The organism is Chitinimonas violaceus (assembly GCF_052601015.1).
The window spans coordinates 1-57,497 of record NZ_JBQXDJ010000012.1 but is presented as its reverse complement, the minus strand read 5'-3'; the positions used below and the strand labels follow the sequence as shown (position 1 = coordinate 57,497).

Genomic DNA, 57,497 nt, shown 5'->3' with positions numbered 1-57,497 from the left:
ACTTTGGCCTGTTCTTTACACTAGGCTTTCTTCTGATCGTCCCATCGTAGGTAATAAAAAAGCCCCATCATTGGGGCTTTTTTATTACCTAGCATTACTTGCGCTAATTAATCCCCAGCCGCTCCATTCGATAGCGTAACGAGCGGAAGGTCACACCCAATAGTTTGGCGGCCTGCGTCCTATTGAAGCGTGTTTTGTCGAGTGCCGAGAGAATAGCTTCCTTTTCAACCTGATCAAGATAGTCCTGCAGCAAGCCGATTTCGCCACGGTCAACAGGCATATCTTCCACATCAACCCGTTTTAGCTGTAGGTCATCGAGGTTGATGACGCGCCCATCACACAGCGCCAACGCACGCTCAAGGATATTTTCCAGTTCGCGCACATTGCCTGCGAAGTCATAGGCAACTAACGCCGAAAGCGCTTCAGGGGAAAGGTTGGGCTCATTCATGCCATTCTGTGCGGACAATCGCTCGAGCACGCCATGGACAATATTCGGAATGTCCTCGCGCATGTCCCTCAGCGAAGGCATACGCAGCTCAATCACGTTCAGCCTGTAATACAAGTCCTGGCGGAAACGGCCTTCATCAACACACTTGGCAAGGTCCTGATGGGTAGCGCAGATGATGCGTACATCAACGGCAATCTCACGTGTATCGCCGATCTTACGTACCTTCTTTTCTTGTATGACGCGCAAGAGCTTGACCTGCATGGACAAGGGCAGATCTGCCACCTCATCCAAGAATAAGGTCCCCCCATCCGCCGCCTGGAAGAAACCATCCCGCTCACTGTCAGCGCCCGTAAATGCACCCTTCTTATAACCGAAGAATTCGCTCTCCATGAGATTTTCTGGGATTGCACCGCAGTTGACAGGCACAAAGGGCTTATCAGCCCGGACTGACTGTCCATGGATTAACCGCGCTGCCCTTTCCTTACCACTGCCCGACTCACCCGTGATGTAAACCGGCGCCTGACTACGGGCCAGTTTATCGATCAATGCCAGTGCTTCCCGTATAGGTGGAGATTCACCGATAAAGGCTTTATCAGTACCGGGCACCACCCTCGACGCAGGCTTGTCCAGATCAAGCGCTGAACGTACCAGCGTACGTAGCTGGTCTAAGGACACAGGTTTTGCCAGATAATCAAAAGCCCCTGCTTTCAGGGCTTCCACGGCATTATCGAGACTACCGTAGGCTGTGATGACCGCGACTGGGATGTCGTAACCTTTCTGGTCGATATGCCGAACAACGTCCAGACCACTACCATCGGGCATGCGCATATCCGTCAGGCACAGATCGATCCCCCCTTGGTCCAGCCGAGCGATCGCAGCAGCAACCCCTTCTGACAACTCAACATCTAACCCCATTTTCAACAAGGTCAGCTCGACAAGTTCGCGCAGATGGGGCTCATCATCGACGACGAGAACACGAAGTGGTTTAGAAGATTTTTTACTCATGCAGGGCGGCTCGGAAAGGTGATGCGAAAGCAAGCACCAAGTGAAACAGGTATATATTCCAGCACGCTGTCATTTCCAGCGCAAATTTCGCGCGCAATATATAGCCCGAGACCGGTACCTTTTGCGTCAGTAGTGAAGAAGGGTTCGAAGAGCTTAACCATATCGTCGGACGCCACTCCTGCACCATCATCTCGTACCTGTATAGCCCATGCATCGCCCAGGGGCCCTACTGTTAAGCTTAGCGCGCCATCTTGCTGAGAGCAGTACCGCCATCCATTACGGCACAAGTTCCACATCACCTGATGCAGCTGCCCCTCATCGAATCGTGCTGAAGCGCCTTGCGGGCAGTCCAATGTAACTATTACCTTTATACCCTCGACTTCGCAGAATTCCTCCACAAAACGCGTCAACCAGTCATGAAGCCGGATATCAACCGGTTCTGCCCGATCGCGCCGATTCAAATCCAAGACCTCCTGCACCATACGATTAAGCCGCCTAGTGTTGTCGCCAATAATTTGGGTAAGCCGTTGGGTTGCGGGGTCTTGCGCATCCTCAGCCAGAAGTTGGGCAGCATGGCCGATCGCGGAAAGCGGATTCCGTATTTCATGGGCGATATTCGCAGTAAGCCGGCCCAACGCAGCCAACTTGATCTGCTGAGCCTCACGCTGCAGCCGTTCGATATCTTCCAGGAAAACAACCGTACCTGTTGCCGAACTCCCCACCTGTACTGGCATAAAACGCGGCCGAACCCGTTGGTTGCTATTCGAATCAGGCGCCAACGCTGAATCACCCTCTCGCCACCCAGCCAAAGCCCGCGCCACCTCGGGTGAGAACTCCCGCAATAACGTTCGGCCCGCAACCATCCCATGGCCTAACAAGCGCTCTGCCTGCTGATTGAATTGGCGCACGACACCCAGCTCATCCAGCACCACCACCCCATCCGATACATCCTGGATAACCAGACGATTAATCTGGGCCATATTGGCCAGCTCATTCCCTCTACGCGCTGCAAGTTGCTCAGATTCAGTCGCATAGCTAGCCAATCGGTGCGCCAACCAAGCCGTCGCAAAGCAAGCCGAGGAGACCATGGCAACTTGAAACCAGTCTGATGCTTTACCTGCATCGAAGTAGTACTGGTAAGCCTGCTGGCCAAGCAAAGCAAGACTGGCCATGGCAGCATGAAACAGAGTTGTGCTTCCGCGGCTGATCAAGCCTGCCGCAGCCAGATACGGCAGTAGCATCAACGCAAGGCCCGACTGGAATCCACCACCGATATGCATCACCCCGACAATGAACAGAATGTCGCTACCAACCTGAACACCAAGCAATATTCTGAAACCTGGCCATCGGTAACGCAGGCATAGGATATACCCTGCAATCAGGCAAAGATAAGCCATCGACAGCCAATTCAGACTGGTACGATCACCCACATCAAAAATAGAGCTGGGCGACATTGACCAGTTGGCCACGATAACCGCCACCACCATCGCAGCACGGAATAGATTGAAAATCTTGGCTGAACGCCAAAATGCATCGGGAGCAGTGAATTTACGGGGTAGCATAATTATTTATACCGCTTGCTACAGGTAGGCAGAAGCACTGCATGCTAACCTAGCCGGCTATGTTGCCCCACCGCCCTAACCTGCTTCTCCCATTTTGCCTCGCCGCCACTTGGCTGATCTGGGGGTCCACCTACCTTGCCATCAAGTTTGCTTTGCTCAGCTTCGCGCCCTATGTACTGTCAGGTACTCGCTATCTATGCGCAGGGGGGATATTGCTTGCATGGCTCAAATGGCGGGGTGCTGCTTGGCCAAATTGGCGGCAGGTCTGCAATGCCGGCCTAATCGGTTTTCTAATGCTCACCGTCGGTAATGGCCTTACATGCGTTGCCGAGAAGACGCTCGACTCCGGTGCCACTGCGCTCATGGTTGCCATTACGCCTTTATTGACAGTAGTGATGAGCCAGTTCATGGGTAACCGGGCACGGCTCTTGGAATGGTGCGGAATCAGCCTAGGTATGTTGGGAGTACTGATGATGAACCTCGATACCGGTCTCGCAGCAGATCCACAAGGCGTAGGACTCATGATTATCGCCTGCATAGCCTGGGCAACCGCTTCAGTACTCATTCCAAGACTAGATTTGCCCGACGGCACTATGTCACCCACTATCCAGATGCTGGTCGGCGGCTTAGTTTCACTTCCTCTGGCCTTGCTGACTGGAGAACGCTTTCCCGATACCCCCAAACCTGAAGCCATCGCCGCACTGGCTTATCTAGCCCTATTCGGTTCTATCATTGCCTATTCAGCCTTTATCTGGCTGTTGCGGTACACGCGACCAGCCTTGGCTGGCAGCAGCAGCTATGTAAACCCGATGGTGGCGCTGTTTCTTGGCTGGTTGCTAGCTGGTGAAGCCATCAGCTGGCCGCTGCTGACAGGTATGTGCATTATCCTGTTTGGTGTGGCGCTGATCGGTGTTGCAGCCCGTAACAAGACCTAGCTGCTCACAACAGATCGTAAGCAGGCTCTTGCCCATCCGCAATTTAAGCTGCAACTCGCTTGCCAAGGCGAATCCTGCTAGGTTTACCCACCTTCTCCAATACGCAAGCCGTACAGTCATGTCCACGCCTGATTACCTCGAACGTATCCTCACTGCCCGCGTCTACGATGTCGCCATTGAAACCGATCTGGACGAGATGCCCAACCTCGCCAATCGGATCAACAACCGGGTGCTGATCAAGCGGGAAGACATGCAGCCGGTTTTCACCTACAAGCTGCGAGGCGCATACAACAAACTGTGCAGCCTTTCTCAAGCTGCTCGTGACAAGGGTGTCATCACAGCCTCTGCGGGTAATCATGCCCAAGGGGTCGCCATGTCAGCCCAGAAACTGGGCTGCAAAGCCACGATCGTGATGCCGGTAACGACTCCCAGCATCAAGATCGACGGCGTGAAACGACGTGGTGCGCAAGTTGTTTTGCATGGCGACTCATACAGTGATGCCTATGCCCATGCTATGCAGTTGGTAACGGAAACTGGCGGTACCTACGTTTCCCCTTTCGATGACCCGGCGGTCATTGCAGGTCAAGGTACCGTTGGCATGGAAATCCTCCGCCAACATCCCGACCCTATCCATGCCATCTTCGTACCGGTGGGAGGTGGCGGACTGGCTGCAGGACTAAGTGCTTACGTAAAGCGGCTTCGCCCGGAAATTCGTGTGATTGGTGTTGAGCCTGTCGACAGCGATGCCATGAAGCGTTCACTCGATGCCGGTGAGCGGGTGGTGCTCGAACACGTTGGCCTGTTTGCTGATGGTGTGGCAGTCAAACAAGTAGGGGAGGAAACCTTCCGTCTTTGTCGCGAATACCTCGATGAGATCATCCTGGTAGATACCGATGCCATGTGTGCCGCCATCAAAGATGTATTTGAGGATACCCGCTCGATTCTGGAACCCAGCGGTGCGCTTTCGCTAGCGGGTCTAAAAGCGTGGGCTGCGCGTGAGGGTTGTCAGCAAAAGACGCTGATCGCTGTCGCCAGCGGTGCAAACATGAACTTCGATCGACTCCGCCATGTTGCTGAGCGGGCAGAGATCGGCGAGGCGCGAGAGGCTGTTCTGGCTGTCACCATCCCCGAGCAACCCGGCAGCTTCCGAGCCTTTTGCGAAAAGCTCGGCAACCGCGCCATCACTGAATTCAACTATCGCGCCGCGGACCCTAAGGAAGCGCATATCTTTGTCGGTATAAAAATAAGCACGCGCCAGGAGGCTTCGACCCTGGTGGCTCAGCTCAACGCGGCTGGGCTGAAAGCGCTTGATCTCACCGACAATGAAATGGCCAAATTGCACATCCGCCATCTGGTTGGAGGACGGGCCCCCCAGGTCGAACACGAACTGGTCTACCGCTTTGAGTTCCCCGAACGCCCAGGCGCTTTACTGAATTTCCTCACCCATATGGGCCAGGGCTGGAATATCAGCCTGTTTCACTATCGCAACCATGGTGCCGACTTCGGTCGAGTATTGGTGGGGATGCAAGTGCCGCCAGCCGAAGAAGCCGCTTTGCAGACCTTCCTGACGGATCTTGGCTACGACTATACCGACGAGCGCGACAACCCGGCTTACCGCCTGTTTCTTGCATGAACATTGTGACCTAGATTCATTCTAATTGACCATCTGGCGTATTAGACGTCTAGATGGTCATGCTTGGACCCTAGGGTTTTAGAATGGATCAGGAACGATGATTGCTTGGTAATCGGTGTAACAACCGATTAACCACAACCATCACGCAGGAACTGCAAAAGTATGATGAGCAGGGTTTTAAACCAAGTTCGGTTCTATACGTAAGCAAAACATCAACAGGTTTTTTGTAAAACCTGGGTCAAGAACCAACTTAGTCAGCCAGTCAACACATACCTAATTGCTGTCCGCGTCGTTGAAAGAGCCAGGATCATGTACTGCCGGCTTATTTTTCTTCAGGCAACAGCATTATTGGCCTTCTGCCTCAGTTGTAATATGTACGCAGAAGCCGGTAACAAGGACAAACGCCCTCGCAAGGCACGACGGCCACCTGTGCTCAATCTAAAAGTCGAGGCAGCACCTGTACGCGACGAACGTACACCTGCGAGCGTAATCTCACCGATCTTCCGGCACCCCGTAGATACTCTGCGCGCGCTTGCTGAACCGCAAACATTGAACGAGAGCCCTGCCCTTCCTGCACCACACATCAACGTAGCCGCAGCCAGTACCGACAAATCCGACGATAGCCATCTTTGCCTTAACCGTGCTGCAGGGGATTCAACAGGTGGGGGGGTGAGATGGTCACTCAACGATGGATTTGGCTTTTATGTTCAAGGCAAAAGCTTCAAACATCTGCAGCGCTTGGTAAAGCACCATAAAATCTCCGGCTTCTGCCAACCCGGTGACGATAACCCCCTCTGCCTTGCCATTCCACGGCAAAACTGCGATTGATGGCTAGCCGTGCATGTGCAGATAAAATCCTGTTTTAATAAGACTTAATGGCCGTACCCATACAAACGAACGTCGTCATTACGTTCGATGCAGCGCAACATTTCGGCTAAAATCATCCCCCCGATCTCAGCCGTTTTTGGACGCCCGCCACCATGGCAGACACGCCCCGCCTGCGCGAAATACCCTACAACTACACCTCGTTTTCCGACCGCGAAATCGTCATGCGCCTCTTGGGCGAAGACAGTTGGCAGGTGCTGGATACCTTGCGCACAGAACGCAAGACTGGCCGCTCCGCCCGTATGCTGTTCGAAGTGTTGGGTGACATCTGGGTAGTACAGCGCAACCCTTACCTGCAAGACGACCTACTCGATAATCCCAAGCGACTGGAAGCGCTGACCGAGGCCATGCGCCATCGCCTGCGGGAGGTAGAAGCACGCCGAGGCGACAATCTCCAGGTCGGGGAACTGTTGGACCGCGCCCGCAAGGCTGTGGACAGTTTCGAGCGTTTCTTTCCTGAAACTGCCAATCTGCGCCGTAAGGTCATGAAGCGGATAGGTGGACTCACCCGTAAGGACAATATCTGTTTCGACGGATTGGCCCGTGTCTCCCACGTTACCGATGCCACCGACTGGCGTGTGGAATATCCCTTTGTGGTGTTGAACCCGGATCATGAAGACGAGATGGCCGGATTGGTGAAGGCTTGTATCGAATTGGGCCTGACCATCATCCCCCGTGGAGGCGGAACCGGTTACACGGGTGGTGCAGTGCCATTGACACCGATGTCAGCCGTCATCAATACGGAGAAACTCGACCGCCACAATGGCGTGGAGTATCTCGACCTGCCTGGCGTAGAAGGTAAAGTCGCCACGATCAATTGTGGAGCGGGCGTGGTCACCAAGCGGGTCATGGAAGCTGCCGAAACCCACGGCCTGGTATTTGCGGTAGACCCAACTTCTGCTGAAGCCAGCTGTATCGGTGGCAATGTCGCCATGAATGCCGGTGGAAAGAAAGCGGTGCTGTGGGGTACTGCGCTCGATAACCTCGTTTCCTGGAAGATGGTCGACCCCGATGGCAACTGGTTATTTATCGAACGCCTGAACCACAACCGGGGCAAGATTCACGACGCTGAACTGGCCACATTCCAGGTGCGTAAGCTGCAACCCGATGGCAAGACGCCAATCAGCGAGGAAACGCTGAATATCCCTGGCCCACGGTTCCGTAAAGTCGGCCTGGGTAAGGACGTCACCGACAAGTTTCTGGCTGGCTTACCGGGTGTGCAAAAGGAAGGTACTGATGGCATCATCACATCAGCACGCTTTATTCTGCATCGCCTGCCGGCACATAGCCGCACTGTCTGCCTGGAGTTTTTCGGCACCGTGGCGCAAGCCACCCCCGCCATTGTCGAAATCAAAAACTATCTCGACAGCCACCCGCATGCCATCCTGGCCGGCCTCGAACATCTGGACTGGCGTTACGTGCGTGCCGTCGGCTACGCCACCAAAGCCAAGTCCAAGGGCCGACCGAAGATGGTTCTTTTGGCTGACATCGTTTCGGACAACGAACACGCCGTTGGCGAAGCCTCATCACAAGTTGTGCGGCTGGCAAACGCTCGTCATGGCGAAGGCTTTATCGCTGTCACCCCGGAAGCACGTAAGAAGTTCTGGTTGGACCGCAGTAAAACCGCCGCCATTGCCCGGCATACCAATGCCTTTAAGATCAACGAGGATGTGGTCATTCCCTTGCCCCGCCTTGGCGACTATTCGGACGGTATCGAGCGTATCAACATCGAACTGTCGATCCAGAACAAGCTGCAACTTCTGGGACGGCTGGAGGCCTTTTTCAAGGAAGGCCGCCTGCTGCTGGAAAATGAAGATGCCGGCATCAGCCACGATGAGTTGATCGGCGATAGGCGTGAAGCCGCCCTGGCTACCATTTCCACAGTGCAACAGCGCTGGGCATGGATACTTCATCATCTCGATAACGCCTTCGAGAAATACACGAGTCTTTACCCCAACGCTCCACTGGAAGCCACCAGTGAAATCGACCCACCACAGTCAGTATTCCATGCACTGCGCGACTTCGCCTTGCGTATCTCCTGGAAGCGCGAACTGCTGACCGAATTGGATGCGCTGTTCACCGGTGAAGCTGACGCCCCGATCCGCGAAGCAGTACGCGCCATCCACAAGAAAACCCTCAAAGGCCGGGTTTTCGTTGCGCTGCATATGCATGCCGGTGACGGTAATGTGCATACCAACCTGCCTGTGAATTCCGACGACTATGCGATGCTGCAAACCGCCCATAAGGCGGTGGTACGAATCATGGAGCTGGCCCGCAGCCTGAATGGCGTTATCTCGGGCGAGCACGGCATTGGCATCACCAAGCTGGAATTTCTGACTGAGGACGAAATCGGCCCATTCCGCGCCTATAAGCAACGTGTCGACCCCAAGGGCAATTTCAACAAAGGCAAACTCCTGCCCGCTGCCGATCTGCGTAATGCCTATACTCCCTCGTTTGGTCTGCTTGGCGCTGAATCGCTGATCCTGGAGCAATCTGACCTTGGTGCAATCTCAGACAGCATCAAGGACTGCCTACGTTGTGGCAAATGCAAACCGGTCTGCGCCACTCATGTACCCCGCGCCAACCTGCTTTATTCGCCGCGTAACAAGATTCTTGGCGTTGGCCTATTGACCGAGGCGTTTCTTTACGAAGAACAGACACGGCGGGGTGTCAGCTTCAAGCACTTCGAAGAGCTTGGCGATGTGGCTGACCACTGCACGGTATGCCATAAGTGCGTCAACCCTTGTCCGGTCAAGATCGACTTTGGCGATGTTTCAGTCGCCATGCGCAACTTCCTGCGCCGTGCCGGCAAGCGTAAGTTCAACCCTGGCACTGCTGCGGCAATGGCTTTCCTGACCAGCAAAGACCCGACCACCATCAAGACCCTGCGAGCCGGCATGATGGGGATTGGCTACAAGCTGCAGCGCCTTGGTCATGATGTGCTCAAGGTCGCCGCCAAGACGCAGACGGCAAACCCACCCGCGACTGTCGGCAAACCTGCCATGAAGACCCAGGTTATCCACTTCATCAACAAGAAGATGCCGGGCAACCTGCCAAAGAAAACCGCCCGGGCGTTGCTGGACGTGGAAGACGCTACTGTCATCCCGGTTATTCGTAATCCCAAGTTAGCGGCAGAAGATGTCGAATCGGTGTTTTACTTTCCCGGCTGCGGCTCAGAAAGATTGTTCTCTCAGGTGGGTCTTGCCACCCAGGCCATGCTTTGGCACGTCGGTACAACGACCGTATTGCCACCAGGCTACCTATGCTGTGGTTATCCGCAAACCTCGGGGGGTTTCGCCGACAAAGGCGAGCAGATCACTACCGAGAACCGGGTGTTGTTCCACCGTATGGCCAATACACTCAACTACCTCGATATCAAGACGGTCATCGTCAGCTGCGGTACCTGTATGGACCAGCTGCAGAAATACCAATTCGAGCAGATATTCCCGGGCTGCCGCCTCTTGGATATTCACGAGTACCTCTTGGAAAAGGGCGTGAAGCTGAACGGCGTGGCAGGCACACGTTATATGTACCACGACCCTTGCCATACGCCGATCAAAACCATGAGTCCGATCAAACTGGCCAATGAGCTGATGGGCCAGCAAGTGGACCTGAACGAACGCTGTTGTGGTGAGTCAGGCACCTTCGCGGCTTCCCGGCCCGATGTCTCTACCCAGGTCCGCTTTCGAAAGGAAGAGGAAATGCGTAAAGGCGCCGACAATACCCGCGCCGGTACCCAAGACCAGGTAAAGATCCTGACTTCCTGCCCAAGCTGCTTGCAAGGCTTGAGCCGCTATGATGACGACGCGGGAACGACTGCCGATTACATCGTGGTGGAAATTGCCAAGCACATACTGGGGGATGATTGGATGCCTCAATATGTTGAGACAGCACGGAATGGTGGGATTGAGAGGGTTCTCTTGTAAGCACCTGTTTTCAAGCTTTATGCACATAAAGCGCCAATCCAATCCACCAGTGTCCGGATTTCGATAACGCCCTGCCTTTGCAGGGCGTTATTATTTCCCTTTTCACCCTCGGTCGGAGCAGCTTGCAGTAAGTCAGCCCCAACCACCACAATGACAATGTAATACTTTAATCAATCTCTACTCATGACAAGTAATCTTTGCCCACTCTGTAACGAAGCCGGTGGTGAACTGATCTGGCAATCAGCGCTCTATCGTGTAGTAATGGTTGATGAGCCCGGTTATCCCGGTTTTTGCCGTGTCATCCTCAACCAACATGTTGCGGAGATGACCGAGCTCAGCATCAATGAACGTAATAGCCTGATGAATGCCGTGTGGGCAGTGGAAGAGGTGCTGAGGGTGGAAATGAAACCACAGAAAGTCAATCTGGCCAGTCTGGGCAATGTTGTGCCGCATCTTCATTGGCACGTTATCCCCCGCTGGCAGGACGACCCGCATTTCCCCTCCCCCATATGGGCTGCAGCGGTACGTGAAAGTATCCCGCGTACCACCGATCTGAACAGGCTAAAAGCCTCGCTGGCATCCAAGCTCCTGATGCTGGAATCATTTTCCTAGGAGTAGCGCATGCACGCTTTGGAACTCCCTCCGCTAAACCCCGGCCAATCGCTTGAATTTGCTGATGCACGAGGCTTCAAGGAGTGGCTAAAGCTGGTGGCGATGATCAACGTACGTCAGGCGCACGATGATATCCTCGACACGCTGAGCAGATTGAATGCGTCACCCGTGCTGCCCATCGAGCGTCTGAAAATGATGGAGATCCTGCGCGAGCCGGTCGCCATGCTGCAGGAGGAGAATGCCAAACGATACTTCAGCAGGCCATTTCCTCTCGCCACGGCGGAGGACAGTGCCTGGCAGGACAATTTGCGGCTTTGGCTGGCGATGAGCCATGGCTATCGGCACTGCTGGCTGGCGGGGCTGAAAAAAGATGTCACTGTTGCTGACCACAGTGCACTGGCAGCCCAACGCGCCATACGCTATGCGGCCCTTGCTATCCGTGAACATCACCTTGCTTATCGCAGCATCCCACAGACACGTTGGGCTGATCTTTTCGGTCTTTATCAAATCGCAGAAAAATCTGAAATCGCCGGTAAAATCATCAAGGACAGCCTGAACAAACAAACCGAATTGTCGTCCTGTACCGCGAGTTTCCTGCAAGCCATATTGCTGGCGGCCGCCAACCCAAGCGCCATGCCTGTACGGCAGTTGTTGTGGACAGATCGCCTGCTCGATCGCTGGTCGAATCAGACGGGCATATTGGACGAACCGCCCGAACATATCGAAAAGGGAGCGCTGGCGTTTGATCTTGACGAACCTAGCGAGCTTAAGCGTTATGACCCGGTCCCAGTGGGTTCCGGTTGGCGTTACGTCGATATCGACCCGATAGGTAAACGCGTCAAGAAGCGCATCAAAGCACTACGCGCAGGAGAGTCTCCTTCTCAACTGGGTTTGGGCGAAGAATATGCCACCAGCACGGCTGAGCACCATCTGGTCGGTCTATACCACGAATGGTGTGACGCGCCTCTGGAAAGAAGCATGCCACGCCATGAAGCACAAACCGACCCCGCGAACTCCCATTTGGCACTGGGCTTGAGTGCCGCCCAAGAGGCAATAGCAGGCAAACTGTTTCATCAGCCGGATGAATTGCAGGAAGTACGAGGCCGGGCAATTGCCGACTTTCAGCTCTTCGGTGGCCAGGCACACCATCTCGCTAGCAGCCACTCTCCCAAGGAGACCGCAGCACCAGAGATGGAAGTCTGGGGAATGGAAAATGAAAGCGCCTCGGGTTTCAAGCTGCATCGACAAGGTACCGGCGGACGGCTCAGTCACCATCAACTGGTCGCCGTAAGGCCTCGTCCTGACCAACCTATCGTTGTGGGCGACGTTCGCTGGCTTGAAGAAGGTGCAGGCAGCGACCTGACCATCGGGATACGTCTACTACCCGGTATGCCGCGTGCGGTTGCTGTACGCCTGACTGGGGTAAACAATTTCGGTAGCCAGTTTACCCCCGCGCTACTGATGCCTGCCCTGCCCGCTTTGCACACAGAAACCACGCTGCTCTTGCCAAACAGCTGGTTCAAGAACAGTAAGATCATCGAGCTCTACTTGGATGGGCAAATCAAAAAGATCCGGCTTGAACAGCTGGTAGAGCGCGGTTTGGATTTCGAACGTGTCACATTCCAAGGTGTCGCCGGCTAAGAACCTATTTAGATCTTACTACCCAACCGTGATCAGAGCTTATGTGCTGCTCGCGACAGATCGTAAACAGGTTCTGAAAGCTGACTGCACGCAACCGAACACTGACATCAATCTAGCTTGATGTTCTGCAAGGCTTCACGCACAAACGGCAGCGTCAACGGTCTGCCCGCAGCCAATGCTGCCAAGTCGAGCTTATCCAACAATGCGGTCAGCGAGCCTAAGTCACGGCTTTGATGCGTAACCAGCCAACGGCAAACCGTCTCATCGATATCGCACCCACGCGTACGAGCCCGATGGCGCAACAAAATCGCCTTGTCTTCATCCGCCGGCTCGCCAATCTCAAATACCAACCCCCAACCAAGTCGGGTAGTCAGGTCGTGCCTCAATGGCATCTGAGCGGGTGGCAACGACCCAGCTGTCACAATGGCCCTGCCGGCCTCGCGCTGGGCATTGATGAGCCCGAACAGGACAATTTGCTCCTCAGGCCCCAGTGCATCGACATGGTCAACTGCCAGCAATTCATAGCCATGCGCAGCTTCATCGAGTGGGCTTTGTGCGGCATCCCAGTAACGAGCGAACAAACCACCCGCCAGCGCTCTTGTCACCGTGGCGCGCAGCAGGTGCGACTTACCTACCGTGGTCTTACCCCAAAGATAGATACACCCTTCGGACGACTCACGGTCAGATAACGCCTTCAAGGCAAGGAAAGCCTCCAGATTCGGACCAATCAGGAAGTCATCGAAATCAAAAGGTTCGGGCAGTTGCAGGTCAAGCGCTAGCTGCTTCATGACTGGCGGCGGTACAAAACACTATCCATATACTGCTGTTTAACATGCCGCAAGCCAACCAGCAGCATGGCTGCCAGAGGCAGGGCAAGCAAGACGCCGATAAACCCGAAAAGCTGACCAAACGCCATCAGTGCAAAAACCACCGCAACTGGATGCAAACCGATACGCTCGCCAACCAGGCGAGGCGTGACATAAAAGCCCTCGATCATCTGGCCCAGCAGAAATACCCCCCAAACCGGTAACAGACCACCCAACGATTGGAACTGGAGGATAGCTGTCAGGCTAGCTAACAGTACGCCAACAATCACGCCAAGGTAGGGAATGAATACCAGCAGTCCTGCGACAATGCCAATAGGCAGCGCCGACTTCAGGCCAGTCAACCAAAGGCCGATGCTGTAGAACAACGCCATAATCAGGATGACCGACAGCTGCCCCCTTAAAAACTGCCCCAAGACAGAATCCGCCTCGCCCACCAGTTCATGAACCTTGCCCCGCCAGCGGCGCGGTAATAAGGCATCAAGCTGTAATAGCAGCAGATTCCAATCACGCAGAAAGTAGAACAACACCAGCGGAATCAGCACCAGATTACCGATCAAACCGATCAGCGCCAAACCGCCCGAGGTCAAGGAAGGCAGCAGCGCCTGCACCACCTTGCCAGCTTGCTCACCATGATCAGCCAGCCAATCCTTCACGAATTCCGGGTCCAGGCTCAGTTGAATGCCAAAATGGTGGTTCAACCATGGGCTGGCCGAATCCCGCAACCAGGTCAGCAACGCCGGGATGTAGCCGATCAACCCGCTTAGTTGTTGGACAAAAAGCGGGACGATGACCAGCACCAATGCGACCAGGAGCAGCATGACCCCTAGCAGTACCAGGCATACCGCCAGATCCGGCGGACAACGTCGCCGGACCAGCTTGCCCACCAGGGGCTCGAGAATGTAGGCCAGTACGGCGGCAGTGACGAACGGCGTCAATACTGGGGCTAGCAGATACAGTAAGGCTAGGCCAAGTACAAACAGGCCAAGCGGCCAATACTGAATCCAATGGGCTTTGTTCGGGCGGGAGCGTTTCATTTCGGGTAAAATGCGCGCGAATTCCGGTGCTTATGGTTTTCTGTCTGGCACATGCCAGCTCAGATTAAGGCTCTAGCGCCGCATTGTAACCGCATCCTCGGCGCACCCGCGTCGGTTTCCTTTCCAAGAGTTGGCACCATGACCCAAACCCCGCGCCAAAGCCTGTCCTACCGCGACGCCGGTGTTGATATCGACGCTGGCGACCAACTGGTCGAAAACATCAAACCGTTTGCCAAACGCACCATGCGCCCCGAAGTACTGTCCGGCATCGGCGGCTTTGGCGGCCTTGTCGAAATCAGCAAGAAATTCAAAGAGCCTGTATTGGTATCAGGTACAGACGGCGTCGGTACCAAACTGAAACTGGCGTTCGAACTGAATCGACATGACACAGTTGGTATAGATTTGGTCGCGATGAGCGTCAACGATATCCTGGTCCAAGGTGCTGAACCGTTGTTCTTCCTTGACTATTTCGCCTGCGGCAAGCTTGATGTCACCAGCGCTACTGAAGTAATCAAAGGCATTGCCGCTGGCTGTGAACAGTCCGGCTGCGCGCTGATCGGCGGTGAGACCGCTGAAATGCCCGGCATGTACCCTGCTGGCGAGTACGATCTGGCCGGTTTCGCTGTCGGTGTGGTGGAAAAGAGCAAGATCATCACCGGCGAAACCATTGCTGCAGGCGACGTGGTACTTGGCCTCGCTTCCAATGGTGCACATTCGAATGGCTATTCGCTTGTCCGCAAGATCCTGCACCTGACTGGCGCTGACTATAACGCACCATTTGATGAGGGCCGCTCGCTAGCCGACGTAGTGATGGCACCTACCCGCCTTTATGTGAAACCCATGCTCAAACTGATGGAGAGCATTACCGTCAAAGGTATGGCACACATCACCGGCGGCGGCATCACTGAAAACGTGCCCCGTGTACTCCCTGCCAATGTAGTGGCACAGATCGACGCCAAGTCATGGCAATTGCCCAAGCTGTTCCAATGGTTGCAGGCGGAAGGCAATGTCGATGCCCAGGAGATGTACCGTACATTCAACTGTGGTATCGGCATGGTTGTCGTCGTAGCGGCCGAACACGCGGAAGCCGCAACTGCCTTGTTGCGTGCGGAAGGTGAAACGGTTTACCACATCGGCAATGTCCGCCCACGCAATGGTGACGAACACCAGACCCAAGTCGCCTGACCACTAGGCATGGCGCAGCAAAGGACACGAAGAACAACCTTCGTGTCCTTTGTAATTTCAACGCCAGACAATTGATGCACTTGTTACCGCATTAACATGTGACTCGGACGACCAATACCTGGGAGTAAAAGGTTTTGAAGCAAATAGTCATCCTGATCTCGGGCCGTGGCTCGAATATGCAGGCCATTGTCGACGCCAGGATCGATGGCGCACAGATTGCAGCCGTCATTTCCAACCGGCCCGATGCCGCTGGTTTGGCATGGGCTGCAGCGCAAGGCATTCCGACTGTTGCGCTAGACCATAAGCAATATGCTAGCCGTGAGGATTTTGACGCTGCTCTGCAAGCTGCTATTGACGCTTTCTCGCCAGACCTCGTCGTACTGGCAGGGTTCATGCGCATACTCACCCCGGCCTTTACCCGGCAATATGCAGGTCGGATGCTCAATATCCATCCCTCACTCCTGCCGGCCTTCCCTGGTTTGCATACTCACCAAAGGGCAATCGAAGCCGGTTGTAAACTGGCAGGCTGTACGGTCCATTTTGTTACCGCCGAACTCGACCATGGCCCTATCGCAGCCCAAGCTGCTGTGCCGGTGATGGGTGACGACACCGCAGAGACACTCGCAGCCAGGGTCATCGTGGAGGAACATCGTCTCTATCCCGCCGTCGTCCGTGCCTTTGTGGAAGATCGACTGCAAATCGATGGGTTACGCGTACGCGTGCTGCCGTAAGCTGATTTCCGATGTCCTTGTCCCGGCCTTTTCGCCTGTTACTTGCCTTGGCGGTTTCTCTTCTTCTACACGCGATTCTGGCGGTAGGAGATAGCGCTTGGCGTTGGTGGCAGGCAGACCTGGAGGATGAGACTGTCGAGCTTAAACCTACTGAGCGCCGACTAAAGAGCCAGTCGTTGGAAGCCGAGGCCAATACACCAGCTGAAGCATTGCCGAATGGTGTATTCAGTGTTCGGTTCGGTAGGCCACACCGGCATGAGGCCAAGCGGCCGCCACTGCCACAAACGCCTCCTCAGCCCGTTCCGATTGAACCGGACAACGTTGTGCCACCGCCCGAACCGCCCGCAAATACAGTTGAAGAAGCCGTTGCGATCCCGAACGAACCAGCGGCTCCACCCAAACCACCGGTTGCGCCATCCCAACGCCTGCCCCTGGACACCGCATTTCCCCGCAGTGTGGATATCAGTTACGTTGCATTTGGCGTTATCGAGGCAGAACATCGTTGGCGAGCCAAGGGTAAGCGGTACGAGATTACGACCCGTATCGCATTGCAAGGCAGGGAATTGCGCAGCCAGGGGGAAATCGGCCGCTATGGGTTACGTCCGCTGACATTCCGTGATGGCAGGGACGGCAATGCGCTACCCACATCGCAAGCTGAATTCAACTGGCCGGATAAAACTGTGCGGCTGGGAGAACCCGATAAGCAGCGGGAACTCCCCCTGGAAGACGGGGCACAGGATATGTTCTCTGCGGCTTACCAGTTCGCACTGCTTGGCGACAAGTTACCGAGCTTCAATATGCAGGTCGTCAGCGGCAGGCACAGTTATCAGGTACCGTTTGTGCTCAAGGGAGAGACCGAGCTGCGCTTGTCCAACCAAAGGATTACCGCATTGTTGTTGACCGGCGCTTACCAGCAGCGACGCTTTGAGTTCTATCTTGCGCCTGCATGGAACAATCTACCCGTACGGATAAGAATGGCGGATGGCGATAACGTGATCGACCTTAAAGCCAGCCAGGTTCGTATTGATGGCCAGACTGTGCTCGCCAAACCTGTCCGCCAGACCAGAGACCGCTGAAATTGGATGCTTGCCGCATGACCTTATTCAGCTTGCGCTCAGTCGGTATCCGCTAGGGTATGGGCTAACATTTTGAAGAGGAAGGTCACCCCATGCTGATTCATCGCAAATTCTGGTTTGGCAGTTTACTGGCCCTGCTGGCGCATACCGCATGTATTGCCGGCCCGCTTCCCAGCCAGGCAAAGATTATCTACAAAGCCATTTTGGGCGGCTTCCCCGTGGGTGAGGCAACCCAGAACTGGACACTCAATAATGGCCAATACGAGCTCAATACCGAGATCAAGCCTATCCTGGGTCCCGATATCCGGTATCAGAGTACAGGCAGCGTAACTGCACAAGGTCTTAAACCTAGCGACTATGCTGAATACCGCAGCCGCAACAAGCAACCACGCACACAGGCCAAGTTCAACTGGGCCAAGCAGGAAGTAACCTACGGCAAGACCGAATCCCTGCAGACGGGCAAACTCAACGCAGGCGCGCAGGACCTGAACGCTTTGCCATTTCAGCTCAGCTGGCTGGGTAACAATCCCGTGCCTGCCATGCAGATCATGACGGGTCGTAAACTGAGGCAGGATCACTTCACAGAAGCCGCACCGAACAAACTCACCCTCATGGGTAAGTCGCACACAGCCCGCGTCTGGATTGCGCCTCAGGGAGAAGAATCAACGGAAATCTGGCTTGCTCCGTCGCTAGGCAACCTGCCGGTGAAAATCATTCGCCATGACGAAAAAGGCGAGCTGCAGCTCGTCGCCAAGACCATAGAGTATCAACTGGACTAATATGCCACCGCTTAATCAAGATGCCTTCCATGCTGCGCTCGATGCACTACGCGCCGCGCTTTCCTTTGGCGCCCCCGCCGATACAGTACTGACGCGTTTCTTTCGCGAAAACCCCAAACTTGGCAGCCAGAACCGCGCCTTCATCGCCGAAGCCGTGTTTGGCGTATTGCGTCAGAAATTCGTATTGGACCGTATCTGCGCGCCAGATAATGCGCCGCGACGCCTGCTATTGGCTTGGCTGATACGTGGTGGGCGTAACCTGCGTGAATTCGACCCTATCGTCTCACGTGATGATGAACGTGCTTTCCTCGCCGGGGTCAAGGCCTTCAAGCTAGACACGCTCACTTTGGCTGAAAGAGCCGAATTACCCGAGTGGGTGGCAAGTGAGTTACAAGCCAGCGGCATGGGCGATGAAGCTATCCTGGCCTTGGGCCAATCGCTGGCCCAGCCCGCGTCGCTTGATTTGCGAGTCAACACGCAGAAGATGAAGCGCGAGTCCGTCAAAGCCGAATTAAGCGCTTTGGGCCTATCCGCTGCCGATACGCCCTACTCCCCGTTTGGTCTACGCCTGGAAGGCCGCCCAGCAGTCAACAAGCATACTTTGTTCAACGAAGGCGCAATCGAGGTTCAGGACGAAGGCAGCCAGCTGCTGGGCCTGCTTGTCAGCCCCAAGCGCGGTGAGATGGTGGCTGACTTCTGTGCTGGCGCAGGTGGGAAAACGTTGCTCTTGGGAATGCTGATGGCTTCCACAGGACGTCTGTATGCTTTCGATGTATCTGAGAAGCGCCTGGCCAACCTGAAGCCACGTTTGGCCCGCTCTGGCCTGTCCAATGTCCAGCCACAGCGTATCGAGCACGAGAACGACGCACGGATCAAACGGCTGGCCGGTAAATTGGATCGCGTCCTGGTCGATGCCCCCTGTTCCGGCCTTGGCACCCTGCGCCGCAATCCTGATTTGAAATTCCGTCAGACTGCACAGTCAGTCGATGAACTGAATGTGAAGCAGACCGCTATCCTTGCGTCTGCAGCACGCTTGGTAAAGCCAGGCGGCCGACTGGTCTATGCCACCTGCAGCATCCTGCCACGGGAGAATCAGGGCATTGTGGAAGCATTTCTCGCTACCCACCCAGACTTCAGCTTACTGCCAGCCAGTGCAGTGCTGGCGGAACAGCGCGTTGAACTCGATACCGGTGATTATTTGCAACTGACACCCAAGGCACAGGGATGTGATGGATTCTTTGCAGCGGTACTCACTCGCAAACCGCGAGAAAAGGCTGTAACAGCACCAAGCGATACCGAATAAGCAAATGAAACTGGCAATAAAAAACCGGCACTGATCAGTGCCGGTTTTTTATTGCTTACCAACTACTTCACTATCCTCAGGTGGCTACGCCCCGGTGCAGGTGGTGGCGTAGGTTCATCGTCAGGCTCAGCAGCGGGCTTTTGCTCATTGATGGACGGCTCGTCAGCATCGGCTGTCTGATCAACAGGCTCCTGCGGCACTGGGCGCAAAGACGATGCTGGTCGATCGACCTCTCCCGCTTCAGCCGCTTCGGTAAGTTCAGGCTCCCATGCCATGCCCTCGCCTGTTTCGCGCGAGAATAGCGACACAACCGCGCCAATAGGCACGATGATGTCACGCGAAACCCCGCCAAATCGGGCAGAGAAACGAACATAGTCGTCCCCAAGCTGCAAATTACGGGTGGCGTTGTAACTGATATTGAGCACAATTTCGCCGTTCTTCACGAACTCCATCGGCACCTGCATCTTGCCTTTGACAGCGGCGACAAGATACGGCGTATGGCCATGGTCGGAGCACCATTCATGAATAGCGCGCATCAGGTAGGGCTTGATTGGGACAGAGTTCATACACCGTGCTAACGAAAAAATAAAACGTGCTTCAAACAGCCGGGGCGCCGGTACAACCAATCTTGCACAGCCATACCGGTCACCCACATCATACTTACTTACGCATAGCCTTTTCGTTCGGCGTCATCGAATCGATAAAGGCGGAACGGGCAAACAGACGCTCGGCATACTTCAAGATTGGCGCCATTGGCTTGCTGACTTCCACGCCATAGTGCTCCAAACGCCACAACAGCGGCGCAATCGATACATCCAGCATCGAGAACTCTTCACCCAGCATGAACTTCTGCTTGGCAAACAATGGCGCGATCTGGCCCAGATTGTCACGGATGGTGCTACGTGCTTTCTCCAGATCCTTCTTGGTCGAACCATTAGTCTCCAAAGTCTTCACATGCACAAACAGCTCGCGCTCGAAATTGAACAGCATCAAGCGGGCACGGCCACGCATGATAGGGTCAGCGGGCATCAGCTGCGGATGAGGGAAACGCTCATCGATATACTCATTGATGATGTTCGACTCGTACAACACCAAGTCACGTTCAACCAGTACTGGTACTTCGTTGTACGGGTTCATTACCGCCAAGTCTTCAGGCTTGTTATGGATATCTACATCGACAATCTGAAAATCCATGCCCTTTTCAAACAGGACGATACGGCAGCGGTGGCTGAATGGGCAGGACGTGCCTGAATACAAAGTCATCATAAAAGTCGGTTCTCCATCAGCGATATGAGTAAATAAGGCTCGATTTTAGCATTTTGCATATAGCAAAAGCCAGAAAACATACATAAGCCTATGATTAATAAAAGAAAAACGGAGGAACACCCTCCGTTTTTCTTTGCTCGATACCAGCACTTAATGAACGTCGCGCCAGTACTCTTTCTTCAGCATATAGGTCATCGGTATCAGCAGGAATATCAGGAACAGCAACACGCCATACCCGATACGCTCACGCGTAACCTGCACAGGTTCACCCATCCAGACGATATAGTTGGTCAGGTCCGACACTTTCTTGTCGTAATCGAAAGTATTGGCCTTGCCTTCTTCCAGACGGGTCAACTCACCGGCCTTGGTCAGCACCAGCTGGTGGGTCGACACCTTTTCCTTACCTTCTATATGCTCAACCACTTCCCACGAGCGCACCACAGCACCCTTGGGTTCAGCACGGCCTTCTACCGTCTTCAACTCCAGATTGCCTTGCAGCTGCCAAAGCACATGCGGCATACCGACTTTGTCGAACACGGTATTGTTCCAACCTGTGGGGCGGCTACTATCGCGATAGAAACTGCGCAGATAGGTATACAACCAGTCAGCACCACGCGAACGGGCAATCAGCGACAGATCTGGCGGTGTAGCGCCAAACCAGACCTTTGCCTCCTTGGCTTGCATGGCAACACGCATCGGTTCGCCCACTTTTTCCGAGGCAAACATCAGGTTGTCACGGATCTGCTGCTCGCTTAAACCGAGGTCTTGCAGACGGTTATAGCGCATTGCGCTCGCACCATGGCAGGACAAACAGTAGTTGGCAAACAGCTGGGCACCTCGCTGTAGCGACTCCACATCACGAACGTCGTTTGGTGAGCGATCCAACGCCACCTCGGTCGAAGCCTGAACCGGTAGTGCCATCGGCAGAATAAGACTGCAAGCCGCCAAAATTTGGGCAATCTTGATTTTCATGTTCTTGTCTCTCTCGATCAGACCAGCTTACCGAACACAAACGAACCGATGAGCGCCAGCGCTGTGTAGGCCAGGAAGGCAAGCTGCCGCTGGGTGTTGGTCTCGGTGGTACGAGCCGGCACCGGCGTGCTGCCTACGTCGTTCTTCGTGTAGAAAGGCATGAAGATGAAGAAGCCAAAGTAAATGAAGCTGAATATCTGCGCGAGGATAGTACGTAGGTTAGTGGACGGCTTTGCGCCCAAAATACCCAGGCAGATAAACGAGATCAGGAACAGTACCAAGGCAATTTTGAAGTTACGGCCACGGTAACGGATCGACTTGATCGGACTGCGATCCAGCCAAGGCAGAAGGGCAATAATCATCACCGCGGCACCCATACCGATCACACCCCAGACCTGAGTACCCAGGAACGAAGGAATGGCACGCAGAATCGCGTAGTAGGGCGTGAAGTACCATACAGGTGCGATATGCGGCGGCGTCTTCAACGGGTCGGCTGGGTCAAAATTCGGATGCTCCAGGAAGAACCCGCCCATTTCCGGCACGAAGAACAGCACATAGCTGAAGATGGCCAGGAACACTGCCACGCCAAAGATATCCTTGACGGTGTAGTAAGGATGGAAAGGGATGCCATCCAGTGGAACACCCGTCTTGGGGTCCTTGTTCTTCTTGATTTCCACGCCATCAGGGTTATTCGACCCGACTTCATGCAGCGCCACCAGATGAGCCACGACCAATGCCAGCAGCACCAAAGGCACAGCAATCACATGCAAAGCAAAGAAGCGGTTCAAAGTAGCATCAGACACCACAAAGTCGCCACGAATCCAGACCGACAAATCCGGACCAATCACCGGAATCGACGCAAACAGGTTCACGATCACCTGTGCACCCCAGAACGACATCTGACCCCATGGCAGCAGATAGCCCAGGAAAGCCTCGGCCATCAGGCACAGGAAGATCATCATGCCGAAGATCCAGATCAGCTCACGTGGCTGCTTGTAGGAGCCATAGACCAAGCCGCGGAACATGTGCAGGTAAACCACGACAAAGAACATCGAAGCGCCGGTGGAATGCATGTAGCGGATGATCCAACCGCCTGCCACATCCCGCATGATGTATTCGACCGACATGAACGCCACCGATACATTGGTGCCCGGAATGAGCGAGCCATCCGGTTTGTAGTTCATGGTCAGGAAGATGCCGGTGACAATCTGAATCACCAGAACCAGAAGTGCCAACGAGCCGAAGTAGTACCAGAAGTTGAAATTTTTCGGGGCGTAGTACTCGGAGAGATGCTCCTTGTACATTTTTGTCGCCGGGAAGCGATCATCCACCCAATTCATTACATTGCCCGCCAGGGCTTGCAGCTTGCTCATCTCAGGCCTTCCCTCTTATTTGTCTTCGCCGACCAGCAGCACGCCTTCAGTGACGTACTTATAGGGTGGGATATCGAGGTTTTTCGGGGCCGGCACGCCGGAGAACACCCGGCCGGCAAGATCAAATTTGGAGCCATGACATGGGCAATAGAAACCACCTACCCACTCCGGTCCCAGGTCAGCCGGAGCCAAGTCTGGACGGAATGTTGGGGAACAACCCAAATGGGTGCACACACCCAACGCCACTAAAATGTTGGCCCTATCTGCACGAGAACGTGATTTGTTCTTGGCATATTCAGGCTGGTCGCTACCATCCGAACCCGGATCAACCAACTTGGCCTCGATCTTGGCCATGTTGTCCATCATCTCCTTGGTGCGATTCACTACCCAAACAGGTTTGCCGCGCCACTCCACATCGATCTTCTGGCCCGGCTCTAGCTTGCTGATATCAACCTCTACCGGTGCACCTGCTGCCTTGGCGCGCTCAGAGGGGAAGAAGCTGGCAATGAACGGTGTAGCGACCGCGACGACGGCAACCCCACCCACGGCGCCGGTCGCGAGCGTCAGGAAGCGCCGCTTGCTGTTGTCCACTTGATTCGTCATACCCAGTCCCTGACTTTCTGACTTTTAAAATAATGGTCTAACCAAAACTGTACGATTTTAACTGATTCGCCCCGCTTACATAAGCCTTTGCAGCACTGGGGTTATTGGCCCACAGGCTGATCTAGACTGGGTTCGCCAGTTCTGTATAGCGCCACTCAAGCTCAAATTTGCCGGCCAAATGCGCAGCCAACGCCTGTACGCCATATCGTTCGCTTGCATGGTGGCCCAAAGCCAGGAAGCCCACGCCCTGCTCCTGCGCTGCATGGTAGTTCTGTTCCGACACTTCGCCAGTCAAATACGCATCACATCCGTGCGCAATGGCAACATCGAAATACCCTTGGGCACCACCGGTACACCAACCTAGCCGGTTCACGCGCTTACTGGCATCCCCCAGCAATACCGGTTTACGCGCCAGCACACGTTCCGCACGCGCCGCCAACTCCCCCAAAGTCAGCGGTACATCCGGGCTACCAAGCCAGAGCAGGTCTTGCTCACCCGCCCGACTATCGCCTTGCAACCCAAGCTGAACTGCCAGTTGCGCGTTATTGCCCAACTCCGGATGCGCATCAAGCGGCAGATGATAAGCCAGCAAACCAATGTCATTCTGCAACAACTTAGCCAAACGACGTTTCTTCATACCTACAATACGGGCATCCTCGTTCTTCCAAAAATAGCCGTGGTGTACCAGGATCGCATCAGCTTGCCAGGAAATCGCCGCATCGATAAGCGCTTCGCTCGCGGTAACGCCACACAGTAGCCGTTTAACCTCCGACCGTCCTTCAACCTGCACGCCATTCGGTGCGTAGTCCCGGAAACGATCGATAGCTAGCAGTTGTCCGGTATAATTTTCTAATTCTCGCAATAACATAGCGCATATTTCCAAGGCTCTCTCACAAGCGCCCATTCAATGAAAAGACTTTGGCTGATTTTCGCACAAACCACTACCGCAGGTTTGGCGCTCTGGTTCTTGGTCACGCTGCTCAAGCCCAGCTGGCTGCCACAACGTATGGCTGAGGTTGTCACGTTTACTCAAAGCGCCCCCAACGCTACACAAAAACAGGTAGGAGGTATGCCCGGCTACCGGGATGCGGTCAAACATGCCATGCCCAGCGTAGTGAATATCTATACAAGCAAGGCTGTGCATACGAAGCGGCACCCATTGCTGGACGACCCGCTGTTCCGGCGTTTTTTTGGCGACCGGATCGAAGGCAACGAAAACCAGCGTACTTCCAGCCTGGGTTCTGGCGTGATCGTCAGCACCCAAGGCTATATCGTGACCAACAACCATGTGGTTGAATCTGCAGATGAAATCCAGGTCGCCTTGTCTGACGGTCGCAGCGCCGAGGCCCAGGTAGTGGGGACTGACCCTGAAACCGATCTGGCGGTGATCAAGATCGACATGGACCAATTGCCCGCTATTACATTCGGCCACGTGGAAACGCTGAATGTTGGCGACATAGTGTTGGCAATTGGCAACCCTTTTGGGGTGGGCCAGACAGTGACAATGGGTATCGTCTCTGCATTGGGCCGTACGGGGTTTGGTATCAACACGTTTGAAAACTTCATCCAGACCGATGCCGCGATCAATCCGGGTAACTCGGGCGGTGCACTTGTTGACAGCCAGGGCAATCTGGTCGGCATCAACGGTGCCATCTACTCCCGCACTGGCGGCAATATGGGTATCGGCTTCGCCATCCCTGCTACCACTGTCAAAAGCGTGATGGAACAGATCATCAAGGAAGGGGCCGTGACTCGAGGCTGGATTGGCGTCGAAACACAGGACCTTACACCGGAACTAGCCAGGAGCTTCAAGCTGAACAGCACAGATGGTGTGCTGATCAACGGCGTTGTGCGTGGCGGTCCGGCAGACCGTGCTGGCGTAAAACCTGGTGATGTGTTGATCAATGTAAATAGCAAGGCGGTAGTGAATTTCGCCGACATGCTCAATCAAGTCGCCAACCAGGCGCCTGATTCGAAGATTCAAGCCCAGCTGATGCGCCAGGGCAAACAGGTGGAAGTGTCCATCGTCATTGGAAAGCGGCCACGACTACCGGTTGCAGCCAACGATAGCGAAGAAGAACAGTAAGCCCCTTTGCAAAGCAATAAAAAACGCCATATTGAAATGGCGTTTTTTATTGCCCTCCCAAAGTCTGCTCTAGATCTCAAAGACGAGTGCTAGTAACGCAATAGAAGAAGTGGCACTAACTCAGTCACGCTAGGCGCACAGAAACTTCAATTTACTCATCCGCAACCGGCGTGGGCCTTGGCGCGATCAGCCAGGCCGATAACACCACCCCCAGCTCATAAAGCAACCAAAGCGGCACTGCCAACATAATCTGCGACAGCACATCTGGCGGAGTAACAATTGCTGCAATCACAAACGCACCAACAATGACATAAGGGCGTACCTCACGCAGTTTGGCGACGCTGACCAAACCCATCCTTACCAGCACCATCACGATGACCGGTGTTTCAAAGGTAACGCCAAATGAGATGAACATGCCAAGGACGAAACTCAGGTACTTGTCAATGTCGGTCATCATCGCCACGCCTTCAGGCGTAGCCGCAGCCATAAAACCGAATACCACCGGGAACACCAGGAAATAGGCAAAAGCCATACCAACAACAAAAAGCAGCAGGCTGGAAAAAATCAGCGGAACGACTAGTCGCTTTTCATGCTGGTAGAGCCCCGGCGCAACAAACGCCCAAGCCTGGTAAAGCGAATGCGGCAGCGTGATCAGAAAAGCCACCATGCCGGTAACTTTGAGCGGCACAAAGAAGGTGGCGGTGACATCGGTCGCAATCATGCGGCTGCCTTCTGGCAGCACTTTCATCATCGGTAACGCCAGAAGGCGATAAATATCGCCCGACCAATGGAACAGAATAAGGAAGACTACAAGCAACAAACCGGCCGCCCGGATAAGGCGGGTACGCAGCTCGATGAGGTGCTCGATCAGCGGTTGCAGGTCGGCATTCATGGACAAGTGTAAAACCTAACTAGCGCTGGTCGCGCTCGGGACGGGGGCGTGAAGCAGACTCGGCAAAAAGGTCATACTGCTTATCGTCAGCAGGTGGCGCAGCGGCGAGTGAAGGCGCATCACTCAGGGCGGTATGCGCTTCGCCAGCCACTTCCTGCAATCCCGACTGTATGGGGGCAATCCCGCTGCGAATATCGTCGCTCAACTTACGCCCAGCCTCGTTCATCTCAGCTTCCAGCTCGCGTAAGCCATCCAGCTCCACTTCACGCTTGATGTCGGCTTTCACACTCGCCACGTAGCGCTGCAATCGCCCCAACATCGCACCCGCAGTACGGGCCACTTTGGGCAGACGTTCAGGGCCTATCACGATCAACGCAACAGCCCCCACTACCATCAGTTCGCCAAAGCTGATGTCAAACACGGCTTAACGCTTGTCTTTGGCTGCGTCGTTTTCAAAGACCCGGCTGCCCTCAACCTGCTTTTCCGCAATCTTGGGCTGCTCTTCTTCGCTCTTCATGCCTTCCTTGAAGCCCTTTACAGCAGAGCCAAGATCTTTGCCAATACCGCCCAGCTTCTTGGTGCCAAACACCAGCACAACGATAACCAGCACGATAAGCCAATGCCAAATGCTGAATGAACCCATCGCCATTACTCCTAAAGAACGCAGCCGATCAAACCAGCCACGAAAAATTACTTTACCGCTGCTATTGAATCAACTGCGCCATCATGGTTTCGGCATTGCCGCCGCCACCGAATACGTGCAGATGCAGGTGGAACACCGACTGCCCACCCTTCGCGCCCGTATTGATCATTGTGCGAAAACCCTCGCCCAGGCCTTGCTCGCGTGCGAGCCGCGGCGCAAGCGCCAACAGCTTGCCCAACATCGCATGGTCGGCGGGCTCTACGCTCAACAACGATTCAACGTGTTGCTTAGGCACAATTAAAAAGTGAACGTTCGCAATGGGATGGATATCGTGAAATGCCATCACGTTCTCATCTTCATAAATCTTCTTGGCTGGAATTTGCCCTGCCGCGATCTTGCAGAAAATGCAGTTATCACTCATCTCGTTTACTCGGGTCGGGAGTTCTTTTCATCAATGCCGGAAATGCCCTCACGGCGTGCCAGTTCTGCCAACACATCGTTAGGGCCCAAGCCCTGCTGCGCCAACAAAATCAAGGAATGAAACCACAGGTCGGCAACTTCACGCACCAGGTGCAGCTTATCGCCATCCTTGGCTGCCATCACCGTCTCCACGGCCTCCTCCCCCACTTTTTTAAGAATGGCATCGAGCCCTTTGTCCATCAGCTTGGCGGTATACGAGGTCGCCGGATCAGCACCTTTACGGGAGTCAATCGTATCAGCAAGGCGGGTGAGGATATCAGCGTGAATCATTGGCAGGCAGCTTGTAAAGACGGGCGATTATAGGCGGGGAAACAACAAATTGGGTTACAAGTCGTGTTGCGCAGTCTTTTAGCATGGGGAATTTGGCGACACCCACCCTCAAGGCAGCAGACTCAACCGAGTAACTTACGGAAATAGACTACCCGCTCTGTTTCGGCAAAGCCAAGCGCCTTATGAACGGCGTGGCTGAGTTCATTCTCCAGCGGGGCATCTGAAGCAAACTCCTGGCAGCCACAGGAATGCGCCCACGCTGCAACAGCTTTAACCAGCTGTGCGGCTATACCTTGGCGTCGGAACTCAGGGGCGACGTAAATCCCCTCAAGAAAGGCCACAGGCGAGGTATCCGTCCCGTTGACGTAGTCGTTACGCAATGATGCCTCGACAAACCCTACAGGACGTGCAGCCTCGGTATATGCCACAAACTGTGCATATCGACCGGGCTCATCAATGAAGGAGGCCATCTCGGCGAGATGCTCTTCCGTCAGGCAATCCGGCCAAAGCGTCTCGCGCAAGTTCAGCCAGCCCGCTTGTTCAACCGAGGTACACTGCTCAATCATGTTGCCCAGCAGCGGTGTAAATAGCCGTCGGATCTTTCAGTACCGGGTCAGTCACCACCCATGCGCCATCGACAAGCTTACGGAACAGGCAGCTCTCCCGTCCCGTGTGGCATGCGATACCACCGGCTTGAGTAATTTGCAGAACGATCACATCACCATCACAGTCGAGGCGGATTTCGCTCACCGTCTGCAGGTGGCCCGACTCTTCGCCTTTCTTCCACAATTTTTGTCGCGACCGGGAGAAATAATGAGCAATGCGTGTTTCCGCAGTCAGTGCCAACGATGCCTGGTTCATATAGGCCACCATCAGCACACGTTGGGTCTTCGCATCTTGCGCAATGGCGGTCACCAGGCCTTTTTCATCCCAACGAACTTCGTCGAGCCAGCTCACAAACGTACCTCTATCCCTTGCTCGCGCATCAATCGCTTGGCTTCGCCTACTGTATGGTCGCCAAAATGAAAAATACTGGCCGCAAGTACTGCATCCGCATGGCCCAGTTTGATGCCATCCGCCAGATCCTGCAGCTTGCCAACCCCGCCCGATGCGATAACCGGGATCTGCACTGCATTGCTGACAGCACGGGTCAGCGCAAGGTCAAACCCGGACCGGGTGCCGTCCTTATCCATGCTGGTCAGCAGAATTTCACCCGCACCCCGTCGCTGCATTTCCAAGGCCCAGGACACCGCATCAAGCCCGGTAGCATTACGGCCACCATGGGTAAATACCTCCCAGCGGACTGGCTCATCTGGCTGGCTGACACGCTTGGCATCAATCGCCACCACTATCGCCTGCGAACCAAAATAACCTGCAGCATCTTCCACAACCTGTGGGTTGGTCACCGCCGTAGTGTTGATGCCTACCTTGTCGGCCCCGGCATTCAGTAACCGGCGCACATCCTCAACCTTGCGCACACCACCACCTACTGTCAGCGGAATAAACACCTGCTCGGCTACCGCTTCGATGATATGGAGAATCAGATCCCGGTTATCGGAACTGGCGGTGATATCAAGAAACGTCAGCTCATCCGCCCCCTGCTGATCATACCGCCGGGCGATTTCGACAGGGTCTCCCGCATCGCGCAGACCAACAAAGTTAACGCCTTTGACCACACGGCCATCGGTGACATCAAGGCAAGGGATAATACGTTTGGCGAGCGGCATGAGTTGCAATCACATGAGGGTAAAACGGGGGGATGAAACGAATTCAGTCTTCACCATCCCAATAGTCGACTTTTCCGTTTTCATCCAACGCGCGGAAACGAAATCGAGTGGCACTGCTGCCGTCAGCAGCAGACACCACAGAACGCATACCCACCTTGCCGGAATCGGGGTACTCGACAATCTCGGTAGGGGAGTGTGTGCTGATAGAGAGGTACTTCAGATCAGCATCAGAATCGTTGATCAGGTGATGCGCGGTTTCCCGACCGCCGGTAGGCGCTGCGATCACATCGCCCGCGCGAACAGGAAACCGTTCCTCTCCCAGCCGGTAGGTACCCCGGCCTTCCAGGATGATGAACAGCTCTTCCTCTTCCCAATGATTATGAAATGGACAGGAACGCTTGCCCGGCGGGACCACCGTATGAGCGTAACCGAGTTTCCTTGCGCCGATCAGGCTGCTAATGCCGACATCAAACGATTCATACCGGCTGCCATGTACGTTGTGTTCGGGGACCGGTAAGGAATCGAGATTGATGATAGGCGGCTTAGCCATTGAGCTCGTCTGCCAATTCCTGTGCAGCAGCAAAATCCAATGTGCCTTCGTAGATGGAACGACCGGCGATTACACCACTCACGCCTTCGCCTTCAACTTCACAGAGCCGCTTGACGTCATCGAGGTTGGTCAACCCGCCGGAAGCGATCACCGGTACGGTCAGGGCCTGAGCAAGCCGTACCGTCGCTTCGATATTGATGCCGCTGAGCATGCCATCGCGACCGATATCGGTATAGATGATCGACTCAACGCCATAGTCTTCAAACCGCTTGCCCAGATCCACCACATCGTGGCCGGTAATCTTGCTCCAACCATCGATCGCGACCTGGCCATCCTTGGCATCCAGGCCGACAATGACCGAGCCGGGGAAGGCATCGCATGCATCATGGAGAAAGCCAGGTGTCTTCACCGCAGCTGTTCCGATAATGACGTAGCGCAAACCGGCTTCCAGGTACATATCGATGGTTTCGAGGTTGCGAATGCCGCCACCAAGCTGAACCGGGATTTCCGACCCGACAACATCGAGAATCGCCTTTACTGCAGCAAGGTTTTTGGGTTTCCCGGCGAAAGCACCGTTCAAATCGACCAGATGCAGACGCCTTGCACCGGCTTCCAGCCATCGCTGGGCTATTTCTGCAGGGTCGCCAAACACATCAGCGGAATCCATTTCACCTTGTTTTAGGCGGACGCATTGACCGTCTTTGAGGTCGATGGCGGGAATAATCAGCATGGCAGTTAGTTGGTTGGGTAAATAATCAAATCCACTTAAGCAACACCATTCCAGGCAATGAAATTGGACAGCAATTTCAACCCAGCGGTATGGCTCTTCTCAGGATGGAACTGAGTAGCAAAGATATTAGCTCGGGCTACCGCCACCGTGAAGGTAAACGGATAAGCGCTTTCCCCCACGGTGAGGGAATCATCTGGTGTATGCATGTAGTAACTATGCACGAAATAAAAGCGCTCGCCAGAGGGAATGCCTTGCCAGAGCGGGTGTGAGCGGGTTTGTCGCACTTCGTTCCACCCCATGTGGGGCACTTTGAGCCGCTCTTCACCCTGCACCATCCGTTCGGCAGGAAAACGCACAACCTGCCCGGGAAAGACGCTAAGGGCGGGAACATTGCCCCCCTCCTCGCTCAATTCGAACAAAAGTTGGGCTCCGACGCATATGCCCAGAAAGGGTTTGCGCTTCGCGGTATCGAGCACCACATCGCGTAAACCGCGTTCAACCAGCTCTCGCATACAGTCGCGCATGGCGCCCTGGCCAGGGAAGACAACCTTGTCCGCGGCGGCAATCACGGCAGGGTCGCGGGTCAGGATAATTTCCTCGCTGGGCGCAACATGCTCCAGCGCGTGGGTAACCGAACGCAGATTACCCATGCCGTAGTCGATGACGGCAATTTTCATAGCATGTATTCCGGGGATTCTTAGGCAGTGAGCGTGCCTTTGGTGGAGGGCATAGTGCCGGCTGCGCGCTCGTCAAACTCAACCGCCATACGCAGCGCACGACCAAAAGCCTTGAAGATGGTCTCAGCCTGATGATGGGCGTTAACACCCTTCAAATTATCGATATGCAAGGTGACCATACCGTGGTTGACAAAGCCGTGGAAGAATTCACTGAATAGATCGACATCGAACTGACCAATACTGGCGCGGGTATATTCCACACCATAGCTCAGGCCGGGACGACCCGACAGGTCTATCACCACCCGCGACAGGGCTTCGTCGAGCGGAACATAGGCATGCCCATAACGGCGAATGCCTTTCTTGTCGCCCAGCGCCTTGGCAAGCGCCTGACCCAGCGTGATACCGATATCTTCCACCGTATGATGGGCATCGATATGCAAATCCCCCTTGGCGACGATATCAAGGTCGATCATTCCATGGCGAGCGATCTGGTCCATCATATGGTCCAGAAAAGGCACACCGGTATCAAAATGGCTCTTGCCTGTGCCATCCAGATTCAACGTAACGGTGATCTGGGTTTCCAAGGTATTACGGGTAACGGTGACTTGGCGCATGGCTGGATCTCAAAGGCAATTTGGCAAAGCGGCCAGAACGCTGTCGTTCTCGGCCGGTGTGCCGACAGTAAAGCGTAGGCAATGTTCAAGCAGCGGATGGCTGCCGTGCAGGCACTTGATCAAAATGCCCGCGGCCTTCATAGCAGCAAAGGTCCGCAAGGCATCCGGCACCCGGGCTGTAATGAAATTGGCTTCCGATGCAAAAACTGTCATACCCGGCAAAGCCTTCAACCCCATTGCGAGACGCGTACGCTCGGTACACAACAATGCTGCCTGCTCCTTGAAAACATCCAGATGATCCAGCGCAAACAACGCCGCTGTCTGGCTCAATACATTGATGTTATAGGGTGGGCGCACCTTTTCCAGCTCGGCAATCCAATCGGCTGGTCCTGCAGCATACCCAAGGCGGATGCCTGCCAAGCCAAGCTTTGAAAGCGTGCGCATCACCACGAGGTTAGGGTGCCGGCCTGCGAGATCCATAAAACTGTCGCTGGCGAACGCACTGTACGCTTCGTCCACCACAACCATGCCGGGTGCGGCATCGAGTATGGCCTCGACCTCAGCACGCCCATAACGGGGACCGGTGGGGTTGTTCGGGTAGGCCAGGAAAATTACTGCGGGTTGATGCGCACCAATCGCTGCCAACATAGCGGGCAAATCCAGCGTGAAATCAGCTTTCAATGGCACGCCAATGTATTCGAGCCGGCTGAAAACCGCGTTCATCTTGTACATGACGAAAGAGGGCTCGGCTGCCAGCAATTTCGCACCGGGCTTGGCCAGGGCTTGGCAGATCAGGGTGATCAGCTCGTCCGAACCATTGCCAAGAATCACGCGGGCCTCGGCTGGCATTGCAAAAGCCGTCTTGAGCTTGCTTTGCAAACCAGCACCATGCGGGTCCGGATAACGGTTCAATGCTGCCTTGGCCAACCGTTGGCCGAGTTCGGCCTGTAAAGGCTCCGGCAACGGAAAAGGGTTTTCCATGGCATCGAGTTTGATCAAACCCGCCGCATCGGCCACATGGTAGGCCGACAATGCAGCAATCTCCGGCCGTACCCAGTCTTGCGCGCTCATGCTTGATCCTTCAAACGATATTCAGCCGACTTGGCATGCGCCGGCAAACCTTCCCCATGCGCCAAAACACTGGCGACTCTGCCCAGTGTCTGAGCACCTGCTTCAGAGACATAAATCAGGCTGGAACGTTTCTGAAAGTCGTAAACCCCTAGCGGACTCGCAAAGCGTGCCGTACGTGAAGTAGGCAGTACGTGGTTGGGGCCTGCGCAGTAGTCACCCAGAGCTTCCGAGGCAAAACGCCCCAGGAAGAACGCACCGGCATGGCGAATCTTGGCTTGCAAGGCCCACGGGTCTTCAACCGACAACTCCAGATGTTCAGCTGCAATCCGGCTGGCGACCTCAGCCGCTTCGTCCAGGTCACGCACTTGAATCAGCGCACCACGATTCCCCAGGCTGGCTGCGATGATGTCCTGGCGAGGCATAGTCGGCAGCAGTCTCTCGATACTGACAGCAACCTGGTCGAGATAGGCCACATCTGGGCAGAGCAGGATCGACTGGGCGATTTCATCGTGCTCCGCCTGGCTGAAGAGATCCATGGCAACCCAGTCCGGGTCAGTCCTGCCATCGCAGATCACCAGAATTTCACTGGGGCCGGCCACCATATCGATACCCACAACGCCAAACACAGCCCGCTTGGCCGCCGCTACGTACTGGTTACCGGGACCGGTTACTTTATCAACCTGCGGGATTGTTTCGGTGCCATAAGCCAGAGCAGCCACAGCCTGCGCCCCGCCTATCGTATACGCGCGGTCCACCCCGGCGATGTAGGCAGCAGCCAGTACCAGATCGTTACGCTCGCCACGCGGCGTAGGCACGACAACAATGATCTCACCCACCCCAGCCACCTTGGCTGGGATCGCATTCATCAGCACAGAAGACGGATAGCTCGCTTTACCTCCCGGCACATACAGCCCCACACGATCCAATGCGGTGACAACCTGGCCTAGCACCGTGCCGTCATCCTCAGTGTATTGCCAGCTCGTTTGCACCTGTTTCTCGTGATAACGGCGCACACGAGCGGCGGCCAGCTCCAGAGCATCACGCTGCACACTGGATAACCGGTGATAGGCAGCCTCCAGTTCAGCGCGACTCAACTCCAGCTCAGCCATGCTCATGACAGACAAGCCATCAAAACGATTGGTGTACTCGACAACCGCAGCGTCGCCACGCATTTTCACGTCTTGCAGAATATGCATGACGGCTGCGTCCACCTCGGGGGTTTGCGCAGTTTCAAACGCCAACAAGGCGTCGAGCTGATTGGTGAAATCGGGGGAAGTGCTGAAAAGACGTCTCATAAGGTATTCACTCAAGGCACCGGGCTTTGCCCAGTGCATATTGACACAGGGCCGGCGCACAAGTGCAGCCACCCTACGTATGGTGATGCTCGGCGTGGTTAGCGTTAGTGGCGTGGGCAAAAGCGTCGAGTATCGGTTGTACACCCGCACGTTTCAGTTTGAGCGAAGCCGGGTTGACCACCAAACGGGAACTGACATCAAGCACATGTTCAACCGCCACCAATTTGTTGGCTTTCAGAGTATTCCCAGTACTGACGAGATCAACAATGGCATCAGCCAAACCCACGAGCGGCGCCAACTCCATCGAACCATATAGCTTGATCAGATCGACATGCACACCCTTGCGTGCAAAATGCTCACGGGCCGACTCGACATATTTGGTCGCAACTCTCAGACGCGCCCCTTGCTTGACCGCAGCGTGGTAATCAAACCCCTCCTCCACCGCCACCATCAACTTACAGGCAGCAATCTGCAAATCCAGAGGCTGATACAACCCGGCACAACCGTGTTCCAACAGAACATCGTAACCAGCAATGCCCAGGTCGGCGGCACCATACTGCACATAGGTGGGCACATCGGTCGCACGCACGATCACCAAGCGTACATCCGCACGGTTGGTGCTCAGAATCAGCTTGCGTGAGCTCTCTGGGTTTTCGGCTGGAACAATGCCTGCCGCAGCTAACAGCGGCACCGTCTCTTCAAAAATGCGTCCCTTGGACAAGGCGATGGTAATCATGGGTGGTGCAACAAACAGCAGAGCCTGAATTATGCCCACCTGATGAGCATCTGGCGAGCATTAGTTGTCTACCAAACAGGAAAAGATAAATCCCATCCCTATCAGACACTTAGACAAATCACCCAGAAAGTTGTCTAGTCAATATCTAGCTAAGCATGCTGCGAATCAACGGTATTCCGGGTGCTTGTCGGTAAACCGCGCCAGTCTTTGTTGCGCAGTTTTACGTACTTTATTGCGTAGAAACGGCGTCCAGCCTAGTAGTAAGCCGGTTGGCCCCAATGCCATGCGGGACCATGCCCAGAAGTCGAATCGATCACGGTGTCGCCAGATCAAGCCATCGCGGAACTCAAATTGGGCATGCATATGGTTTTCTACTAATCGGCCGGTTTGAGAGAAAGGATAGATCGCCACCCAACTGGCCGAGCCCTGCCCATTTTCCGCCTCAACCGAAGAGAAGCTGACGGACAGCTCACTGGCGCTCTCCAGCAACATGCGCCACATGGCAGCGGGCTGCCGCCCACGTAAGTCGATAAAGACAGGGTCGGAAAACTGCACATCCGGGTGATAACACGCCGCCATCGTCGCCCAGTCGCGCTGCTGAAAAGCCGTATAGAAGTGATTAATCAGATCAGATTCGACACTCATATGCATGCCCTATTCTCAGAATCTGTTCACGATCTGTCGCGAGCAGCTGTCAGCAGGGTAAAGCCTAGCGCAGAAACCGGAATGTACTTAGGTACATGAGGCTGCGAACTTCTTGGTGCGAAGCACCCTAGCAGTTCGGCGTCCCCCTTGCGGGGGCTTTCGAGCAGCACATGAGCCCTGATCACGGCTGCGCAGCAAGATCGTAGTCTTATTGGATACGCTCGATCTGCGCCCCCACCCCACCCAACTTGGCTTCCAAATGCTCATAGCCACGATCCAGGTGATAGATCCGGTCGATAATGGTTTCGCCTTCTGCCGCAAGCCCAGCAATTACCAGGGAAGCCGACGCGCGCAGGTCTGTCGCCATCACCGAAGCACCCGATAGCTTTTCCACCCCTTGCACGACCGCAGTATGGCCATCAACATGAATGTCAGCCCCCATACGCGCTAATTCCGATACGTGCATATAGCGGTTCTCGAAAATGGTTTCGGTAATCACACCTGTGCCGCTGGCCAGCGCATTCATCGCCATGAACTGCGCCTGCATATCGGTCGGGAATGCCGGATAGGGTAAGGTACGCAGGCTGACAGCCTTTGGACGCTCACGCATCTCGATGGCAATCCAACCGTCACCCGCTTCGATGTACGCCCCAGCTTCGCGCAATTTTTCCAGTACGCTATCCAGAATACCAGCGCGCGTATTACGTAACACCACCTTGCCTCGGGCCAGCATCACTGCGCACAGAAAGGTGCCGGTCTCGATCCGGTCAGGCATGACCTCGTGCTCGGCACCGTGCAGTCTTTCCACCCCTTCAACGGTGATCGTATCGGTACCATGGCCGCTAATCTTGGCGCCCATTTTGATCAGGCACTCGGCCAGATCAACGACTTCCGGTTCACGGGCAGCATTTTCAAGCGTGGTAACGCCATCTGCCAGCACAGCAGCCATCAGAAGATTCTCGGTACCCGTCACGGTCACCATATCCGTCATGAAGCGGGCACCTTTGAGGCGCTTGGCTTTGGCATGAATGTAGCCGTGTTCGATATTGAACTCCGCGCCCATGGCCTGCAGGCCCTTGATGTGCTGCTCAACCGGGCGGCTGCCTATCGCGCAGCCTCCAGGCAAGGACACCTTGGCTTCACCGAAGCGTGCCAACATGGGCCCCAGCACCAGAATGGAAGCACGCATGGTCTTCACCAATTCGTAAGGGGCTTCGAGCTTATCGATTCGCGAACCAGTCAGTTCGAACTCATGGACATTGTCTGTCATCACCCGCATACCCATACCTTGCAGCAACTTCTGGGTAGTCATGACATCGCGCAACTGCGGCACATTGGTCAGTCGCAACGTATCTACTGTCAGCAGGCTGGCGCACAGAATCGGCAAAGCAGCGTTCTTCGCACCGGAGATACAAATCTCACCTTGCAGGCTGGCGCCACCGGTTATTTTAAGTTTGTCCATGGAGTTCAATCTCTAACGAAATCCGGCGCAAGGCGCCGGTCAAAAGGTCGTACTGAATAGTTAAAAGTCTGACTAGGCCAGCCCTACCCAAGCTGAATTATCGCAATAGGTCCAAGGGTAACGGATTACCTAGCGCCAAGTTCAATATGGCACCAGCAACACAGTAAGCTCACCAAGGCTGAAGCCCCTGTCTTACCGCACATTGCGATTTTAAGGGCGGTTCTTCCACTCATGCGGACTGAATGTCTTCATCGACAATGCATGAATCTCCTCGCGCATACGCTCGCCTAGCACCTGGTAAACCATTTGATGCTGGCGAATGCGCGGCAGGCCATCGAAAGCCTTGGCGACGATGATGGCCTCGAAATGATGGCCATCGCCACTGACTTCCAGCACTTCGCAGGTAAGGCCGGCAGCAATGTATTGCTTAACTTGTTCAGGAGTAACCATGATGGGTGAACCGTGTGGGAAGCGGAATCAATGCCTGAGCTTATAGCCCGTGCGAAGCAGATGCAGGGTAAAGGCGGTCAGGACAACAAAAGTGGCGCCAACTACAGACAGACTCAGCCAGGGCGAAACATCGCCCACACCGAAAAAGCCGTAGCGGAAGCCGTCAATCATATAAAAAACGGGGTTCAGGTGAGACACACCCAACCAAAACACCGGTAATGAGTGGATGGAGTAGAACACCCCACTGAGAAAGGTCAGCGGCACAATGATGAAGTTCTGAAACGCCGCCAGCTGATCAAATTTTTCCGCCCAGATGCCGGCAATCATGCCAAGCACCGCCAGCACGCCGGAACCCAGGAGCGAAAATACCAGTATCCATAAGGGGTACTTAAACGCCGGCAATGCCAACAGACTGGTCACCAGCAATACACCCACACCAACAGCCAAGCCACGCACAATCGCCGCCAGGATATAAGCCAGGAAGAATTCCAGCCGTGAAAGGGGTGGCAACAGGATAAATACGATATTACCAGTCAGCTTCGACTGAATCAGGCTGCTGGACGTATTGGCAAACGCGTTCTGCAGAATCGACATCATGGCCAACCCCGGTATCAGAAAGGCCGTGTAACGAACCCCTGGGTAGGGTTGGACATGTGAATCCAGCACATGGGAGAAGATCAACAGATACAGCATCGCGGTCAAAACCGGTGCCGCCACGGTCTGGAAACTGACCTTCCAGAAGCGCAGGATTTCCTTGTAGAACAGGGTATAAAAGCCTTGCATAGCGATGTGGGGCAGACCGTGGACAGGGAACACCGGCAAAGCGGGTTCGCGTCAGTGGCTCACCCAGCTTTCCTTCCCATTACGTCGAGGAAGACCGACTCCAGATCGGGCTTCACGATTTCAATATCCCGCACGCCGACGCCCGATTCGCGCAACAGCGCCAGAATCCCTTCCAAGGTGTTGTAGTCATCCAGGCGCAGGTGATAAGCGCCATCCTGCTCTGCCACCAGTAGAGGTTGCAAAGCAGCAGGCAAAGCATCAGGGAACAAGCGTAACGAAAGCATGCGAGCAGTGTGCGACTGAATCAACGTCGCCTTGTCATCCAACGCCACCAACTCCCCATGCTTGAGCATGGCGATACGGTTGCAAAGCATCTCGGCTTCTTCCAGATAATGGGTAGTCAGCACGATGGTGTGGCCATCCGCATTCAAGCGCTGGATAAATGCCCACAAGGTCTGCCGCAATCCAACATCCACCCCAGCTGTCGGCTCATCCAACACAATGACTGGCGGTTTATGGACCAAGGCCTGGGCCACCATCACCCGCCGTTTCATACCACCTGACAGGGCCCGCATATTGGCATGCGCCTTATCAGCCAGCCCTAGATTTGCCAATAGCTCATCAATCCAGGCTTCATTACGGCGCAGACCAAAATAACCCGACTGGAACTGCAGGGTTTCACGCACAGTGAAGAAGGGGTCGAAAGTCAGTTCCTGCGGCACAATGCCCACTTTGCGCCTCGCAGCCCGGTAATCCGCCTGCACATTGCTACCCATTACGGTAACCGAACCAGAATCAGGCCGGGTCAACCCACCCAATACAGAAATCAAGGTGGTCTTGCCTGCACCATTTGGGCCAAGCAAAGCAAAGAACTCGCCCTCGCGCACCTCGAGATCGATGCCCTTGAGCGCTTCAAGTTCCCCAAAGCGTTTCTTGACGGCGGAAAATCGGATGGCAGCAGACATAGGCAAATCGAATCGGAAAGGCGGGATTGTACCTAGGTTCCATCAACGTGAGATTTGTTGATAGCAATTACCTGGATTTTGATGTGTCATCCATGAAGATGCTGTTCAGGATTGGTCACGAACACACTGGCTGTCTAGTTATCGCTCTGCGTAATTGGGGCTACCGCAGAGCACAGTCAAAAATAGACTTAAACAAATTCCCAACTGAAAGCAGCAAAATACAAAGCGGCCAACCGGCCGCTTTGTAATGACAAACTCAAGGTTTGGGTGGACTTTGCGAAGCCGCACCTTTGGCTTCACTCTTTTCAACGCCGGACATATCGAGATTCTTCACGTCAATCTCATCATCATCGTCCAGTTCCACTTTATCCCCCAGCTGCAACGGCGCCGGAGCTTGTCCATCCCACACGAGACTATAACGACGCCGCAAATAGCTATCGCGAATGAAAGCGTATTCGTCGCCAAATGCAGCCTCACGCATGGTCTGCTCCACCGGCAGCAATTGCGCCCGCGTTTCCACCATATTCAAGGCAGTCAAACTGTTCTCAACCGCAGGATCGTGCAAGTAACGGTTGGGAGACAGGTAGTAACTGCCGAAATAGTCTGTGGTATCACGCAGGGTCTTTGGGCCAAGGAAAGGCACCATCAGATAAGGGCCTGACCCTACCCCCCAATGCCCAAGCACCTGACCGAAGTCCTCGTTATGCTTAGGCAAGCCCGGCGCCATGGAGGCGATATCAATCAAACCACCCAAACCCAGGGTGGTGTTGAAAATAACGCGTCCAAAGTCAGTCGTCCCTTGCTTCCATTTACCTTGCAGAAAATTGGACGAGCCAATGTAGACATCGCCCAAATTTCCGAAGAAATTGCCTACCGCCGTACGGACCGGACCGGGCGTAACCGCAACGTACCCACGCGCCACCGGCTTGAGCACCGCCTTATCGGCAGCGACATTGAAGGCATATATCTTGCGGTTGACGGACTCAAGCGGATCGTAATGGTTGGCAGGCGTGGCGCAGGCCACAAGCAGAAGGGGACTCAGCAGCAGGGGTAGGGAGGAACGCATAGGCATCCAGTAAGTCGACGGCGTAAACAACGAGCCAACTTAATCGTTCAAAAATTGCAGAAATTCCTCGACCCCATACAACGCGGCCAAGCTTAGCAGGCTGGCAGGCGGGTTACGGAACTGCAATTGCCGCTTCGCAGCGACGGCTTGACGCCGCCACTGCAAGAGCAAGCTGATTGCCGTCGAGTCAACTTCACTGACGCCAGCCAAGTCCACTACCAGAGTAGACTGACCAAGCTGATCAGCAAACTCTCTCTCGATACGGCAGATCGAATCCAGTACCAACCCACCATTCAAGGCTATCACTGCTGTCATTTACTTGGCCGATGTTTTTGCGGGTTGCGCTGCATTACGATCAACCAACGCCTTGATCAAGCCATCAATACCATCTTTCTGTATGGTCTGGCCAAAGCTAGTGCGGTAGTTGGTTACCAGGCTGACACCTTCAACGGCGACGTCATAGACCTTCCAACCATCCTTTGTTTTCAGCAGACGGTAGTCGATTGGGAAAGGCTGGCCGCTTGTGGTGACCACTTCTGTACGCACTGTTGCATCAGTATCCGTATCAGCCATCTTGACCGGCTTCACGTTGATATCCTGTACCTTGTTCGCGCCAATCGCGGTCGAATAGGTACGGATCAACAGCGCACGGAACTCGCGCGCCAGTGCTGCCTGCTGGTCTGGCGTGGCTTGACGCCAGTACTTGCCGACAGCCAATGCAGTCAATCGATTGAAATCAAAACTTGGCAGCACTTTGGCTTCCACCAGATCACGGAAACGCTTGTCGGCGGGCGACAGGTTTTCCTTCTTGACGACTTCCAGCACTTCCTTGCTGGTAGTACGCACCAACTGCTCTGGCGCAGGCACTTCTGACGCTGTTGCCGTCAGCCCTGTAAGCAATAAGATAAAACCAAAAAATCTACGCATTATCATTTCCTGTTATTGGGCGGATTTCGCCTCGGAGGGACTTTCCGCAGCCTTGCTGAACATAAACTTACTAATCAGCTGTTCCAACACAATTGCTGATGAAGTCAGATTGATTCGATCACCATTTTTTAACATTTCCTCCTCTGCACCGGGCGACAGACCAATGTACTGGTCACCTAAAATACCGGCAGTCAGAATCTCGGCTGAACTGTCTTTACTGAACTGGTACTGCTGTTCCAGATCCATAATTACATTAGCGCGATACGTTTTTGGGTCCAGCTGAATACCGGCAACCCGGCCTACCAACACACCAGCACTTTTTATCGGCGCCCGGGCCTTTAAGCCACCGATATTGTCAAACGACGCGGTAACCCGGTAAGTGGCATGGCCCGCCGACGAAGAAACATTGCTGACCCGCAAAGCCAGGAATGCCAAAGCAGCCAAGCCCAGAATTACAAACAAGCCGACCCAAAAGTCGTAGAAGCGGCGATTCATCAAACACCTCGGAACATAAAAGCGGTCAGGATGAAATCCAGACCCAGAATGGCAAGTGAAGAGGTAACCACCGTGCGGGTGGTTGCGCCCGAAACCCCTTCAGCAGTCGGTGGCGCATCAAATCCTTCGAACACAGCTATCACAGACACAGCAACGCCAAACACCAGGCTCTTGATCAAACCGTTACCGATATCGTTGTAGAAATCGACCTGCGCCTGCATCTGCGCCCAGAACGAACCAGCATCGACACCGATGAGGACCACCCCCACCAGATAACCGCCGAGAATACCCATCGCGGAAAAAAGCGCCGATAGCAGCGGCATCGATATAACCCCCGCCCAGAAACGTGGGGCCACAACACGCGCCAGCGGGTTGACCGCCATCATCTCCATGGCGGCCAGCTGTTCAGTGGCTTTCATCAAGCCGATTTCCGCGGTAATGGCTGAACCGGCACGGCTGGCAAACAAGAGACCAGCCACAACAGGACCAAGCTCCCGTAACAAGCTCAATGACACCAAAACGCCCAGCGCTTCGGAAGCCCCAAAACGCTGCAACGTGTCATACCCTTGCAAGCCCAGCACCATTCCGACGAAAAGGCCGGACACCAGAATGATCACCAACGATAAGACGCCCGTGAAATAAACCTCACGGATGATCAGGTTGAACCGGCGAAACGCGGTAGCGGAGTGCCAAAGCACTGCACTGAAGAAACGAAAACCAAAACCCAGCTTGATCAGGGCATCGACAGCTGGCGCGCCGACACCACGAATGCGGGCACTAAGCCAGTCAAACATTCTGCAACCCCATCAAATCTTCCGCATATGCTTTGGCCGGGTACTGGAAAGGCACCGGCCCATCGGGCAAACCACCCACAAACTGGCGAACAAAAGGCTCTGTGCTCGCACGGATCTCGTCCGGCGTCCCTTGCGCAACGATAGCGCCCTCCGAGACGAAATAGATGTAATCGACAATCTGCAACGATTCGATCACATCATGCGTCACCAGAATGGAAGTAGCACCCAACGCATCGTTGAGCTTACGTATCAGCTGACCGACCACACCGAGCGATATCGGATCGAGACCTGCAAAAGGCTCGTCATACATCATCAACATCGGATCAAGCGCAATAGCACGCGCCAACGCCACTCGCCGCGCCATACCACCCGATAATTCAGACGGCATGAGCTTCGCGGCACCGCGCAGACCCACCGCATGCAGCTTCATCAGCACAAGGTCACGGATCATGCTTTCCGGCAGATCTGTATGCTCCCGCATCTGGAAAGCCACATTGTCGAATACCGACATGTCGGTAAACAGCGCGCCAAATTGGAACAACATGCCCATCTTACGCCGCAGGGCATAAAGGCCTTCCGAATCCAGTTCGCGAACAACCTTGCCCGCCACACGCACTTCACCCTTGGAAGGTTTTATCTGGCCGCCCATCAGGCGTAAAAGCGTGGTCTTCCCGCAACCGGAGCCACCCATGATGGCAACAACCTTGCCTTTGGGAATCGATAAACTGATTCCTTTCAGGATGGTACGGCTGTCATAGGCAAAAGTAACGTTGTCGATCTCGACAAGAGGATCTGCAGGCACGGGGGAAGCGCTTAATAGCATTAAATGGGGAAAGAATTTTAGGTTAAGGGTGATTACGACACCAATTCGGGTTAACCGTTCATGTTGCAGTGCGACAACATTATCGCACCATTACAGAGTTAATCCGAGTCGATACTACGGTTCAATCGGTAATTCAGCATCAATTAGCACTAAATATCTATCAGAAAAGGTATTTATACCTAGCATAACTGCCCTGACCTCACGCAACCATGAAGACCGCCAATCCATCAGCAATATGGTGACGAATGGCACAAATTCAACCTGGGGCTGTATTTGAAATAAGACTGTGGTGTAAAACCGGTCTTAGGCTAATGAGTTTTGCTGCGCGGTTGCAATTAAAAGCATTCGTCCCGCACCCTTACTACAACTTGAATGCCCGCATTTCCGCACCACTGCATTACGTCAATGATGGTTGATCGCCATCAATCATGAACAGGTTCTTAGCGCTGGGAACAAAACCTGAAGGTTCTTTTGAATACCGCCTAATCCAACGCGGATTGGCTCGACCTGAAAACGTATGTCGACTAGAAACTAGTGACTATGCCTATGCCCAAACCCGGACTGCTACTGGTTGACGATGACCCATTGATCCGAGAAACCCTGGGCCTTGTCTTTTCAAATGAGTTTGATGTCCGTAGTGCAGCATCTCGACCCGAAGCAGTTTCGCTGATCAGCCAACCCGGTTTCCTGCCAGCACTAGCACTGGTTGACCTTGGCCTGCCGCCCGATACACACCATGCCGATGAAGGCTTTCGCCTTATTGTCGAGTTAAAGGCACTACGTCCCGACCTGCAAATCCTTGCACTATCAGGCCAGACGGGTGAGCAGCAAGCTCGACATGCACGTACCTTGGGGGCCATCGACTTTATCGCCAAACCTGCAGAACCAGGAAAAATCAGGGCTTTGTTATTCCAGGCCCTGAATTGGCGCAGCGCCGATGCTGTCATCGCGCCACAGGTCTTTGTCGATGGCCTGCTGGGGTGCAGTGCCTCCATGGAAAAACTGCGGCGTCAGGTATATCAGTTTGCGAGTGCGCCCTTCCCCGTTTTGATCTGTGGCGAATCAGGATCAGGCAAGGAGGCCGTAGCCCAGGCCTTACACGCAGCTTCGCCCCGCGCCAACGCCCCTTGTTTGGCGCTCAACTGTGCAGCGCTGTCGGAAAGCCTGATTGAAGCCACCTTGTTTGGGCATGCAAAGGGCGCATTCACCGGCGCCCAGACAGCGAAAGCGGGTTACTTTGAAGAAGCCGGCGAAGGCACGCTTTTCCTCGACGAAATAGGCGACTTGCCCTTGGGGCTGCAAGCCAAGCTATTACGTGTGTTGGAAAACGGCGACTTTCAACGGTTAGGCGAAACGCAAGGCCGCCACAGCCATGCCCGCATCGTAGCCGCAACAAACCGTGATCTACGCAGTCTGGCCCGTAGTGGCGCATTCCGTAGTGACCTTTATCACCGGCTTTCTGTATTGAATATCGAGACACCAGCGCTTCGGGAGTTGGGCGAGGACCGCCTACTGCTGCTAAAACACTTCTTGACGCGCTATGCCGACCAGTTGCACTGCGCGCCATTTCGTCTTGATGACGCAGCCAGCCGGGATTGGCTGCGCTACAGCTTCCCCGGCAACGTACGTGAACTGCGCAATATCACGATCCGCCTGCTTGCCAAATACCCCGGTCAACAGGTGAGCAGCGCTGAACTACGTGAAGAGCTGGATATGGATTTTGCAGAACCGGGCAACACCGCAAATGTATCGGGGATTCAACAAAAGCTGGCCAACAGTCGTGACTTCAAGCTTGACCAATGGCTGGCTGAACAAGAACAGGCATTTATCCAGGCCGCACTACAACTGGCAAACGGAAGCATGAGCCAAGCAGCCAAGCTGCTTGGATTAAACCGGACAACGCTCTACAGCAGATTGAGCGGCCAAACGCAGAGGGATGGGAAAGCTGATGTACCTTGAGCATTTCGGGCTGGCTGAGCCCCCATTTCGCATTACCCCCCACACCGAATTCTTCTACCAGGGCGCTGAACGCGGCGCGACGCTCGAGGCACTCCAATACGCCATTTTGCATGGAGAGGGGCTGGTCAAAGTAACCGGTGAAGTCGGTGCCGGCAAAACCATGCTTTGCCGGGTACTGATGGAACGCCTGCCTGCCAATATCGAGCTGGCTTATCTGGCAAACCCGAGCTTAAGCCGCGACGAGATCCTGCTGACGATTGCTGATGAGTTGAAACTGGACCTTGCCCATGCCCATAACCGCATTCCTATCCGTGCCTTGCAGAATGCGTTGATAGCCCGTTACGCCGCAGGCCGGCAAGTGGTTATTCTGATCGATGAAGCGCATGCCATGCCGGTCGAGAGCCTGGAGGAAATCCGCCTGCTTTCCAACCTGGAGCACGGCCACCATAAGCTGATGCAGATTGTCCTCTTCGGCCAGCCTGAACTCGATGCCAAGTTGGCCGAGCAACATATGCGGCAACTGCGTGAGCGTATTACCCATAGCTTTCAGCTCGCCCCATTGCGCCAGAAAGATGTCGGCGAATACCTGATGTTCCGTATGCGTACGGCAGGTTACCGGGGCCCTGATATTTTCACCTCACAAGCCGAAAAGCTGATCGCGACGGAGTCTGAGGGACTGACCCGCAGAATCAATATCCTCGCAGACAAAGCCTTGATTTCCGCTTTCTCAGCTGGCCAGCACCAGGTAGGAACATCGGAAGCGCGCGCCGCCATCAAAGACAGCAAGTTCCGCCAACGCTCACGCAAGCTTTGGCACAGACCTGCCATGACATTCAGCATCCTGTTGCTGGGCTTGCTGACCGGTGCTGCTGGCGCACACTGGTTGACCCTACCCAATCAACCCATCAAATCTACATTCGTCAAACTCAAGCCTCTCCAAGCACACACTCCCGCCATCAAGCCAGAGGCAACACCGCAGACCGCCGTATCGATACCGACATCACAGCCAGAACCCGCGGTGAATAAACCAGAACCAACACCCCCGGTTCAGGCAGCGCCCGTCAACCCACAAGCGCCGGAATCCTTGTTCCAGATGCGCCTGGAAGAAAGCCGCAATGTCATGAGCCGGCAATCGGCCGAACACTACACAGTATTACTTTCCGCCGCCCCGCGTGACGCCCGCAAGGAACTGGCCAACTTTCTGGCACAAGCGGCCCGCAAGCTGCCGATCGATGCACTTTACCTATACCCAACCAGCAACAGAAATGGCGTGCCCTATTACGGGTTGAGCTATGGCGTGTTCGCCGACCGTACCAGCGCGGCCCATGCCCTCGCTACGCTGCCTGAGGAATTACGGCGGGATCATCCCTTGCTACGCAGCATTGGTGGAATACGTTCCGAAATGTGGAGAGAGTGAGACTTACCTATAAATCAGCCAGTTCTATACTGGACTTAATGTGACCACTCAGGAATTCACACACACCATAGGGCACCTAAACGCAATGCGACATCTCGTGCTGATCGCCCCGCTCGTCATTGCCGGTTGCGCCACACATCCGATATCGGTGGCCCCGGGTCGCCACGCTCAAGCGCCAGCCCCTCGGCCCCAGGACCTTCCACCCACGGTAGATCGCCCCAACTTTCTCCCACCGCCTTCCGCCAATGCCAGGGCAGATACGTATAGTGTCGTCGTCAGCAATGTACCGGTACGCGATCTGCTGTTCGCTTTGGCACGTGATGCCAAGCTGAATGTGGATATCCACCCGCTGATCAAGGGCAATGTCACCCTGAATGCGTTGAATCAGACGCTGCCGCAAATCCTGGACAGGGTCGCCCGCCAGGTAGACGTGCGCTATACGCTGGAGAGCGGCGTATTGGCGGTACTGCCCGATACCCCCTACATCAAAAGTTACAACATCGACTATGTAAATGTTGCACGCAGCGCCCAAGGTAAGGTCTCGATATCAACATCCGTCGCCTCAGCCGGTGGTTCTGCAGCCAGTAGCAGCGGCAGTGGGGGGGCAAGCGAAGCGCGCAATAGCTCAAACACCGAAGTCAGCAATGTGGCGGAGAACAAATTCTGGGAACGGCTGGGAGAAAACATCCGTGAGCTGATCACCTCCAGCCGGCGTGCCAGCGCACAGGAGAAACGCGAACGAGAAGCACAGGAACTGAAGGAAAACCAAGCAAGAAGTGCAGAACTAGCAGATCAGAAAGCTGAAAGTGAACGACGCAAGCAGGAAGACCGGCTGAAAGCTGCCCAGGCCGTCGCCCAGGCCGGGAGTGGCGCTCCCCAGCTGCTTTCAATGGTGATCGGCAACAATGCTCAGACACAGGCCACAGAAACAGATCAGACTGGCATCGATGTATTCATCCACCCTGAAACCGGCGTCGTCACCGTCAATGCCACCAGTCGCGAGCATGCCAAAGTACAGGAGCTCCTCGATCGCGTAAGTGCCGGTGCGCGCCGGCAGGTGCTGATCGAAGCTACGATCGTGGAGGTCACTCTGGGGGATCAGTATCAGGCTGGGATTGACTGGAGCATTCTCAAAACGCAGGACAATCGCCTTACCTTCAACCAGAGCCTGACAGCAAACAAGTTCGCTGCTGTGCCGCTGACAACGCTGACCTACACCAAAGCCGCCAGCAGTCTGTTGAACGGTGCTGACTTCACCGGCACCATCAAGCTGTTGGAGCAATTCGGCAAGACCAAGGTGCTGTCCAGCCCGAAGATTATGGCGTTGAACAACCAGACTGCACTCTTGAAAGTGGTGGATGAGCGCGTCTATTTCAACGTCAAGCTGGAAGTCACAGAAGCCACGGATAACAGCCCCGCGCGACGGGAATACACATCGGAGATCCGTACCGTACCCGTCGGCGTCGTCATGAGCGTTACACCGCAGATAGGTGAAAATGCCATGGTCTCGCTCAATGTACGCCCTACCATTTCGCGCATCACCGATTACAGGTCCGACCCGGCAATACGGTTGATGGGGGGCGAGGTGGAGAACCTGGTACCGGAAATCCAGGTTCGCGAACTGGAATCCACCCTTAAGCTCGCAGATGGGCAGATGGCCATACTCGGCGGTTTGATACAGGACAACATCAACACAAGTAGGACCGGCTGGCCTTTCCTTTCACGCCTGCCCTGGGGGATTGGCGATTTGTTCAGCTACCGCGATGACAGCGCAGGTAAAACCGAACTGGTGATTTTCATGCGCCCCGTCGTGATACGCGACCCAAGTCTGAATGGAGACCTTCAGGAGTACCGGCAGTACCTGCCCAAAGAGGACTTCTTCAATAGCCCCGCCGACGAGATTTCTGTCTTCAAAAACGGTCTGACTGCTCGTTAGAGACCCGCTTATGAGCTTGCTGCTGGATGCCCTGAAAAAAGCCGAAGAAGCCAAGCGGTTGAAACAACAAGCCAGCGAGGCTGGTGATAACGCGCCAACACCCGAAGCAACACCGCCCGCCAGCGACACTGAAACCGCAGAAGTCTTCCCTTCGCTCGACCTTCAACCTATCGAAGAATCAAGCGAGCCTGCAGCAGCTCCAGCTGCCTCGCTACCACCAGCCGAACCAAGCTACAGTAGCCTCAGCCTGGCGGAACCCGAACCGGCCCCTCAGGAAACTGAAGCACAGGAAACCCCACCATTATTGCAAGATGTACACGTGCCGGATGCAGACATTGCCGCTATACCCGGGCTGGCATTGACACAACCCGAACCCGCCGAATCAGTAAGTATCAGCTTCGAAACTGAGGAGCCTCTCGAACCCGCCCCAGTCGCACTCGCAGTTCACGAGGAAAAGACGGCTTCACCACTTCCTGCGTCCAGCAGGGCAGCCCCGGCCGAGCCCATTCCAACAGTGACTCCACCACAGCCCGCAACACCGGCTGCTGCCAGCTCACCTCCGCCGCAAACCCGCCCCCACGTAAAACGCCAATCCCGACTGATACTGATTGCCGTATTCATGGTGATCAGTTTCTGCGCTGCAGGCGCATGGCTCTGGTGGTTGCAAAGCCAGCAGCAAACAAGCGGGCTGTTCGCGCCAACGCCAGCACCACCGCCCGAAACACCCATAGCCAGTACTGATACGGCGCAACTGAGTGCCGAACCGGAAACTCCGGCTGCCACCACATCACCTGAAGCCGCAACACCAGAAGCAACTGCAGCACCACAAACGGCAGAGGAACCCGTCACACCCAAAGTTGAGGCGCATACAGCCGAACTCGCCAAACCACGTCCGGCACGTACCCCTAAACCACCACAACCAAGCAAGCCAAAAGACAGGGCGAGCATTATCGAACCCATACCGTCGCTGCTTTCAGGTCAGGATGTCCGATTCGTACGCACCCCCCCACAGACCGGTGTCGCAGTCCTGGTCAGTCAGGCTTATCAGGCATTCGAGCAGGGTGATTATGTCCGAGCAGGCCAGCTATACCGCCAACAGTTAGGCCAGGAACCCAAAAACCGTGATGCGCTGCTTGGGCTGGCTGCTGTTGCGCTCAAACAAGGTCGTTTTGGCGATGCTCGAGCCATCTACCAACGCCTGCTTAGCGACAACCCACACGATGCTTTGGCGCAAGCCGCCTTAGCGAGCTTGGCACAGGATAACGGCACAGAAGACAGCGAAAGCCGGCTGAAGCACCTTTATGCAGAACGCCCTGGCGCCGATGTCGCCGCGGCCATGGGCAGTCTCCTGGCCAAGCAGGGCCGTTGGCGTGAAGCGCAGGATTATTATTTCAAAGCCCATAACGCTGACCCGGAACAGCCTGACCATGCCTATAACCTGGCTGTCAGCCTCGACGCGCTCGGCGAACGCCGCCTCGCCAGCACCTATTACCAGCGTGCGCTCGACTTAGCGGAAAAGAAACCGGCGAGTTTCGACCTGATAGCGGCAGTCCAGCGTTTGAAATCACTGGGCTCGCCATGAGCCAGGCGCCCAAAAAGCTCCCACTTGGTGAACTGCTGGTAGTCAAAGGGGTTATCAGCTCCGACCAGTTGCGCATTGCGCTTACCGAGCAGAAGAAATCGGGCTCCCAGCTGGGCAAGGAACTGGTAAGGCTTGGCTTTGTTTCCGATGCCACCCTGCGTGAATCGCTATCAGAGAACCTCGGCCAAGAGTCCGTCGACCTTTCACATGTACTGCCTACCGCTAACGCAATCGCACTGATCCCAAAGGATGTCGCCAAACGTAATCTGATGCTGCCGCTGTCGCTGGACACTGAGACCAAGAAGCTGACGGTGGCGATGGTCAACCCGAACAATCTGGTCGCGCTTGACCAAGTGCGCGCGCTACTGCGGAATACCTACGAGCTGTCGCCGATGCTGGGGGCAGAAGCCGACATCATTCGCGCCATCGACCAGTATTACGGGTTCGAGCTGTCCATCGACGGCATCCTGCATGAAATTGAAACCGGGCAGATCGACTATGTCAGCCTGTCGAATATCGATGCCGAATACAGCCAGCCCGTCGTCCGGCTGATCGACGCGCTATTGGCCGATGCAGTACATCGCAGCGCATCAGACGTGCATTTCGAACCCGAGCAACGGTTCGTACGTATCCGTTACCGTATTGACGGTGTATTGCGACAGATACGCAGCCTGCACAGAACCTACTGGCCCGCCATGGTGGTACGGCTGAAGGTGATGTCGGGCATGAATATCGCCGAGACACGCGCACCACAGGATGGACGTATCTCACTGGGTATTTCAGGCCGCCAACTCGACTTCCGTGTCGCCGCCCAGCCCACCGTACATGGCGAAAATGTAGTGCTGCGGATTCTGGACCGGCATAAGGGGCTGGTGCCGCTGGAACAGCTTGGCTTGCCGGACGACAATCTTCATCTGCTCAAGCTGATGATCGCCCGCCCTGAAGGCATCATTCTGGTGACCGGGCCGACTGGGTCAGGCAAAACCACCACGCTGTATTCCATACTCAGCCATATCAACAGCGAAGGGGTCAACATCATGACCCTGGAAGACCCGGTGGAATACCCGCTGCCGATGATCCGTCAGACCTCCGTCAGCGAGAAGGTCGACTTCAGCAGTGGCATACGATCGATGATGCGGCAGGATCCGGACATCATCCTGGTGGGCGAAATACGTGACAAGGACACCGCCGAAATGGCATTTCGCGCCGCCATGACGGGGCACCAGGTCTATTCCACCCTGCACACCAACTCCGCTGTAGGCGCGATTCCCCGATTGCTCGACATTGGCGTACTACCCGACATCCTGGCAGGTAACATCATCGGCGTTGTCGCACAGCGGCTGGTGCGTAAGCTCTGCTCCCATTGCAAGGTCAGCAAGAAAGCGGACGACTTCGAGCGTCACATCCTGGGCATGGATGACACGCCAAGCTTGACGCTTTACCAGCCACAGGGTTGTGCAAAGTGCGACAACCAGGGCTACAAAGGCCGCTTATCCATATTGGAAATCCTTAAATTTGACGGAGAGCTGGACGAACTCATTGCGCATCATTCCACCACCCGGGAAATCCGCCTGCGCGCGATCGAAAAAGGGTTCCGTACCTTGGCGGAGGATGCTATTCGCAGGGTATTGGAAGGCATAACGTCACTCGATGAAATCGCTCGGGTGGTCGATCTGACGGATCGCATCTGATGCAATTCCAATACCGCGCCATCGACCAATCAGGCAGACATAACCGCGGACGGTTGGAAGCCAGCAATGTTGTCGACCTGGAAGCGCGTCTGACCCGCCTGGGCCTGGACCTGATCGATGCCAAAGCAGTCCGTGCCCGAACTGGCCTCTTCAACAAGCAGAAAATTGCCCGCAGCGAGCTGATCACTTTCAGCTTTCATATGGAACAACTGACCCGGGCCGGTGTGCCGCTGCTTGAAGCCCTTGGCGACCTGCGTGACAGTCTGGACCATGGCTATTTCCGAGAGATCGTCGCCAACCTTATCGAGGACATCGAAGGCGGCAAACAGATGTCCCAAGCCATGGCGCAGCACCCGCTGGTGTTTTCCAACGTATTCGTCAATCTGATTCAGGCAGGCGAAAGCAGCGGACGGTTGCCAGAAGTATTAAAGAATCTCGTCGAAACCTTGAAGTGGCAGGACGAACTTTCAGCCCAAACCCGCAAACTGCTGATGTATCCATTGTTTGTCGGCTCCATCATTCTGCTGGTCATCGGGTTCCTGCTGGGCTGGCTCGTGCCCAAGCTAGCCGGGTTCATCCAGAACATGCAGCAAGAGCTGCCGTGGAATACCAAGCTCTTGATCACCCTTTCACACATCCTTACCGACCAGCCATGGATTGTCGGTATCGTCCTGGCTACCCCATTCCTCCTATGGTGGGCGTGGAAGGTCAGTGACCCGAACTACCAATTACGGGCCGATCGTCTAAAACTGCGCTTGCCCTATCTCGGTCCGGTACTGGAAAAAATTGTATTGGCCCGTTTTGCCAATTACTTCGCCCTCATGTACGGCGCAGGCATCGCTATTCTGGAGAGCATTCAGATTCTGGAAGGTGTGGTGGATAACACCTTCATGGCCCAAGGCTTGCGTGAGGTGCGTGGACAGATCAGCGAAGGACAAGGTGTCGCCAGCAGTTTTGAGCGGGTACGACTATTTCCGCCATTGGTGATCCGTATGTTGCGTGTAGGGGAGAGCACTGGCGCGCTGGACAACGCGCTGGCAAATGTCAGCTATTTCTATAACCGGGATGTCAAGGAATCGATCGAGCGTATTCAAGCCATGATCGAACCGACAATGACGGTGGTGCTTGGCTTCCTGCTGGGCTCGGTCATGTTGTCTGTGCTTGGCCCGATTTACGACCTGCTTACCAAGATCAAATTCTGATATGACGTACCGCAGCTACTTTCTATTCCTGAGCGACACCAATCTGAGCATATGGCAGACCCAGTCTGGCCTGATCCAGCAGGAAGCAAGCTTTCGTGCGAACGAAGAAGGCGTGGCCGCATTCACCGAATTTGCTGCAAAGGCTACCAAGGCACATTGGTACATTCTGTTCGATCTGCAGGAGGAAGACTGCCGGGTCGAAACCGTACCCCACGTCAACCCGAGGGACCGTCGTAAGTTGGTGGCGCGGCGCCTGGCCCAACTCTATCGGGCCTCACAGTATCACAGTACGGCACACCAGGGCCGCGAGGAAGAAGGTCGCCGGGATGACCGTATCATGTTCACCGCCGCCAGTAATCCGGCACCGTTGGACATGTGGCTAAATGTATTGGTACAGCAAGAAGCCTATATCGTTGGCATCTACTCGGTCTCGTTACTGACTGCGCAACACGCCCACCGCATTACCGGCCTTCCACCACGTGTACTGGTTGTCAGCCGGCAAAATACCAGTGGCCTGCGCCAGACCTATCTGGCGAACGGTGCAATGCGTTTCTCGCGCCTGATGGTACTGGAAGACGACACCGTAAAGGGCCAAGCTAACCAGCTGGCAGCTGAATCCGCACGCGCTCGCCAGTTCCTTGCCAGCTTACGCGCCATAGAGCGTACCGATGTACTGCATATTGTCATGCTGTGCAGCGAATCCGAAGTGGAACAGTTCCGTGCGCTCTGTCCAGACAGCGAACTGATCCACTATACGTTTCTGCCCATGCGCAATCTGGCCGAGGCGTTGCATGTGAAATACACGGAAGATCTGCGCTTCGCCGAACCCATATGGTTGGCATATCTGGCACGTAAGAGCCCTGCCAACCAGTATGCCCCCTTCGTTCAACGCAAGCCTTATGTTGCGTGGCAAATCGGCCGGGCGCTTTATGTATTCGCGGTGCTTATCCTTATCGGGGGGTTGTTCGCTAGCCATACATATTGGGAGGCCAGTCGCCGGCTTGATGAGGAAAGCAACATCTTCGCCCAGCGTCAGAAAAAAGCCGAACTGGTCTACAACCAGAACGTTCCACCTCAGCAAAACGGCAGCTTTACACCCAGCGGCATGAAGAATGTAGTGCAGGCATATCGCCAGCTCGTCGAAAAATGGCCCAGCCTAAGTAAGACCTTGGTCGAGGTATCCCAGGTCTTCAACAACTATGCAATGTATGAGCTCGATCAGATCGATTGGGAAGTCAGTACCAATCCCATATCCCGTGCGAGCCAAACAGAAGCGCCGCCGCTGGCAGCCCCAGAACCCGAACCTGGCGCACCAGCAATGGATGCCCCACGCTACCTCATCATGGAGTTCCGCGGCCACCTGCTGACCTATGAAGACCAATACCGGCAGGCATTGGACTTGGGCGATGCCATGGTGCAATCATTTGCAATACAGACTGGGGACAAAGCCGAAATCATCCAGTTGCCGCTGGATACCAAGTCCGAAAGCAAGATCGACTTCAACAGCGAAACAGGCGCAGATGTTCAAGGCGCGCCACTTGCGCTACGTATCGTCCGACAGGTACCCGTCACCCCCCCTGCGGAGCCACAGTCATGAACTGGCAGATGCGTGATCTGAAACGCATTCGCACACCGTTGGTTGTCGTCTTATTGGCGACCATCATGGCAGCAGGCCTTACCGGGCTGGCCAACTGGGTGAAAACCAAGGCCATCAACCAGCATAACGAGCTGAGTGCCGCCGTCGATGACGCTGAGTTACGCGCCGCTACTGCCGTGACCGATCGTGCCAATCTGGCAACCTATCAAGCAGAGATGGACCGGCTTAAGCAACTCGGAGTCCTGGGGGAAGAACAACGTTTGGCCTGGGTGGAAGCGTTTGCCGCTCAAACGCAAAAAGGCAATCCTGCAGCTGTTCACTTGCAAATCGAGCCTCGCCGCCTACTGGAAGACCCGCCGAGCACGCCGGAACCACTCGAGAATGTGCGCTTCTTTGCCAGCAGCCTGCAATTGGAAAGCAAGCTATTGCATGAGAGCGATCTGCTGCGCATGCTGGCCAATATCCGCACCCTGCCCGGTGCCAGCATCATTCGCCAATGCACGCTTAATCGCAGCGATGGCAGTGCATCTGCCCGTCCTTTTCTGCTGGAAATGAAATGTCGTGGCGAGTTGATCACGCTTGATATACCCACCACGCCTTCAGAAGAACCAACACCCCAATAACTACCAGTAATAGAGATATCCACCATGCGTAGCATCTCGGCATACATCGGTATCTGCATCCTTTGTCAGTGGGCACAGGCTGGCACGATGGATGATGCTGACCTGGGCCGACTTTTCTTCAGCCCGGAAGAACGTACCAAGCTGAACCGCGCCCGCGTGGGGATATTCGACAGCCAGTCGCTCGGCGACATGAGCAAGACCATTCACTTGGATGGCATTCTGCAACGCCCCGGCAAGCCACCGATCCTGTGGGTAAACGGTAGCCGCCTTAAAAGCGATACGGTGGCAGGCGCTACGGTTCAGGCCGCCAGTAACACCAACACGCTGCTCGTGAACTTGCCCGAACAACCTGATGCGCAAGGACAACTCAACGTCGGGCAGACACTGGACCCAGCCAACGGCAGTGTTCGCGAGGCCTATCAACGCCCCACCCAATCCAGCAGATTGCTGCTTAAACGCCTTTCGGAACGTGGTGCCAAAACGCCTCTCCCCACCACAGCTAAACAATCAACGACACGCCAACCAACACGTTCAAACTAAAAATTTGGAAAAACTTTCGCGCCTTTGCTTGACGCACTGCCGCCTTTCCGGTTTAATGCGGCCTCTCTCGACGGCCAGTTAGCTCAGTTGGTAGAGCAGCGGATTGAAAATCCGCGTGTCCGTGGTTCGATTCCGCGACTGGCCACCAGATACAAAAACCCGACTTAGTCTAAGTCGGGTTTTTCGTTTTAGTGCTATCCGCAACAAAAGGCCTGCAAAAAATGCAAGCCCTCTCGCTTCTTCTAGCTCATTCACGCACTACCGGTAACAGCACAATCTGCGTTCCTGCTAAGCGGTCATACAAAAACTGGCCCTCTTTATCGAGCCAACTCCAAATAGCAGGTAGCGCAGCCCAAACACAGGCCACCCAAACTGCCCATTTCATACCTGGCACATGTTTGGCCCATAACCAGACAGGGACCAATGGTGCGTAAACCAGCAAGGCCACCACAAAACGAATCAGCATGGCTCGCCAACCGGGAGCGGACCCGTCGCGTGCTTGCAGACATAAACGCCATGTCTTCATGGCCAGTGTTTGGCCCGAGCGATGCCAGCACCAAGCGAAATAGGCGAACAACAGCGACAGCAGATAAATAAATTCGACATAGCGCCGCAATACTGATGCCTGCTCACCGCGCCAAAGCAGCTGAAACAGCATACCTGCAGCCAACAAGACTGCCACCAGTAGTAGCGTTTCGTAACAGAGCGCCAGTAAACGGCGCCAGCGTGGAGCCAGTGGATAGGTGGTAGTCATGCAGTGCCACAAGTTCGGTTCTAGGAAAGATCGCCAAGATACGGCTTCAGGCTCAAGGATGCCAGTACTGCCTCGCGGTGCAAACTCTCCGACCAATCGGCATAGGGGCGGCCAGATTACTTGGCCGACCCCTGCCACACCACCCGGCATGCGGGTCCGCACCGGGCGGTTCGAGAAGTTGAGGTTAGGCGAGTCTTGGAACTCCCAGGCGGTCGAAAT

General features: G+C 55.0%; 58 protein-coding genes and 1 tRNA gene. 22 read left to right on the top strand and 37 right to left on the bottom strand.

The annotated features are described in order from the left end of the window. Nucleotides 1-103: 103 nt before the first annotated feature. Both ACUHMQ_RS06355 and ACUHMQ_RS06350 read right to left on the bottom strand, forming a co-directional pair. Nucleotides 104-1,453, bottom strand: coding sequence for a sigma-54-dependent transcriptional regulator (locus tag ACUHMQ_RS06355; protein ID WP_445294612.1), 1,350 nt, complete (start codon nt 1,451-1,453; stop codon nt 104-106). Further along, the gene (locus ACUHMQ_RS06350) at nt 1,450-3,015 is read right to left on the bottom strand and encodes a two-component system sensor histidine kinase NtrB (RefSeq protein ID WP_445294611.1); all 1,566 of its coding nucleotides are present in this window, start codon (nt 3,013-3,015) and stop codon (nt 1,450-1,452) included. The genes ACUHMQ_RS06355 and ACUHMQ_RS06350 overlap by 4 nt, the downstream gene beginning before the upstream one ends. 59 nt (nt 3,016-3,074) lie before the next feature. On the opposite strand from ACUHMQ_RS06350, the gene yedA reads away from it, so the two are divergent. The 6 genes from yedA to ACUHMQ_RS06320 all read left to right on the top strand — a co-directional run bounded on the left by yedA (nt 3,075) and on the right by ACUHMQ_RS06320 (nt 12,647). Continuing rightward, nucleotides 3,075-3,950: a drug/metabolite exporter YedA gene (gene yedA, locus ACUHMQ_RS06345; protein WP_445294610.1), complete on the top strand. Its 876-nt coding sequence runs from the start codon at nt 3,075-3,077 to the stop codon at nt 3,948-3,950. Between the two features lie 118 nt (nt 3,951-4,068). Continuing rightward, nucleotides 4,069-5,583, top strand: a complete 1,515-nt coding sequence (gene ilvA, locus ACUHMQ_RS06340; protein ID WP_445294609.1) for a threonine ammonia-lyase, biosynthetic — start codon at nt 4,069-4,071, stop codon at nt 5,581-5,583. A gap of 372 nt (nt 5,584-5,955) precedes the next feature. Continuing rightward, a complete protein-coding gene (locus tag ACUHMQ_RS06335; protein WP_445294608.1) occupies nt 5,956-6,411 on the top strand; it encodes a hypothetical protein in 456 nt (151 codons plus the stop codon). Nucleotides 6,412-6,563: 152 nt separating this feature from the next. Beyond that, nucleotides 6,564-10,394 carry a DUF3683 domain-containing protein gene (locus ACUHMQ_RS06330; RefSeq protein ID WP_445294607.1) on the top strand — a complete coding sequence of 1,277 codons (3,831 nt, stop codon included), beginning with the start codon at nt 6,564-6,566 and terminating at the stop codon, nt 10,392-10,394. Nucleotides 10,395-10,577: 183 nt separating this feature from the next. Then, nucleotides 10,578-11,006 (top strand): HIT family protein, encoded by a 429-nt coding sequence (locus ACUHMQ_RS06325; RefSeq protein ID WP_445294606.1) that lies wholly within the window; start codon nt 10,578-10,580, stop codon nt 11,004-11,006. Nucleotides 11,007-11,015: 9 nt separating this feature from the next. Then, a complete protein-coding gene (locus tag ACUHMQ_RS06320) occupies nt 11,016-12,647 on the top strand; it encodes a cyclic-di-GMP receptor FimW-related protein (protein ID WP_445294605.1) in 1,632 nt (543 codons plus the stop codon). A gap of 107 nt (nt 12,648-12,754) precedes the next feature. Here ACUHMQ_RS06320 and hda read toward each other — a convergent pair whose 3' ends face one another. Beyond that, nucleotides 12,755-13,435 carry a DnaA regulatory inactivator Hda gene (gene hda / locus ACUHMQ_RS06315; RefSeq protein ID WP_445294604.1) on the bottom strand — a complete coding sequence of 227 codons (681 nt, stop codon included), beginning with the start codon at nt 13,433-13,435 and terminating at the stop codon, nt 12,755-12,757. Continuing rightward, a complete protein-coding gene (locus ACUHMQ_RS06310; protein ID WP_445294603.1) occupies nt 13,432-14,508 on the bottom strand; it encodes an AI-2E family transporter in 1,077 nt (358 codons plus the stop codon). The genes hda and ACUHMQ_RS06310 overlap by 4 nt, the downstream gene beginning before the upstream one ends. A 138-nt stretch (nt 14,509-14,646) precedes the next feature. Between ACUHMQ_RS06310 and purM the strand changes: the two genes are divergently transcribed. From purM to ACUHMQ_RS06285, 5 genes are all read left to right on the top strand, one after another. After that, a complete protein-coding gene (gene purM, locus ACUHMQ_RS06305; RefSeq protein ID WP_445294602.1) occupies nt 14,647-15,693 on the top strand; it encodes a phosphoribosylformylglycinamidine cyclo-ligase in 1,047 nt (348 codons plus the stop codon). 134 nt (nt 15,694-15,827) lie between these two features. After that, complete coding sequence (gene purN / locus ACUHMQ_RS06300; RefSeq protein WP_445294601.1) at nt 15,828-16,424, top strand: phosphoribosylglycinamide formyltransferase; 597 nt, start codon at nt 15,828-15,830, stop codon at nt 16,422-16,424. A gap of 11 nt (nt 16,425-16,435) precedes the next feature. Beyond that, the gene (locus tag ACUHMQ_RS06295) at nt 16,436-17,500 is read left to right on the top strand and encodes a DUF3108 domain-containing protein (protein WP_445294600.1); all 1,065 of its coding nucleotides are present in this window, start codon (nt 16,436-16,438) and stop codon (nt 17,498-17,500) included. Nucleotides 17,501-17,592: 92 nt separating this feature from the next. Continuing rightward, nucleotides 17,593-18,279, top strand: coding sequence for a DUF3108 domain-containing protein (locus ACUHMQ_RS06290; protein ID WP_445294599.1), 687 nt, complete (start codon nt 17,593-17,595; stop codon nt 18,277-18,279). A 1-nt stretch (nt 18,280) separates the two neighbouring features. Further along, nucleotides 18,281-19,582 carry an RsmB/NOP family class I SAM-dependent RNA methyltransferase gene (locus ACUHMQ_RS06285; protein ID WP_445294598.1) on the top strand — a complete coding sequence of 434 codons (1,302 nt, stop codon included), beginning with the start codon at nt 18,281-18,283 and terminating at the stop codon, nt 19,580-19,582. Between the two features lie 62 nt (nt 19,583-19,644). Here the strand turns inward: ACUHMQ_RS06285 and ACUHMQ_RS06280 are convergent, their stop codons facing one another. The 6 genes from ACUHMQ_RS06280 to ACUHMQ_RS06255 form a co-directional block, all read right to left on the bottom strand. Next, nucleotides 19,645-20,148 (bottom strand): ClpXP protease specificity-enhancing factor, encoded by a 504-nt coding sequence (locus ACUHMQ_RS06280; RefSeq protein WP_445294597.1) that lies wholly within the window; start codon nt 20,146-20,148, stop codon nt 19,645-19,647. 94 nt (nt 20,149-20,242) lie between these two features. Beyond that, nucleotides 20,243-20,848, bottom strand: a complete 606-nt coding sequence (locus ACUHMQ_RS06275; protein WP_445294596.1) for a glutathione S-transferase N-terminal domain-containing protein — start codon at nt 20,846-20,848, stop codon at nt 20,243-20,245. Nucleotides 20,849-20,998: 150 nt separating this feature from the next. Continuing rightward, complete coding sequence (locus tag ACUHMQ_RS06270) at nt 20,999-21,820, bottom strand: cytochrome c1 (protein ID WP_445294595.1); 822 nt, start codon at nt 21,818-21,820, stop codon at nt 20,999-21,001. A gap of 17 nt (nt 21,821-21,837) precedes the next feature. Next, nucleotides 21,838-23,193, bottom strand: a complete 1,356-nt coding sequence (locus ACUHMQ_RS06265; protein WP_445294594.1) for a cytochrome b — start codon at nt 23,191-23,193, stop codon at nt 21,838-21,840. 15 nt (nt 23,194-23,208) lie between these two features. Next, nucleotides 23,209-23,796, bottom strand: coding sequence for a ubiquinol-cytochrome c reductase iron-sulfur subunit (gene petA, locus ACUHMQ_RS06260; RefSeq protein WP_445294593.1), 588 nt, complete (start codon nt 23,794-23,796; stop codon nt 23,209-23,211). Between the two features lie 121 nt (nt 23,797-23,917). Next, nucleotides 23,918-24,664, bottom strand: coding sequence for a Nif3-like dinuclear metal center hexameric protein (locus tag ACUHMQ_RS06255; protein WP_445294592.1), 747 nt, complete (start codon nt 24,662-24,664; stop codon nt 23,918-23,920). Nucleotides 24,665-24,703: 39 nt separating this feature from the next. Here ACUHMQ_RS06255 and ACUHMQ_RS06250 point away from each other — a divergent pair, with 39 nt between their 5' ends. Further along, on the top strand, nt 24,704-25,882 hold the full coding sequence (locus tag ACUHMQ_RS06250) for a Do family serine endopeptidase (protein WP_445294591.1): 1,179 nt from the start codon (nt 24,704-24,706) through the stop codon (nt 25,880-25,882). 151 nt (nt 25,883-26,033) lie between these two features. On the opposite strand, the gene tatC is transcribed toward ACUHMQ_RS06250, so the two are convergent. From tatC to ACUHMQ_RS06120, 26 genes are all read right to left on the bottom strand, one after another. After that, nucleotides 26,034-26,774 (bottom strand): twin-arginine translocase subunit TatC, encoded by a 741-nt coding sequence (gene tatC / locus ACUHMQ_RS06245; RefSeq protein WP_445294649.1) that lies wholly within the window; start codon nt 26,772-26,774, stop codon nt 26,034-26,036. Between the two features lie 19 nt (nt 26,775-26,793). Beyond that, nucleotides 26,794-27,195, bottom strand: a complete 402-nt coding sequence (gene tatB, locus ACUHMQ_RS06240) for a Sec-independent protein translocase protein TatB (RefSeq protein ID WP_445294590.1) — start codon at nt 27,193-27,195, stop codon at nt 26,794-26,796. 3 nt (nt 27,196-27,198) lie between these two features. After that, nucleotides 27,199-27,417: a Sec-independent protein translocase subunit TatA gene (gene tatA, locus ACUHMQ_RS06235; protein WP_445294589.1), complete on the bottom strand. Its 219-nt coding sequence runs from the start codon at nt 27,415-27,417 to the stop codon at nt 27,199-27,201. 61 nt (nt 27,418-27,478) lie between these two features. Next, nucleotides 27,479-27,838, bottom strand: coding sequence for a histidine triad nucleotide-binding protein (locus ACUHMQ_RS06230; protein ID WP_445294588.1), 360 nt, complete (start codon nt 27,836-27,838; stop codon nt 27,479-27,481). 5 nt (nt 27,839-27,843) lie between these two features. After that, entirely contained in the window at nt 27,844-28,167 is a 324-nt protein-coding gene (locus ACUHMQ_RS06225) for a phosphoribosyl-ATP diphosphatase (protein ID WP_445294587.1), read from the bottom strand. A 122-nt stretch (nt 28,168-28,289) separates the two neighbouring features. Next, on the bottom strand, nt 28,290-28,733 hold the full coding sequence (gene aac(6'), locus ACUHMQ_RS06220) for an aminoglycoside 6'-N-acetyltransferase (protein WP_445294586.1): 444 nt from the start codon (nt 28,731-28,733) through the stop codon (nt 28,290-28,292). Beyond that, on the bottom strand, nt 28,726-29,124 hold the full coding sequence (hisI, locus tag ACUHMQ_RS06215; protein ID WP_445294585.1) for a phosphoribosyl-AMP cyclohydrolase: 399 nt from the start codon (nt 29,122-29,124) through the stop codon (nt 28,726-28,728). The genes aac(6') and hisI overlap by 8 nt, the downstream gene beginning before the upstream one ends. Continuing rightward, the gene (gene hisF / locus ACUHMQ_RS06210; protein ID WP_445294584.1) at nt 29,121-29,894 is read right to left on the bottom strand and encodes an imidazole glycerol phosphate synthase subunit HisF; all 774 of its coding nucleotides are present in this window, start codon (nt 29,892-29,894) and stop codon (nt 29,121-29,123) included. The genes hisI and hisF overlap by 4 nt, the downstream gene beginning before the upstream one ends. 43 nt (nt 29,895-29,937) lie before the next feature. Then, the gene (locus tag ACUHMQ_RS06205) at nt 29,938-30,444 is read right to left on the bottom strand and encodes a cupin domain-containing protein (protein WP_445294583.1); all 507 of its coding nucleotides are present in this window, start codon (nt 30,442-30,444) and stop codon (nt 29,938-29,940) included. Next, nucleotides 30,437-31,174, bottom strand: coding sequence for a 1-(5-phosphoribosyl)-5-[(5-phosphoribosylamino)methylideneamino]imidazole-4-carboxamide isomerase (hisA, locus tag ACUHMQ_RS06200; RefSeq protein WP_445294582.1), 738 nt, complete (start codon nt 31,172-31,174; stop codon nt 30,437-30,439). Before hisA ends, ACUHMQ_RS06205 begins: the two co-directional genes overlap by 8 nt. A 35-nt stretch (nt 31,175-31,209) precedes the next feature. Beyond that, a complete protein-coding gene (gene hisH / locus ACUHMQ_RS06195) occupies nt 31,210-31,851 on the bottom strand; it encodes an imidazole glycerol phosphate synthase subunit HisH (RefSeq protein ID WP_445294581.1) in 642 nt (213 codons plus the stop codon). Nucleotides 31,852-31,871: 20 nt separating this feature from the next. Continuing rightward, a complete protein-coding gene (gene hisB / locus ACUHMQ_RS06190) occupies nt 31,872-32,465 on the bottom strand; it encodes an imidazoleglycerol-phosphate dehydratase HisB (protein WP_445294580.1) in 594 nt (197 codons plus the stop codon). 9 nt (nt 32,466-32,474) lie between these two features. Then, the gene (gene hisC, locus ACUHMQ_RS06185) at nt 32,475-33,536 is read right to left on the bottom strand and encodes a histidinol-phosphate transaminase (protein WP_445294579.1); all 1,062 of its coding nucleotides are present in this window, start codon (nt 33,534-33,536) and stop codon (nt 32,475-32,477) included. Beyond that, nucleotides 33,533-34,831, bottom strand: coding sequence for a histidinol dehydrogenase (gene hisD, locus ACUHMQ_RS06180; protein ID WP_445294578.1), 1,299 nt, complete (start codon nt 34,829-34,831; stop codon nt 33,533-33,535). Before hisD ends, hisC begins: the two co-directional genes overlap by 4 nt. A gap of 73 nt (nt 34,832-34,904) precedes the next feature. After that, the gene (gene hisG, locus ACUHMQ_RS06175; RefSeq protein ID WP_445294577.1) at nt 34,905-35,567 is read right to left on the bottom strand and encodes an ATP phosphoribosyltransferase; all 663 of its coding nucleotides are present in this window, start codon (nt 35,565-35,567) and stop codon (nt 34,905-34,907) included. Between the two features lie 165 nt (nt 35,568-35,732). Next, nucleotides 35,733-36,212, bottom strand: coding sequence for a nuclear transport factor 2 family protein (locus tag ACUHMQ_RS06170; RefSeq protein WP_445294576.1), 480 nt, complete (start codon nt 36,210-36,212; stop codon nt 35,733-35,735). Between the two features lie 208 nt (nt 36,213-36,420). Then, on the bottom strand, nt 36,421-37,674 hold the full coding sequence (gene murA / locus ACUHMQ_RS06165) for a UDP-N-acetylglucosamine 1-carboxyvinyltransferase (RefSeq protein WP_445294575.1): 1,254 nt from the start codon (nt 37,672-37,674) through the stop codon (nt 36,421-36,423). A 210-nt stretch (nt 37,675-37,884) separates the two neighbouring features. Beyond that, entirely contained in the window at nt 37,885-38,124 is a 240-nt protein-coding gene (locus tag ACUHMQ_RS06160) for a BolA family protein (RefSeq protein ID WP_445294574.1), read from the bottom strand. A gap of 27 nt (nt 38,125-38,151) precedes the next feature. Next, nucleotides 38,152-38,907: an ABC transporter permease gene (locus tag ACUHMQ_RS06155; protein ID WP_445294648.1), complete on the bottom strand. Its 756-nt coding sequence runs from the start codon at nt 38,905-38,907 to the stop codon at nt 38,152-38,154. Nucleotides 38,908-38,966: 59 nt separating this feature from the next. Continuing rightward, complete coding sequence (locus ACUHMQ_RS06150; protein WP_445294573.1) at nt 38,967-39,872, bottom strand: ABC transporter ATP-binding protein; 906 nt, start codon at nt 39,870-39,872, stop codon at nt 38,967-38,969. Nucleotides 39,873-40,128: 256 nt separating this feature from the next. Further along, nucleotides 40,129-40,938: an MlaA family lipoprotein gene (locus ACUHMQ_RS06145; protein ID WP_445294572.1), complete on the bottom strand. Its 810-nt coding sequence runs from the start codon at nt 40,936-40,938 to the stop codon at nt 40,129-40,131. Between the two features lie 39 nt (nt 40,939-40,977). After that, nucleotides 40,978-41,253: an STAS domain-containing protein gene (locus ACUHMQ_RS06140; RefSeq protein WP_445294571.1), complete on the bottom strand. Its 276-nt coding sequence runs from the start codon at nt 41,251-41,253 to the stop codon at nt 40,978-40,980. Next, a complete protein-coding gene (locus tag ACUHMQ_RS06135; RefSeq protein WP_445294570.1) occupies nt 41,254-41,865 on the bottom strand; it encodes an MlaC/ttg2D family ABC transporter substrate-binding protein in 612 nt (203 codons plus the stop codon). It abuts the gene before it with no gap. A gap of 12 nt (nt 41,866-41,877) precedes the next feature. Beyond that, nucleotides 41,878-42,360, bottom strand: a complete 483-nt coding sequence (mlaD, locus tag ACUHMQ_RS06130; protein ID WP_445294569.1) for an outer membrane lipid asymmetry maintenance protein MlaD — start codon at nt 42,358-42,360, stop codon at nt 41,878-41,880. Further along, nucleotides 42,360-43,154 (bottom strand): lipid asymmetry maintenance ABC transporter permease subunit MlaE, encoded by a 795-nt coding sequence (gene mlaE / locus ACUHMQ_RS06125; protein ID WP_445294568.1) that lies wholly within the window; start codon nt 43,152-43,154, stop codon nt 42,360-42,362. The genes mlaD and mlaE overlap by 1 nt, the downstream gene beginning before the upstream one ends. Then, a complete protein-coding gene (locus ACUHMQ_RS06120) occupies nt 43,147-43,956 on the bottom strand; it encodes an ABC transporter ATP-binding protein (protein WP_445294567.1) in 810 nt (269 codons plus the stop codon). The genes mlaE and ACUHMQ_RS06120 overlap by 8 nt, the downstream gene beginning before the upstream one ends. A gap of 567 nt (nt 43,957-44,523) precedes the next feature. Here ACUHMQ_RS06120 and ACUHMQ_RS06115 point away from each other — a divergent pair. The 10 genes from ACUHMQ_RS06115 to ACUHMQ_RS06070 all read left to right on the top strand — a co-directional run bounded on the left by ACUHMQ_RS06115 (nt 44,524) and on the right by ACUHMQ_RS06070 (nt 56,672). Beyond that, nucleotides 44,524-45,936 carry a sigma-54-dependent transcriptional regulator gene (locus tag ACUHMQ_RS06115; protein ID WP_445294566.1) on the top strand — a complete coding sequence of 471 codons (1,413 nt, stop codon included), beginning with the start codon at nt 44,524-44,526 and terminating at the stop codon, nt 45,934-45,936. Then, nucleotides 45,926-47,353 carry an AAA family ATPase gene (locus tag ACUHMQ_RS06110; RefSeq protein ID WP_445294565.1) on the top strand — a complete coding sequence of 476 codons (1,428 nt, stop codon included), beginning with the start codon at nt 45,926-45,928 and terminating at the stop codon, nt 47,351-47,353. Before ACUHMQ_RS06115 ends, ACUHMQ_RS06110 begins: the two co-directional genes overlap by 11 nt. Nucleotides 47,354-47,450: 97 nt before the next feature. Beyond that, nucleotides 47,451-49,289: a pilus (MSHA type) biogenesis protein MshL gene (gene mshL / locus ACUHMQ_RS06105; RefSeq protein ID WP_445294564.1), complete on the top strand. Its 1,839-nt coding sequence runs from the start codon at nt 47,451-47,453 to the stop codon at nt 49,287-49,289. A 10-nt stretch (nt 49,290-49,299) separates the two neighbouring features. Next, nucleotides 49,300-50,871, top strand: coding sequence for a tetratricopeptide repeat protein (locus tag ACUHMQ_RS06100; protein WP_445294563.1), 1,572 nt, complete (start codon nt 49,300-49,302; stop codon nt 50,869-50,871). Next, complete coding sequence (locus tag ACUHMQ_RS06095) at nt 50,868-52,562, top strand: GspE/PulE family protein (RefSeq protein WP_445294562.1); 1,695 nt, start codon at nt 50,868-50,870, stop codon at nt 52,560-52,562. Before ACUHMQ_RS06100 ends, ACUHMQ_RS06095 begins: the two co-directional genes overlap by 4 nt. Continuing rightward, nucleotides 52,562-53,764: a type II secretion system F family protein gene (locus tag ACUHMQ_RS06090; protein WP_445294561.1), complete on the top strand. Its 1,203-nt coding sequence runs from the start codon at nt 52,562-52,564 to the stop codon at nt 53,762-53,764. Before ACUHMQ_RS06095 ends, ACUHMQ_RS06090 begins: the two co-directional genes overlap by 1 nt. A gap of 1 nt (nt 53,765) precedes the next feature. Next, nucleotides 53,766-55,361: a hypothetical protein gene (locus tag ACUHMQ_RS06085; protein ID WP_445294560.1), complete on the top strand. Its 1,596-nt coding sequence runs from the start codon at nt 53,766-53,768 to the stop codon at nt 55,359-55,361. Further along, on the top strand, nt 55,358-55,984 hold the full coding sequence (locus tag ACUHMQ_RS06080; protein ID WP_445294559.1) for a hypothetical protein: 627 nt from the start codon (nt 55,358-55,360) through the stop codon (nt 55,982-55,984). Before ACUHMQ_RS06085 ends, ACUHMQ_RS06080 begins: the two co-directional genes overlap by 4 nt. A gap of 24 nt (nt 55,985-56,008) precedes the next feature. After that, complete coding sequence (locus ACUHMQ_RS06075) at nt 56,009-56,524, top strand: hypothetical protein (RefSeq protein ID WP_445294558.1); 516 nt, start codon at nt 56,009-56,011, stop codon at nt 56,522-56,524. Nucleotides 56,525-56,596: 72 nt separating this feature from the next. Further along, nucleotides 56,597-56,672: transfer RNA gene (locus ACUHMQ_RS06070), tRNA-Phe, on the top strand. Between the two features lie 99 nt (nt 56,673-56,771). On the opposite strand, the gene ACUHMQ_RS06065 is transcribed toward ACUHMQ_RS06070, so the two are convergent. Beyond that, nucleotides 56,772-57,497, bottom strand: a 726-nt coding sequence (locus ACUHMQ_RS06065; protein WP_445294557.1) for an RDD family protein, incomplete at its 5' end; no start/stop codon positions are given.

Coding starts and splice junctions, on each gene's coding strand:
- purM (WP_445294602.1), top strand. CDS start 14,647: ATGACCCAAACCCCGCGCCAAAGCCTGTCCTACCGCGACGCCGGTGTT.
- ACUHMQ_RS06335 (WP_445294608.1), top strand. CDS start 5,956: ATGTACGCAGAAGCCGGTAACAAGGACAAACGCCCTCGCAAGGCACGA.
- ACUHMQ_RS06265 (WP_445294594.1), bottom strand. CDS start 23,193: ATGAGCAAGCTGCAAGCCCTGGCGGGCAATGTAATGAATTGGGTGGAT.
- ACUHMQ_RS06320 (WP_445294605.1), top strand. CDS start 11,016: ATGCACGCTTTGGAACTCCCTCCGCTAAACCCCGGCCAATCGCTTGAA.
- ACUHMQ_RS06075 (WP_445294558.1), top strand. CDS start 56,009: ATGCGTAGCATCTCGGCATACATCGGTATCTGCATCCTTTGTCAGTGG.
- petA (WP_445294593.1), bottom strand. CDS start 23,796: ATGACGAATCAAGTGGACAACAGCAAGCGGCGCTTCCTGACGCTCGCG.
- ACUHMQ_RS06295 (WP_445294600.1), top strand. CDS start 16,436: ATGTCCTTGTCCCGGCCTTTTCGCCTGTTACTTGCCTTGGCGGTTTCT.
- ACUHMQ_RS06285 (WP_445294598.1), top strand. CDS start 18,281: ATGCCACCGCTTAATCAAGATGCCTTCCATGCTGCGCTCGATGCACTA.
- ACUHMQ_RS06290 (WP_445294599.1), top strand. CDS start 17,593: ATGCTGATTCATCGCAAATTCTGGTTTGGCAGTTTACTGGCCCTGCTG.
- hda (WP_445294604.1), bottom strand. CDS start 13,435: ATGAAGCAGCTAGCGCTTGACCTGCAACTGCCCGAACCTTTTGATTTC.
- hisA (WP_445294582.1), bottom strand. CDS start 31,174: ATGCTGATTATTCCCGCCATCGACCTCAAAGACGGTCAATGCGTCCGC.
- ACUHMQ_RS06225 (WP_445294587.1), bottom strand. CDS start 28,167: ATGATTCACGCTGATATCCTCACCCGCCTTGCTGATACGATTGACTCC.
- ACUHMQ_RS06205 (WP_445294583.1), bottom strand. CDS start 30,444: ATGGCTAAGCCGCCTATCATCAATCTCGATTCCTTACCGGTCCCCGAA.
- yedA (WP_445294610.1), top strand. CDS start 3,075: ATGTTGCCCCACCGCCCTAACCTGCTTCTCCCATTTTGCCTCGCCGCC.
- ACUHMQ_RS06270 (WP_445294595.1), bottom strand. CDS start 21,820: ATGAAAATCAAGATTGCCCAAATTTTGGCGGCTTGCAGTCTTATTCTG.
- mlaE (WP_445294568.1), bottom strand. CDS start 43,154: ATGTTTGACTGGCTTAGTGCCCGCATTCGTGGTGTCGGCGCGCCAGCT.
- ACUHMQ_RS06250 (WP_445294591.1), top strand. CDS start 24,704: ATGAAAAGACTTTGGCTGATTTTCGCACAAACCACTACCGCAGGTTTG.
- ACUHMQ_RS06115 (WP_445294566.1), top strand. CDS start 44,524: ATGCCCAAACCCGGACTGCTACTGGTTGACGATGACCCATTGATCCGA.
- ACUHMQ_RS06090 (WP_445294561.1), top strand. CDS start 52,562: ATGCAATTCCAATACCGCGCCATCGACCAATCAGGCAGACATAACCGC.
- hisF (WP_445294584.1), bottom strand. CDS start 29,894: ATGCCGCTCGCCAAACGTATTATCCCTTGCCTTGATGTCACCGATGGC.
- hisC (WP_445294579.1), bottom strand. CDS start 33,536: ATGAGCGCGCAAGACTGGGTACGGCCGGAGATTGCTGCATTGTCGGCC.
- hisD (WP_445294578.1), bottom strand. CDS start 34,831: ATGAGACGTCTTTTCAGCACTTCCCCCGATTTCACCAATCAGCTCGAC.
- ACUHMQ_RS06110 (WP_445294565.1), top strand. CDS start 45,926: ATGTACCTTGAGCATTTCGGGCTGGCTGAGCCCCCATTTCGCATTACC.
- tatC (WP_445294649.1), bottom strand. CDS start 26,774: ATGAATGCCGACCTGCAACCGCTGATCGAGCACCTCATCGAGCTGCGT.
- ACUHMQ_RS06330 (WP_445294607.1), top strand. CDS start 6,564: ATGGCAGACACGCCCCGCCTGCGCGAAATACCCTACAACTACACCTCG.
- ACUHMQ_RS06080 (WP_445294559.1), top strand. CDS start 55,358: ATGAACTGGCAGATGCGTGATCTGAAACGCATTCGCACACCGTTGGTT.
- ACUHMQ_RS06085 (WP_445294560.1), top strand. CDS start 53,766: ATGACGTACCGCAGCTACTTTCTATTCCTGAGCGACACCAATCTGAGC.
- hisH (WP_445294581.1), bottom strand. CDS start 31,851: ATGAAAATTGCCGTCATCGACTACGGCATGGGTAATCTGCGTTCGGTT.
- murA (WP_445294575.1), bottom strand. CDS start 37,674: ATGGACAAACTTAAAATAACCGGTGGCGCCAGCCTGCAAGGTGAGATT.
- hisG (WP_445294577.1), bottom strand. CDS start 35,567: ATGATTACCATCGCCTTGTCCAAGGGACGCATTTTTGAAGAGACGGTG.
- ACUHMQ_RS06095 (WP_445294562.1), top strand. CDS start 50,868: ATGAGCCAGGCGCCCAAAAAGCTCCCACTTGGTGAACTGCTGGTAGTC.
- ACUHMQ_RS06255 (WP_445294592.1), bottom strand. CDS start 24,664: ATGTTATTGCGAGAATTAGAAAATTATACCGGACAACTGCTAGCTATC.
- ACUHMQ_RS06325 (WP_445294606.1), top strand. CDS start 10,578: ATGACAAGTAATCTTTGCCCACTCTGTAACGAAGCCGGTGGTGAACTG.
- ACUHMQ_RS06350 (WP_445294611.1), bottom strand. CDS start 3,015: ATGCTACCCCGTAAATTCACTGCTCCCGATGCATTTTGGCGTTCAGCC.
- ACUHMQ_RS06155 (WP_445294648.1), bottom strand. CDS start 38,907: ATGCAAGGCTTTTATACCCTGTTCTACAAGGAAATCCTGCGCTTCTGG.
- mlaD (WP_445294569.1), bottom strand. CDS start 42,360: ATGAATCGCCGCTTCTACGACTTTTGGGTCGGCTTGTTTGTAATTCTG.
- ACUHMQ_RS06150 (WP_445294573.1), bottom strand. CDS start 39,872: ATGTCTGCTGCCATCCGATTTTCCGCCGTCAAGAAACGCTTTGGGGAA.
- ACUHMQ_RS06280 (WP_445294597.1), bottom strand. CDS start 20,148: ATGAACTCTGTCCCAATCAAGCCCTACCTGATGCGCGCTATTCATGAA.
- ACUHMQ_RS06230 (WP_445294588.1), bottom strand. CDS start 27,838: ATGAGTGATAACTGCATTTTCTGCAAGATCGCGGCAGGGCAAATTCCA.
- ACUHMQ_RS06275 (WP_445294596.1), bottom strand. CDS start 20,848: ATGATGACTTTGTATTCAGGCACGTCCTGCCCATTCAGCCACCGCTGC.
- ACUHMQ_RS06355 (WP_445294612.1), bottom strand. CDS start 1,453: ATGAGTAAAAAATCTTCTAAACCACTTCGTGTTCTCGTCGTCGATGAT.
- ilvA (WP_445294609.1), top strand. CDS start 4,069: ATGTCCACGCCTGATTACCTCGAACGTATCCTCACTGCCCGCGTCTAC.
- ACUHMQ_RS06145 (WP_445294572.1), bottom strand. CDS start 40,938: ATGCGTTCCTCCCTACCCCTGCTGCTGAGTCCCCTTCTGCTTGTGGCC.
- ACUHMQ_RS06140 (WP_445294571.1), bottom strand. CDS start 41,253: ATGACAGCAGTGATAGCCTTGAATGGTGGGTTGGTACTGGATTCGATC.
- hisB (WP_445294580.1), bottom strand. CDS start 32,465: ATGCGCCAAGTCACCGTTACCCGTAATACCTTGGAAACCCAGATCACC.
- tatA (WP_445294589.1), bottom strand. CDS start 27,417: ATGGGTTCATTCAGCATTTGGCATTGGCTTATCGTGCTGGTTATCGTT.
- ACUHMQ_RS06100 (WP_445294563.1), top strand. CDS start 49,300: ATGAGCTTGCTGCTGGATGCCCTGAAAAAAGCCGAAGAAGCCAAGCGG.
- ACUHMQ_RS06135 (WP_445294570.1), bottom strand. CDS start 41,865: ATGCGTAGATTTTTTGGTTTTATCTTATTGCTTACAGGGCTGACGGCA.
- ACUHMQ_RS06160 (WP_445294574.1), bottom strand. CDS start 38,124: ATGGTTACTCCTGAACAAGTTAAGCAATACATTGCTGCCGGCCTTACC.
- ACUHMQ_RS06310 (WP_445294603.1), bottom strand. CDS start 14,508: ATGAAACGCTCCCGCCCGAACAAAGCCCATTGGATTCAGTATTGGCCG.
- ACUHMQ_RS06170 (WP_445294576.1), bottom strand. CDS start 36,212: ATGAGTGTCGAATCTGATCTGATTAATCACTTCTATACGGCTTTTCAG.